Consider the following 57377-nt stretch of genomic DNA (forward strand, 5'->3'; position numbering starts at 1 on the left):
GTCGGCGGACGAAGGCTGCTGTTGTTCTGGCGTTCGTTGCCGCGATGCTGCCTCTCGCGAGCGGCGTCCGGGCCGACCCTGTCGCACCGCAGCAGCGGGCGGCCAAAGACGTGGAGTCGACGTCATCCGTCACCTTGGGCCGGCTCAGCGTGAAGATGCTCGGGGTGGATCGGCCCTGGGATCCGCACATCTGCATCGGCTGCGACGGGAATAGCGGAGCGCCCCGCACCCGGTTCGGACATCTCCGGAACCGATAGGCGGTGATCGGTGCGGATCCCTTAGGAACCCCTTCCCCTGCCCCTCCCCGTCATTGCGAGCGTAGCGAAGCAATCCACGGAAGCGGAACGTCGAACGTCGTGGCGCTGGCCCTGGATTGCTTCGCTTCGCTCGCAATGACGGAAGAGGCAGTATGAAGAGAGCGTCCCTGATAAGGTTCTAGACGATGCCCGCGATGCGGATGCCGAGGTTCTGCGGGCCCCGCAGCGAGGCTCCGGGGCGATAGGGCGGCGGGTCGGCGAGAAGACTCGGCTGGCGCAGTCGCTGGCAGAGCCGGACCAGGGCGATCTCCGCCTCGATCCGGGCAAGCGGTGCGCCGACGCAATAGTGCAGGCCACCCCCGAACCCGAAATGCTGAACGTCGTCCCGGTCGGGATCGAAGCGGTCGGGATCGGTGAAACGCTCGGGATCGCGGTTACCGGCGGCGAAGAGCAGGATCACCGGAGCCCCCTTCGGGATCGTCGTCCCGGCGATTTCGATCTCACCCAGCGCCTTGCGCGTCCGGAAATGGACGGGTGGCTCGAAACGCAGGAGTTCCTCGATGAGCTGTGGCGCTCGCTCGGGGTCGGCCTTGAGGCGGGCAAGCTCGTCCGGGTGCCGGAGCAGAGTGAGCATGCCGTTGGTGATCAGGTTCACGGTGGTCTCATGCCCGGCCACGAGGAGCAGGACCGCGGTCGAGATGAGATCGACATCGCCCATGGCGGGCTGGTCGGGGGTGCCACGCCGGGCGAGGCCGCTGAGCATGTCGTCGGCCGGATGCCGGCGCTTCTCCCGGATGAGCCCGCGCATATAGGCGGCGATGGCGTCGAAGGTGGTCACCGTGACGCGCCTCGTGTCCTCGTCCCGGCGGGCATCCGGTTCGAGGGCCGTGGCCAGCCGCGTGGCCCAGTCATGGAACTGTGGCTCGTCCTTTTCCGGTACGCCCAGGAGTTCGCAGATGATGGCGACGGGCAGCGGGTAGGACAGATCCTCGACGAGGCAGACCTTGTCGCGCCCGCGGCATGCCTCGATCAGCTTGTCGACATGCGAGACGACCCGCTGATGCAGGCCGTTGACCCGGTGGATGGTGAACTCCTTCATCACGAAACCGCGCAGGGTGTCATGGTCGGGCGGATCACGGAAGATCAGCGGCCGGTGCCCGTTGGCCACGCGATTCTTGATCGGGTTGAGAATCCAATCCCGCAGCGGATTGCCGGTGCGCGGACGCCGCGACGGCGGCAGATCCTGGGAACTCAGGCGCGGATCGAAGATCAGGCTGCGGATCGCGGCATGGGTGCTGACCACGTAGGCCCCGTCGCGCTGGCGGGTCACGGGGTTCCGACGGAACCGCGCGTAGATCGGATAGGGATCGGCCCGGTTGCCGGGATCGAGCACTTCGGCGAACAGGGTGTCGTCAGACATGGGCGCTCTCCCGCGGCTGCAGCTTTGCGGCAGGTCCGGGCCGCGGCCCGGGGAAGCCCGGCGCCATCGTTTCGATGCGGCTCTGGTCTATCGCATCGAGGATCGGCGGGAAGGCGGCCCCGGCCAGGATCCGGTCGGCATAGGCTGGCAGCCACCGCGCTTGGTCGAACGACACGGCGGCGATGCTGCGTCCGGCCCGTCCGTAGACGGCGAGGAAGCGCAGCCCGGCTCGGCTCCCCTGCACGATCGCGACGGAGTCGGCTCCGTCGGTGAGGCCGACGGCCTTGATGTTGATGCCGAATTGGCTCGACCAGAAGGCCGGCAGGTGCGTGTAGATCTGCGGATCCTCCGGTCGCAGCATGTTACCCGCCGCGTGGGCCGCCTGCTCCACGGCGTTGCCCCAGTGCTCCACCGTCATCGGCTTCCAGCCGTAAAGGGGGTTCGGCCAGCGCGCGACATCCCCCGCGGCGTAGATGTCGGGGTCGGGCTCGCCGTCCCGACCGAGGGCGCGACAGGTGCCATCGCAGGTCAAGCCGCCGGAATCGGCCATGAGTCCGCCCTCGGCCAGCCAAGCGGTGTCGCGGACGGCGCCGAGGGCGATGATGACGAGGTCCGTCTCGATGGCCCCCCCATCCTGCAGGTGAGCCCGGCGGACCCGCCCACCCTCTCCGGCGAGGCTGAGGACCTTCGCGCCGGGCCGGTAATCGACGCCGGCCCGGCGCATGCACCCCGCCAGGGTTTCGCCGACCAACGTCCCGACCACCCGCGCGAGGGGCGTCGGATTGGGGTCGACCATGGTGACCGGCAATCCAAGATCACGGCAGCAGGACGCGGCCTCGCATCCGATGAGGCCCGCGCCGATCACGAGGACACGCTTCGGCGGCGCCGTGAGCGCTTGGCGAAGGGCGGTGGCGTCGTCGCGACCGCGAATGGTGAAGATCCCGCCAAGACCAGCCCCCTCGCCCGGCCACGGGCGTGCACGCGCGCCGGTCGCGATGAGGAGCTTGGCGAAGGGGATCACGCTGCCGTCGGCGAGGCGGATCGACTTCCCCGGCCTGTCGAGGCCGATGGCCGGATGGCCGAGCCGCCACCGTGCCCGGAGGGGATAGAGCTGCGGCAGGGTAGTCGCCTCGGGCCGCAGCTCTCCCGCGAGGACGTGCTTTGATAAGGGCGGCCGATCGTAGGGACCATACGGCTCGTCGCCGACGATGGTCAGGGGACCGTCGTAGCCGCCGCGTCGCAGGGCTTCTGCCCCACGCAGCCCCGCGAGGGAGGCGCCGACGATGACGATTCCAGGTTTTTCGCTCATGGGGCGTCCTCCCCGGCGAGAGCGGCAGGTTCGACGCTGATCGCCCGGACGGGGCAGGCCAGCCGTGCCCGCTCGATTCGGGGACGCGCCTCTTCGGGTGGAGCGGGATCGTAGAAGAGGATCTCATGGCCCCGCAGCTCGAAGGCTTCGGGCGCAGCGTAGCAACACTGCGCGTAACCCTGGCAGCGGTTCAAATCGACGACGACACGCATGCGGCAAGCTCCGGGCGAGGGGAAAGGGTTGGGGCGCCGGCATCGATCGCGGCCAGGATTTCGCGCTCCGCGTCGCGCCGGGCGAAGGCTTCGGCCAGGGCGGCGGCCCGATGCCGGTAGCGAGGCTCCGACAGAACCGCCTGGATCGCCTCGTTCAGGGCCGGGACGGACGGGGCGTTGGTGGCGAGGTTGATCCCGGCCCCCGACCACCCGATCCGCGCCGCGACCTCCGCCTTGTCCTCACTGAGGCCCGCCGCCACGAGGGGCACGCCCGCCGCGAGGGCTTGGCAGACGCTGCCGTAGCCGCCGTTGGTCACGAGCAGATCGATCTCCGGGAGGATCTCACCGAAGGGCAGGAAGCGCGCGATGTGGGCGTTGGCGGGGATCGGGATCCCGACGGCCGAGACAGGCCGCCCGCCGGTCGTGGCGACCACGAACAGATCGTCCCGCGCGGCGAGGGCCGTAAGGGCAGGCTCGACGAGCTGTCCGAAATCCGCGTTGGCGAGGGTGCCCTGGGTGATGAGCACGACGCGCTTGGTCCGGTCGCGGGCCGTCCACCAGTCCGGTACGGGGGCGCTGGACCGCCCGGTCGGAAGCAAACCGACGAAGCGCAGCGTCTCGGGCAGCCGGCCAAAATCGTATTCGAACTCGGGCACGCTCGGCTGGAGGAAGGCGTCGGGCAGCGTGGCGATCGATTGGGTGAGGGAGGCTGGCAGGGCCGGCAGGCCCATTGCGGCGAGGCGCCTGTCGGCGAAGGCCCGCACGGGGTCTACGAAGGCCGAGTCCATGGCGAGCTTGAGCTGCGCGTAGCGCGCGAGGTCGGCCTCGCCCTCGGCCGGGGGGAGGCCCAGGCCGATGGGCGCTCCGTCCGGCCGGTCGAGGAACAGGATGCTCACGTTCAGGACGATGATCGGCGGCCGGCGCTCTTCAGACAGGAGCAGGGGAAGCACGCCGAGGAACATGCTGCCGGCTACGATGACGTCCGGCTTCTCGGCGGCGATCAGCTCCCGCAGCCGGGCCGCCTGGAACGGCATCGGCTCGATGAAGCGGCGCTCGAACTCATGCGTCCAGCGCGCGGGTCCCGGCGGGAGCGCCGGCTCGAGATAACCGGCGGACCCGTGGTCGTCGCACGGCGCGAAACGCAGGCCCGAATCCACGACATTTGCGGCGAAGGCCGGATCGGTCGTGACGATGACGTCGTCGCCCCGGGCCGCAAGCAGACGGCCGATGGCGAGCAACGGATTGACGTGCCCGGTCAATGGGGTAGCGGCGATCAGGACTTTCATGTCGGCCTCCTCGATGTGCCAGCTTCTCCATCGTTCATTCGCGAAGGGGCCTGCCCCGTTACGGGGAAGCGCGTCCGGGCGTGTGCCACCGCACGCCCACCGGTCATGCCCATCCGTCGAGACCTCCCGAATGGATTGCCTCCCGGGCGCAGCGGTAGCCGAGGGCGGCCGTCGTCTCGAAACTCGACCACGCCCGGAGATCGACCCCTGCAAGGGACGGCTTGAGCACGACGGCGGCGCGGCTCACCGACATCAGGCTCTGCGCGTCGCTCGATACCGTCGCCGCCCGAAGGAGGAGCGGGGCGATGCCCGGCATCGCATCGGGGAGGCCCAGGATGCGCCGGATCAGGTGCCCCTTCCAGGAGCGTTCCGGCATGTCGGTGAAGGCGCGGTCGCTGCCGACGTCGACGGCCAGGACAGGCCCGCGCTGCATCGCCGCCAGGACGTCCGCGGGCAGGTTGTTCATCATCCCGCCATCGACGAGGATCCCGTCCTCGGACACGACGGGGGGCAGAAGGCCGGGGATGGCAATGCTGGCGCGCAGGGCCGTCGCCAGATCGCCGCTCCGGTGAACCGCCGCCTCTCCCGTGGTCAAATTCGACGAGATGCAGATGTAGGGGAGCCACAGATCCTCGATCCGGGCCTCGCCAAACTGGTGGCGCAGGGCCGTGTCGACCTTCAGCCCGCGGGTGAGCGCGTGGAAGGGCAGCGTGTAGTCATTCAGCGGGTTCTGCCCGACGAAGGTCGCGGCCATCTGCTGGCGGATCGTCGCCGGGGCGAGGTCCATCGCGACGCTCGCGGCGACGACGGCGCCCATGCTCGTGCCGCCCAGGAAATCGATGGGCAGATCCGCCTCGGCGAGGGCTTCGAGCACGCCGAGATGGGCGAGGCCCCGGGCGCCCCCGCCCCCGAGAACGAGGCCGCGGGCCTTGCCCGTGGCGAGACGCGCCAGCCGGGCGAGGTCGCGGGCGCGGCCGTCCCGCACCTGGATCCTCATCGTCGCCGGCAATGCGGCGACTTCGGGATGAAGCGGCCGCGGGAGGGACGCCGTCGCCGGCTGGTGGATCGCGAGGTCGATCCGGATCCAGGCGGAGCGAAGGGGCTCGATCAGATCCTGTGCCCCCGGCCTCGCGGGCAGTCCCGGCTCCGCAAGAAGCAGGATGTGGTCGGCATGGCGCAGACAGAGTTGGCACCACGGGCAATCGGCTACCCGGTTGGCGACGAAAACCGTCCGGGCATGCCGGGTCTCGAAATCGTGGAACCACGTTTCGTCGGCGCCCTCCGGCCAGTCGTTGAGACAGCCGGTATCCCCTGGCAGGGCGGCGTCGAAGGCCTCTGCAAGACGGTTTCCGAACGCTGCGGCGTCGAGGCCCTCCGTGACGGCGAGCACCGCGAAGCTGCGTGGCGCATGATCGAAAGGCCGCCCCTCCGAAGCGGCGCGCAGCCGTCCCGCGAGGAGCCGGGCGAAGTAGAGCAGCGTGGCCGGATGGTGGGCGACGACCTCCTCGAAGGCGGCGCGGCTGAGGCGGAGCAGATGCGTATCCCGCAGGGCCGTGGCGGTCGCCGAGCGGGGTTCGGCGGACAGGAGCGCCATTTCGCCGAACGCTTCCGGCGGGGTCAGCCGGGCGAGGCGGCGCGTCGCGCCATCCGTTGGGTCGCGGGTCGAGATCCCGACGGCGCCTGAGACGATCGTGTAGAGGGCATCACCCTCCTCACCCTGCTCGAAGATCGGGACGCCGCCCGCGACCGCCACGGAGGTGAAGCGCCGCCTGATCGCCTCGGCCGCCGCGGGATCGAGCCCGGCCAGGAAAGGGATCTCGGCGCTCGTCATTCGGCCGCCCGTTTGATGTCGAGGGCGGCGCGGGCGTAACCGCCCCCAGCACCATCAACGAAATGCAGGTGGTCGGCGCGAATTGGCGAGGGGGTGATGCAGGTCACCACGGCCGCATCCTGGCAATGAAGGCCATAGGACACCAAGCCCTCGGCCTTGGCCGCCGCCAGCAGCGCTTCGATCCGCTCGACGGTCTCGGGCGGACTGGCGACGGTGAGGCGCAGGCCGTCGCCATATTTCCGGAAATCGGCGTTGGCCACCAATTGCCGGCTGTAGGTGCGGGGTGAGAAGCGTCCGACCGTCAAGCCGAACCGGAACACGGCATAGGAAAAAGCGCGTCGGCCGAGGAGCAACAGGCGGCGCAGAATGCGCGATCCGAGGACCGGGTCGGCAGCGGCGGCATCCTCCGTCAGCCCCGACCAGGGCAGGCGCATCGATGGGCCCCCGTCCGGGAGGGGACGGCCCATACCAGGCCCGGCCTCGATGGCCGCAAGCACGCTTTCGAGGACTGTTCTGACAGCCTTCGCGTCGGCCCCCTGGCGCGGGAGCACGATCAGGGACAGGACGATGTTCCCTCGGCTGGCGACGGGCTCGAAGCGGCACGACAGGCCGTTGAGATCGGGCCTGCTCCCGTCTTCCGCCGGCGCGACGGCATTCAGGCCCGCCTTCATGGCGGCCTCGGCCCAGGCGAGGCCGCCACCCGTGAACATCGCATAGGCGACATCGGCAGAGGCGCCGTATCGGGCGATGCGCAGGTCCTGCCCGGCCGCGCGGACTGCCGAGACGGGGATGAGCGCGGCGCGCAAAGTCAGCTGGAGCGCGTCGCGAACCCAGGCCACCGTCTTCGCGAGCGCCCTTTCCACGGTCGCGCGGCGGTCGGGCGGGATGAGAAGGCTCGCCCCGTCGCCGCCGAAGGCAAACGGGATTTCAATATCGGGCAAGGCGTTGCGGATCGCCGTAATGGCGGCGGCGCCGGCCAGATTCACCGCGCGGTAGCGTCCACCCTCGATCGCGGCCGTCGACATCACGACGTCGCTTACTGCGATCCACCACGAGTCCGGCACCGGCACGTATCGGCTGTCATCCAGCACGTCCTGAAATCGGTCTATGGGCGTCAGCGCCGTGTAATCGAAGGATATCGCTGAGATCACCCGGGGATCAGGCACTTCGACCTCCGGTCATCCTCGTCCCATCGCCACGCCAGCCCATCACAAGGTCTCCGTTGCCGTGGCTATTTTCCACTCTTCGGCGGTGGCAATGGTATAGTTACTTCCATCTCTGCGGTTTCGGGGGCCATCCCGTGTCAGTCTGCTGATGGGATGGCCGAACAATAATCAGGTTTGCGTTGATTCTTCCATTGTCATCGTCAGGTCGCCGCCTGCATATCTTATTTACCCGTTCAGATTTCGCCGCGGGCGCCCACATGCGACGGGGCGACGGGGATGGGGTTGAGATCGGCGTCTTAGCGCGCGATCCCTCGCGACCTCTGCCCAGCCCACGGTCTTGGAATTCTGAACTAGGGGAGCGACCGATCACGTTGAGGCGGCCCCCGGCCTCTCACCTCAGGATGAGGCCTTCGAGGCGTCTGTCGCCGCACCTCAGGCTGAGGGCAAGATCTATAGGCTTGTTGAATCAACTCGTTCGGGTTCGGCTCTAGGTCGATGTTTGCTTGACGACCTACGTTCGTGTCGCGAGATTTTACATATTTGTTACTGATATAGAAATCGGATCGCTCGAAGCGGAAATTAAACGCACGATAATAATTCAATTGGAAATGTCGGACGCTGGCCGTCCGGGACGCGGCAGCTTCTTGCGGTCGATCTCGTACGGTTTCACGTGATGAAGGCACTCGGCAATCTCAAGGTCGCCGTCAAACTGGCGATACCCGCGGCCGTGCTCATGGCCGTGTGTGCCGGGATGATTCTGCTGGCGCGGGGCAGCCTCGCGACCCTCGATGCCAACACGCAGCAGATCGTCGATTTCAGCGCGCAGCGTGCCGTCCTCGTCCTGAAACTGGCGGTGGCCGTGGACGAGGCGACGATCCGCGAGAAGAACACGATCATCGAAGGCGACAGCGCAGAAAAGCGCGCGATGCGTGATCAACACGCCGAAGTCGAGCAAGTAGCAAGCAAGGCGACGGCGGATCTGATCAGACTGTCCGATACCCCCGCACGGCGATCCATCAACGAGAACCTGCGAGACCTGACGAACCGTTTCTTCACGACGTCGCGGACCGTCATGGACTTGGCCCTGCATGACGATATCCATGCGGCCGCCAAGATGTCGAACGGCGAGGGGCGCGCCGCCCGCAAGGTTCTCGTCGAGACCCTGAACGACCGGGTTGCTGCCAACGTAGCCGACCTGACCGAAGAGAAGCGGCACGCGGGCGAGGTGGCGGCCACCTCCACGGAAACCCTGACCCTAGTCGCGGCAGCCGGCGTCCTCGTGGCCTTCGGCGTCCTGGGTGCCATCGTCCTGTTCGGGATCACGCGGCCGCTCGGCGGGCTCGTGGCGTCCTTGGAGCAGATGGCCCGGGGCGATGTCGATGCCGCCATTCCGGCAGCCGTGCGGGGCGACGAGATCGGCGCGGTGGGCCGTGCCGTGCAGGGTATCCGGGACATGGTCGCCAGGAAGGCCGCCGAAGAGGCCGAGATCCGCCGGATTGCGGAGGCGGCGGCGGCACTCGAACGGAAGCGCACCATGATTGAGTTGGCGGACCGGTTCGAGAATGCGGTGGGCGGGATCGTCGGCATGGTCTCCTCGTCGGCCACCGAGTTGCAGGCCACGGCGGGTTCGATGAGCAGCACCGCGGCAGAGACAGCCGCGCAGTCGGCCACCGTCGCGGCGGCGGCGGAACAGGCCGCGTCGAACGTCCAGACCGTCGCGGCCGCGGCCGAGCAACTCGGCTCGTCGGTGCAGGAGATCGGGCGGCAGGTCGGCGGCTCGACCCTCCTCGCCCAGCGCGCCGTGAGCGAAGCGGATCAGGCCGCCGTCGTCGTGCAGGAGCTGAACGCCGTCACGGCGCGGGTTGGGGCCGTGGTCGACCTGATCTCCACCATCGCAGGCCAGACCAACCTCCTGGCCCTCAACGCCACCATCGAAGCCGCACGGGCGGGGACGGCGGGACGCGGTTTCGCGGTCGTCGCCACGGAGGTGAAGGCACTGGCCGAGCAGACGGCGAAGGCGACCCAGGAGATTTCGGGTCAGATCGCCCAAATCCAGTCCTCGACCGGCCTCGCCTCGTCGGCCATCGGCGGGATCACCGCCCGGATCCAGGAAATCAGCTCTGTCGCGACCTCCATCGCGGCCGCCGTGGAAGAGCAGAGCGCCGCCACGCAGGAAATCGTGCGCAACGTGACCGAGGCAGCATCGGGCACCAGCGAGGTGACGGGCAACATCGCGGGGGTGGCTGGCGCCGCGGAGGAGACCGGCGCGGCGGCGAGCCAGGTGCTGGGCGCGTCTTCGGAGCTGTCGCGCCAATCCGAGCAGCTCGCGGCAGAGTTGGGCCGCTTCCTCTCGACCGTTCGCGCGGCCTGAGAGCGGAGCGATCCGGTTGGCTCGAGGCTACAGGTGCTTCAGGCCGAAACTGTCGAGGAGCGGCAGAAGCTCGTCCCGTGCCCGCAGCCGATGGTCGTGGACACGGGCCAGGGCTTTCGCCGGATCTCCTTCAAGAATCGCCGCGATGATGGCCCGGTGTTCCTCCACCGACGCTTCCAGTTCGCGACGAAGCTTGAGCGTGAGCATGCGGGCTCGGTGCGATTGGTCGTTGATGGTCTGGATGATGCGAGTCATCCGCCCATTGCCCGCCCGCTCGACCAGGGCCTTGTGGAACCGGGCATCGGCGAGCCCCCATGCGGGCAGATCACCTCTGCGCCACGCTTGAGACATCGCCTCGGTCTCGGCGGCGAGCGCTGCCGCGACGGCCTCGCGCCCGGCATCCGGCTGGTCGGCGAGGAGCTCGGCGGCCCGGCCCTCTATGGCGACGATGACGTCGTAGATCTCGCGGACGTCGTCGGGAGCCAGTGCGCAGATCAGGACGCCCCGCCGGGAGAGCACCCGCACCAAGCCGTCTTCCTGGAGGCGGATCACAGCCTCGTGGACGGGCGTGCGGCTCATGCCGAGCCGGAGGGCGATCTCCTGCTCGGAGGCGTGGTAACCCGGGGCGAAGCTGGAATCGAGGATCGCCTGCTTCAGGGCCGCGTAGGCCCCGTCGACCAGCGATGGGCTTTTCTCAATGTCCTGATCCTTCGCAGCGTGTCCTGCCGCGCGGGTCCGTGCCATCGTGCCCTCCCCTATCCCGTTTTCGTACCAGCTTCCATGCAAGGTTCAATACGGACTTGACACGCAAGCACGATATGGGCCCTTTTATGCCAACATGCATGCAAGTTGGCATACAGAACCGACGCATGCGGTCCGTCTGGAGGGAACGATGGAAATGTCGCTCGAACGAGCGACCATGCGGCGCGTATCGTGGCGCTTGGTCCCGTTTATCTGCCTGCTCTACTTCATCGCCTTCATCGACCGCGTAAATATCGGCTTCGCCGCGCTGACGATGAACAAAGACCTCGGCCTTACATCGGCGGTCTTCGGCTTCGGCGCCGGTATCTTCTTTTTCGGATATTTCTTGTTCGAGGTGCCGTCGAACATCGTCCTCGACAAGGTCGGTGCGCGCCTGTGGATCGCCCGCGTGATGATCACCTGGGGTCTCATCTCGGGGGCCTTCGCCTTTGTGAAGGGCGAGTACGGCTTCTATGCCCTGCGCTTCCTGCTCGGGGCGGCAGAGGCGGGCTTCTTCCCCGGCATCATCCTGTATCTGACCTACTGGTTCCCTGCCCGCTACCGCGCCGGTGTCGTCTCGCTGTTCATGGCCGCCGCGCCGGTCTCCGTGATTATCGGCTCGCCCCTCTCCAGTGCGCTCCTCGGAATGGAAGGGACCCTCGGCCTGCACGGCTGGCAGTGGATGTTCATCATCGAAGCCATCCCGGCCACGCTGCTGGGCATCGTCGTGGTGTTCTACATGACGGATCGGCCCGAGAAAGCGACGTGGCTGCCCGAAGACCAGCGCGCATGGCTCGTCGCGGAGATGAATGAGGAGCACGCCCAGAAGGCCGTGGTGGCCAAGCACGGGATCATGGCCGGCATGGCCGACAGTCGCGTGCTGGCGTTGGCACTCATCTACTTCGGCACCTCGGCGGGGCTTTACACTCTCGGGATCTGGGCGCCGCAGATCATCAAGAGCTTCGGGCTGTCCACCCTCGTTGTGGGCTTCCTCAACGGCGTGCCGCCGACGATCGCCGTCATCGCGATGATCCTGTGGGCGCGGCACTCGGACAGGACGGGCGAGCGGACGTGGCACGTCGTCATCGCCTGCCTCGTCGCCGCCGTCGGGCTGCTGTTGGCCGGGGGGGCCGCGTCGACCTTGGCCGTCGTCGCCGCCCTCACCCTCGTCAACTGCGGCATCAGCGCGGCCAAGCCGCCCCTTTGGGCGATGCCGACGACGTTCCTGTCCGGTCAGGCGGCGGCGGTGGGGATCGCCGCTATCAACTCGATCGGCAACCTCGGCGGCTTCATCGGCCCCTGGGCGATCGGCTGGATCAAGGATCGCACGGGCAGCTTCGCGGGCGGTCTGATCTTCGTCGCCGGGCTGCTGCTGCTCTCGGCCATCCTCACCCTCGTCGTCGCCCGGTCGGGGCGCCGAGCCGCTGCCGCCGACGCCGTGGCGCACTGACCTTCACCCACCCCCCACAGACCCGACCTTACCCAATACGGAGACGTATCGTGACGAAAACCTACAAGATCGCCGCCATCCCCGCAGACGGTATCGGCGTCGAAGTCATCGCCGCGGGTATCGAAGTGCTCGATGCCCTGGCGGAGAAGACAGGGACGTTCCAATTCCATTTCGATCACTTCGATTGGGGCTCGGACTACTACAAGAAGCACGGGGTGATGATGCCCGCGGACGGCCGCGAGCAGATCCGGCACCACGACGCGATCTTCTTTGGTGCGGTAGGCGCGCCGGACGTGCCGGACCACATCACCCTCTGGGGCCTGCGACTCGCCATCTGCCAGCCCTTCGATCAGTACGCGAACGTGCGTCCGACCCGGATCCTGCCCGGCATCACCAGCCCCCTGCGCAACGTGTCCGGTCCGGAGCTCGACTGGGTGATCGTGCGGGAGAATTCGGAGGGTGAGTATGCCGGCGTCGGCGGTCGCGTTCACCAGGGTCACCCGGAGGAAGTCGCCACCGATGTCTCGATGATGACCCGGACGGGCGTCAGCCGGATCATCCGCTACGCGTTCAAGCTGGCACAGAGCCGCCCGCGCAAGTTCCTTACGGTTGTCACCAAGTCGAACGCCCAGCGCCACGCGATGGTGATGTGGGATGAGATCGCCGCCGAGGTCGCCCAGGAATTCCCGGACGTGACCTGGGACAAGATGCTGGTCGACGCCATGACCATGCGCATGGTCTGCAAGCCGGAGACCCTCGACACCATCGTCGCCACGAACCTTCACGCCGACATCCTGTCGGATCTCGCCGCGGCGCTGGCCGGCTCCCTCGGCATCGCGCCCACCGCCAACATCAACCCCGAGCGCAAATTCCCCTCGATGTTCGAGCCGATCCACGGTTCGGCCTTCGACATCACCGGCAAGGGGATCGCCAACCCGGTCGCCACCTTCTGGACCGCCTGCCAGATGCTGGAGCACCTCGATGAGAAGCCGGCGGCCGACCGGTTGATGCGAGCCGTGGAGCGCGTGACCGCCGATGCCAGCCTGCACACGCCGGACCTCGGCGGTCGGGCGACCACCCGTCAGGTCACGGATGCGGTGATCGCCGCGATCCAGGGCGACAACGAGTAAGAACGGTGCCGGCGCGGGAGCCGGGAGGCCTTCTCTCGGGCTCGCGCCGGCAACCTCGACGCTGCCCCATCGATGGCGGCCAGACCCCGGGCCGACGCCCGACATCGTGAATAGGAAGGCCGGTCCCTCCCTCGCCGAACGGCGCGGACGGGGCTAACCTAAGCGCGTGCCTTGCGTGCCCCGCCAGCACCGACTCCTCCGCGATCCGGATAGGCTTGCACCCGCAACCGAACCAGAGGCGGCCGTTTCCTTCGGCCGGATGCGTCATGCGCCGTCACCGCCATGCCAAGATCGTTGCCACCGTCGGACCGGCGAGTTCAACGCCTGAGAAGTTGAAGGCCCAGTTTCTCGCCGGGGTGGACACCTTTCGGCTGAACTTCAGCCACGGCACCCAGGATGACCATGCCAGGGTCCACGCCGCCATCCGCGCCCTCGAGCGGGAGGTCGACCGTCCCATCGGGATCCTTCAGGATCTGCAAGGCCCCAAGATCCGCGTCGGCACGGTTCGGGATGGGCGGCTCGACCTCATGGCCGGGGAGACGGTGCGTTTCGTGCTCGACGGCGCGGAAGGGGACAAGCAGGCCATCCCCCTCCACCATCCCGAGATCTTCGCCGCGGTCGTGCCTGGGCAGGAACTGCTGATCGACGACGGGCGCGTGCGGGTGCGCGTCACCGGGCTCGACGCGACCGCTATCACCGCTCTGGTCGTGACCGGTGGGGCCGTCTCCAACCGCAAGGGTGTCAATCTGCCCGGCACGCTGCTCGACCTGTCGCCGCTCACGCCGAAGGACCGGGCCGATCTCGCCTTCGGCCTCGAGCTCGGCGTCGATTGGGTCGCCCTGTCCTTTGTCCAGAAGCCCTCCGACATGATCGAGGCCCGCGGGCTGATCGGCGAGCGCGCCGGGCTGCTCGCCAAGATCGAGAAGCCCCAGGCCTTGGAGCGGATCGACGACATCATCCGCCTGTCCGATGCGGTGATGGTTGCCCGCGGAGACCTGGGCGTCGAAATCCCGCACGAGGATGTCCCCGGCCGGCAGAAGGAGCTGATCCGGGCCTGCCGCCTCGCGGTGAAGCCGGTGATCGTCGCCACGCAGATGCTCGACTCGATGGTCGGTGCGCCGGCCCCCACCCGGGCGGAAGCCTCGGACGTGGCGACGGCCATCTACGACGGCGCGGACGCGGTGATGCTCTCGGCGGAGTCCGCTACCGGGCAGTTCCCCGTGGAAGCCGTGTCGATGATGGACCGTATCATCCGCAGCGTGGAAGGGCATAAGCTCTACCACTCGATCGTAGCCGCCTCCGATCCGGGCGAGGAGGAGACGCCGCCCCATGCTGTCGCCACCGCCACCGCCGAGCTCGCGGAGGCGCTCCATGCCAAGGCGATTGTGACCTACACAGCCAGCGGCACGACGGCCGCCCGCGTGGCACGCAAGCGCCCGGAGCCGCCGATCCTGGCATTAACGCCGAACCTCGCCACCGCCCGCCGGCTATGCCTGCTCTGGGGCGCTCACTCTGTCCAAACCGAGGACGTAGACAGCTACGAGGAAATGACCGCCAAGGCGGCCCACTACGTCCAGGCAGAGGATTTCGCCCGCCCCAACGACTACATCGTCGTCGCAGCGGGCATTCCGTTCCACACCACCGGCAACACCAACAACATCCGTGTCATCCAGGTCTGAACGGAGGATTAAGACCCCTCCCCCCATCCGATCGCGGCGGAATGCCGGGCTGCGGCCCCTCCCGCGGGAAGGGGCCGCCCGCTGTTTCAGTGCGCGGCCGGGACGGCAGCGGGGACGTCGATCACCATGTGCTGGAAGAACGGCACGTACGCCTGCAGCATGACCAGGATGCCGACGAGGCAGGCGAGCGCGATCGAGTGCCAGAACACGAAGCGCAGGATCTTGCCTTCCTGGCCGAAATAGCCGGTGGCCGTCGAGGCCACGACGATCGACTGGGCATCGATCATCTTGCCCATGACGCCGCCCGACGAGTTCGCCGCCGCCATCAGCACGCCCGGAAGGCCGAGTTGCTCGGAGGTGATCCGCTGCAGGCCGCCGAACAGGACGTTCGACGCCGTGTCGGACCCCGTCAACGCCACGCCGAGCCAGCCGAGCAGCGTTCCGAAGAACGGATACAGGATGCCCGTGCCGGCGAAAGCGAGGCCGAGGGTGGCATCGACGCCCGCGTAGCGGGTGAGGACGCCCAGCGCGAGCATCGCCGCGATGGTGATGAGCGAGAAGCGCAGCGCCCAGATCGTCTCGAGATAGGCCATCACGAGCCGCAGCGGCGAGAACCGCATGATCAGGCCGGAGATGATCGCCGCGATGAGCACACCCGTCCCGGTGAAGGACATGTAGGTGAATAGGAACACCGCGCCCTCGGGCACCGGCTTCGGCACGACCGGGGGCACCTTCATGATGACGTTGTGAAGGCCCGGCACCTCGTATTTCCAAGTGAACAGGGGGTTCACGATACCCTTGAACCAGCCGGTTCCCCAGATCGCCACGATGATCGAAAGGATGATCCACGGCACCCAGGCCATCAGGATTTCACCCTGGGTGGCGGTGCGGGTGCCGGTATGGACCGGCGGGCTGCCGGGAACGCCGGCGCCGAGGGCCACGGGCCGGGGCTGCCCAACGGCGAGCGATGGATCATGCCCGCGAAGGGCCGGCGAAGACCAGATCTCCCGGGGCTGCCAGACCTTCAGGAACAGGACGAGGGCCAGCATCGAGGCGAGCGAAGCCCCGATATCGACAATCCAGGGATTGACGTAGTTCGAGATCAAAAACTGGGCGACCGCGAAGGACGCGCCGCAGACCAGGATCGGCGGCCACACCCGGATCATGCCGCGGAAGCCCGCGAACACCCAGATCAGCCAGAACGGCACGATCAGCGAGAACAGCGGCAGTTGCCGGCCGATCATCGCGCCGAGGATTTCGGGCGGATAGCCCGTCACCGACGCCAGACCCTGGATCGGTGCGCCGAGCGCGCCGAAGGCGACCGGCGCGGTGTTGGCGATCAGAGACAGGCCGGAGGCGGCAAGCGGCGAGAAGCCAAGGCCGATCAGGATCGCCCCCGTGACGGCCACCGGCGTGCCGAAGCCGCCCGCTCCCTCGAAGAAGGCGCCGAACGCGAAGGCGACCAACAGAAGCTGGAGGCGCCGGTCGGCCGTGATGCCCGCCACCGATTGCTGGAGGATGGCGAACCAGCCCTTCTCGACCGTAAGGCGGTAGAGGAAGATGACGTTGAGGATGATCCACCCGATCGGGAAGAAGCCCGTCACCATGCCGAGGATCGCGGCACGGGTCGCGAGACCGGCCGGCATGCCGAAGCCTACGACGGCGACCAACAGGGCGAGGCCAAGGGCGATGACGGCCGCGAGATGGGCCTTCACGCGACCGCTGGCGATCATGGCGAGCAGCGCGATGACCGGTACCGAAGCGGCGAGTGTCGAGAGCCATGGGCTCCCGAACGGATCATAGACCTGATTCCAGGTTTGCAACGGGCGTCCTCCCACTTCCGGTCTGGGCCGATTTGCGGCCTAGCTAGCAGAGGGTCTGGGCATACTCAACATGCTGCATTCTAAATTCGAGCCGAGCTACGCAAGCTAGCTTCGAAGCGGGAAAACCTCATGCAAAACAGCAAGTAAGTGGAACGTGTGTAACCGAATGAAGCAGCATTGATCTTCCTCCAATGCTGGTCGAGGCCGAGTTGCCGTAAGCGGCATGTTGTCTTGGCGATGCGCCCGGCGACCATCATGCGGACGGATCGCGTGCCATCGAGCCAAAAAATGCGTGCTGGGAACGTGGCATGAGGCGACGGCTCTGACCCGCGTCCCTTGCCAAAGCGTCATTGCGCGCGCAGCGAAGCAATCCCGGGATATGCATCTCCCTGAATCGTCCCGCTACCCTGGCTTGCTTCGCTGCGCTCGCAATGACGCTGGGAATGCAAGCGCCCTGATCGCCTGGGCCCGGCGGAACGCTGGCTATCGGGGAGTGGAGCGGGCGATCGGGATCGAACCGACGACATTCAGCTTGGGAAGCTGACGTTCTACCACTGAACTACGCCCGCGCAGGGAGTGGGATTATGCCCTCCGCTCAAGCCTGTCCAGCCCAAAATGCGCGGGCGTTTCACCGCCTGGGAAGAACGGCCATGACAACCGACGCGGCGACGCCCGAACCGAGGACGCGCAGCACAGCGTGGGCCGGATGCTCGGGGGAAACGACCAGCCATTCGAACAGGCAGCACCCGACCACGAGGGCCATGCCCGAGACGATGACAGCTTCACCGACGGTCGAAGGTTCCTCCGGTTTCCGTCCCATGCCGTGCACTCCCCCTCGCGGCACACCCCGACGGAGCGAATCCCCAGCACGTGACATTCTCAGAAGCCGCGACTGACCGGCACATCCCGGCGCCGCCCCTCGAAGCAGCTTCTAAATAGTGATCGTTGGGAACGGAAGATCGGACTTTTGTATAACGACGACGCTATTCACAACGCTCATGCGCAATGAATTGTATTCGCGCGCTCGCGTTTCAGCGCCCAAGCTGCACCGCATCGATGACGGACACCGGCGACCAGCGCAGGATCTGGATGAAGCCGTCCCGCGCCGCCACCACGAGGTGGCGCCTGTGCCGATGGACGATCGTCCCCGGGGCATGGTCGTGCGCTTCGGTCCAGCCGTGGGCCTCCGCCACGAAGGCCCGGACGTCGCCGAGGCGGGCGAGCGTCTCGACGGTGCCGAAGGCGCGCACACGCCTGAGGATCGGTTCGACATCTTGACGGAAATCCAGCGTTCGGTCCGCGTCGCTCGCCCGTGCCCAATAGGAACCGTCGCCCTGCGGCTCCGCACGCTTCCAGCGGTTCGGAAGGTCCCGCGCCAGCGGGCCGGCCGCGAGGCGGGTGGCGGACATCTGGCACTTGGCCAGGAGCGATTCATGCGTTTCCCGCGCGCTTGTGCGGAAAATCTCCTGGGCGAGGATGTCGCCCGTATCGAACCCGTTCTCGGCGAGGACATGGGCCGTGACGCCCCAGGTCTCGTAGCCATCGAGGATGGCCCGGAACAACGGGTAGGGGCCGCGGCCGGTCGGGAGCGGCGATGGATGCAGATTGAGGGCGTAATTCGCTTTTCCCCGCCACCCACGGATCAGCCACGGATAGCCGGCGACGACGAGGGCCCAATCGCGGCCGTGGGTCGCGTGCAGGGCATCGAGATCCGCCTGCTGGATCTTCGAGAGCTGAATCGGGATCCGTGCCGCGCGGGCCTGGGCCACCACCGTGTCGTTGTGATCGTAGATGCCGTCGCAGGGCCGGGTGAACAGCTTCACCGGCGTCCAACCCGCTCCAATCAGCGCCTCGAAGACGCCGCCGAGGAAATCGATGCCGGCAAAGGCGAATTTCATGGGTGGCCTGCGACTTCGTGGTTCGGGAAAGGCCGGGTACGCCCGGTACCGTGAGGAACCGGCCCGTCTTACCGTGATTTCGGGCCGCGCGGGAACAAGGGCTGTCGCGATGCCCGGCCCGGGCGATAGGGAGCAGAATTGTGGTGAGCCGATCCACCGGCAGCACGGCGAAGAAGGGGGGGCACCTGCGCCTCGTCCTCGGCGATCAATTGAACCGGCGCGTGTCGAGCCTCGTGGATCTGGACCCGGACAACGATGTCGTTCTGCTGGTCGAGGTGCGGGACGAGGCGACTTATGTCCGCCACCACAAGCAGAAGATCGCCTTCCTGTTCGCGGCCATGCGACATTTCGCGGCCGAGTTGCGTGAGGAGGGCATCCACGTCGATTACGTGCGCCTCACCGATGACGGCAACACCGGCAGTTTTACCGGGGAACTCGGCCGGGCCTTGGAGCGCCATTCGGTCCGGCGCGTGGTGGTCACTGAGCCCGGCGAATGGCGCGTCTGGGCAATGATGCAGGGCTGGCGCGACACGCTGTCGGTCCCGGTCGAGATCCGGCCCGATAACCGGTTCCTCTGCCCCCGGGAGGACTTCGCCCGGTGGGCGCAGGGCCGCCACCATCTGCGGATGGAGACCTTTTACCGCGGCATGCGCAAGCGAACGGGCCTGTTGATGGAGGGGGGCGAACCCCTCGGCGGCCGTTGGAACTTCGATGCGGAGAATCGCAAGCGCCTGCCGAAGAATCACCGTCTGCCCGACCGGATGGGATTCCAGCCGGACGGCATCACACGGGACGCCATCGCCCTCGTCGCGAAGGAATTTTCCGATCACTTCGGCGATCTCGGCGCCTTTTCCTGGCCGGTCACCCGGGCGGACGCCCTAGCGGCCCTGAAGCACTTCATCGACCATTGCCTGCCGACCTTCGGCGATTATCAGGACGCGATGAAGGCCGGCGAGCCGTTCGTCTACCACGCCCTCCTCTCCCCGGCATTGAATGCGGGCTTGCTCACCGCCGAGGAGGTCTGCAGGGCCGCGGAGACGGCGCATCGCGAAGGTGCGGTGCCCTTGCATTGCGCCGAAGGTTTCATCCGGCAGATACTCGGTTGGCGAGAATATGTCCGTGGGCTCTATTGGGCGCGTATGCCCGAATACCGGGACACGAACGCGCTGGACGCGTCCCGGCCGCTCCCGTGGTTCTACTGGTCGGGCGAGACGAAGCTGAATTGCCTCCGCGAGGTCGTCGGCCAGACCCGCGATCACGCCTATGCGCACCATATCCAGCGCCTGATGGTCACCGGCAATTTCGCCCTGATCGCCGGGCTCGATCCGGCCGAGGTCGAGGAATGGTACCTCGTGGTCTTCGCCGACGCCTATGAATGGGTGGAACTGCCGAATGTCCACGGGATGGTGCTGTGGGCCGATGGCGGCGTCATGGGCTCCAAGCCCTATGCTGCCTCGGGCGCGTATATCGATCGGATGTCCGATTACTGCCGGGACTGCGCTTACGACGTGAAGGTGAAGTCGGGGCCGAACGCCTGCCCGTTCAATTACCTGTACTGGAATTTCCTCATCGAGAACGAGGAGAAGCTGGCGTCGAACCAGCGGATGGCCATGCCCTACCGGACGCTCGCCGGGATGGACGACGCCCGGCGGGATCGGATCCGGCAGGATGCCGCGACCTTCCTCGCCACGCTGTCGCCTGACGCGGATCACCAGGGCGCCCAGGCGGAAACGGCGAGGTAGGGCGATGGCGCGTGGCGCCCCGTTTCCCACTGCAATCCCACCGAAAGACGAAGCTTGATGTCGGCCAGGGCGACATCCGTGGCATGGACGCCCGCCGCCGCCTTCCGGTAGCCCGTGGCATCGAGATAGGCGCTTCCCTCCGGCCCGAGATAGGCGTCCCACAGGCGGTAGCCCCAGGCGATCCGTCCCCAGCCGTCGCCCCGCGCCGTCCCGGCGATGACGGTCCCCGTAACGAGCGACAATTCCGTGGGCCGCAACCATGCCTCCGCTTGGAAGCGCAGTCCCTCACGGGTCTCGAAGGTGACGGGACCGACTTTCTCGACGACGGTCTCGCCCCCGAGAAAAGCGGCGACGACACCCTCCGGCAAGTACCACTGGTAGCCGAGCAGCGCCGAAGAGATCCCGGTCTCTCGGAGCAGCGTGTGATTCCGGCCACAACCACAGGCAATCCGCTCGCCTCTCACCCCACCGCCGACGGTCAGGAGCGACAGAAGTCCGTCTTCCGCCAATGAGCCGGCCGCAATCTTCGCCCCAGCGGAAGCGAATGTCCCCGCTCCGCCGTCCAAGCTGCCGAACAGGAGCGTGTCCAGCTCCGCAGCTTCTGGTTCGGCACAAGTCAATACTGACGGGAGCACGAGAAAGCCGACGCGGCATAAGCCACGCGAAATCGACTTGGAGGACGATCGTGAGCGCACAACTTGCCCCCACGGGGTTTTGCTGCTCTTAGTTCGCGCCCACGTTCGAAGGCAAGATATGAACCGCTATATCCTCAAAATATTTTGCAATGAGTTGTCTTTTTTGAAAGTATCATAGTGCGGTTGCGGTTGAAAACTTGAGGTATTATGTTCTTTTTATGTCCGTAACGTCAAGTTTATTTGCCGCCATGTTTCGACGTGACGAAATACGGCGGCATCGGCTGCAACCCTTGGCTCGGGCGGCGATCTCGGATAGAGCCCGCGCCAAGACAGCGAAGGTTGGACAGGACGTGTCTTACGGTGCTCGCACCTCGGACGTCCTCACCGTGCTTGCGAGCCAGGAAGGCGAGCGCCTCACGGTGGCGGACATCGTGGCGGTCCTGCGCGACCGGGCATTTGCCCTGCTCGTCGTGCTGTTGGGCTTGCCAAATTGCCTTCCCATGCCGCCGCCGATCCCCCTCGTCTGCGGTCTTCTGCTATTGCTCGTCGCCATCCAGATCGCGGCGGGGATGTCCGCACCCTGGTTGCCCCGGCGGTTGCTTGGTCAGTCGATCAAACAGTCGGACGTCAAGCGCGCCGTCACGAGGGCCGTGCCGATCCTCAGACGCTTGGAACGGTGGTCGCGGCCGCGCCTGAGCGTCTTCGAGACGGCGATCGGCATGCGAGGGATGGGCGTGGCCCTGCTGGCACTCGCCCTGGCGCTAATCGTCGCTGCGCCGCTCATCGGTCAGATCCCGCTTGGCCTCGCGGTCTGCCTCGTCGGGCTCGGCTTGGTGGAGCGCGACGGCATCGTGGTCCTGGCTGGGTTGGCTGTCGGCCTTTTCGGCGTGGCCATCAATGCGGGCTTCGCCTACGCCGTCATCGCGGGCATCGCCGGTCTGCTTCACCTCTGATCCGGGGAATTCTCCCCCAGAAGCGGCCGCCTGCCGGGTGAACCCGGGCGGCGGTCGCGGCCGTTGTCATCCTTGTCGCGCCCTAGAGACGGTAGCGGATCTGGTCGGTCCAGAACCGCTCCAGACGGCCGAGGGCGCGGTTGAGCCGCTCGAAATCGTCGTCCGAGATGCCGCCGATCGGCGCGATCGTGCGGGAATGCTTGTCGTAGAGTTGCTGCACGATGTCGTGGATCTGGCGCCCCTTGTCGGTGAGGCTGATGCGCACGGAACGCCGGTCGGTCTTGGACCGGGCATGGTGGAGGTATCCGGCCTCCACAAGCTTCTTCACGTTGTAGGACACGTTGGAGCCGAGATAGTAGCCCCGGGTCCGCAATTCGCTGGCGGCGAGTTCGCTGTCGCCGATGTTGTAGAGCAGGAGCGCCTGGACGCTGTTGACGTCCTCCCGGCCGCGCCGCTCGAACTCGTCCTTGATGACATCGAGCAGCCGGCGATGCAGGCGTTCGACGAGATGCAGGGCTTCCAAGTAGGAGTTGTGCGGCTGCGCGGGCTCTTCGGAAGCGGCGGGCTGGGTTCGTGCGCTCTGGCTTTTCATCGATGCAATCCCTGATGGACGTTGCGGTGTTCGTATGGGCCGTCACCGCTTATGTTGGCAAAGCTATCGCCGGGGAATGAAAGACGATTTAAGCGGCAAGATGAATTCCTGATTTACCTGTGTGAGTAAAGACAAACTGAATGAATTAAAGGAAGATTTCGTTCACCCTCGCCGGTGAAGCCCGGCAGCATTGCGGAAAGCTTTCGGCAATCCTGTCGGGGAGGGGCAGCGCTGCGGGAGGGCCGGCGGGTCCTGCCTGTCCATGCCAGACGTCAGCGATTTTCCTTGGCCGCCAGCCACGACAACAGGAAGTAGATCAGCACGACGAGGACGCCGAAGATCAGCAACGGTGTCGAGATGGGCACGAGTTGCGGCGTGAGGATCGCGAGGGTGAGCCCCGATGTCACCGCCAGCAGCCATAGGACGCCGCCCCAGGCGCTGGTCAGCCACAGGCCGCTCGCCGCCACGGCGTCCACGACGGCGAAATACACGATGGCCGCCTGCCGGCCGAACGGCTCGGCCTCGAAGGGCTGCGCGCCGGGGCGCACGTCGAGGATCGTGGCCCAGGCGAAGATCGCCTTGGCGAGCCAAGCGAGGGCGGTCAGGCGCATGAACCAGATGAGCGCCGTGTCCCAGGTGCTGGGCGGGGGCGAGGCGTCGCGCTCGATCCGGTCGCCGAGCAGGCTTCCCGGGCGTGCGGGCTTGCTGCGCAGGGGGATCAGGCCGCGCAAGGTGCCGCGCTCCGCTGGGTTGGGCTCCGGTCGGTTGTCACGTCGCTCTCTCCCCGGTGCGCGGGCCGCGCCCTGTCCAGAGGGGGTTGAAGCCCGTCCGACCTGCGCCGTCAACGCGCGGCAGCCCTGCCTTGCGATCGGCGGCTTGGGTCGGTCCCATACGGCGTGCTACGCGGAGGCGTCGGAACGCGATGCCTCCGACGCCTGTCGCGGCCGTCCCGCGGGAGCCTCCCGCCCGGCCGCCTCTTCGAGCCCCGGACACCCGCGCGCATGTCGGACAGAAACCCGGAACCCCGCCCCCTCGCCTATGCAGCCGTGCGGGAGGACAACCGCAGTGGGGGGCTCGGCCTTACCCAACGTCCCCGTCGTAATCGGAAGGCGGAGTGGTCCCGTCGCCTCGTCCGCGAGCATACCCTCACGGTCGATGACCTCATCTGGCCGATGTTCGTCATCGAGGGCGAGGGCAAGCGCGAGCCGGTGGCCTCGATGCCGGGGGTCGAGCGCCTGACCGTGGACGAGATCGTCCGCGACGCGGAGCGCGCCGTCCGCCTCGGCATCCCGGCCATCGCGTTCTTCCCCTTCACCGATGCGAGCCTGCGCGACCCGGTGGGCTCGGAGGCGCTCAACGCCAAGAACCTCGTCTGCAGGGCGGTGCGAGCCGTGAAGCGCGAGTTCCCGGAACTCGGTGTCGTCACCGATGTCGCCCTCGATCCGTACACCAGCCACGGCCATGACGGTCTGATGAGGGACGGCGCCATCCTCAACGACGAGACGGTGGCCGTCCTCGTGGAGCAGAGCCTGATCCAGGCCGAGGCCGGGACTGATGTCATCGCGCCTTCGGACATGATGGACGGGCGAGTCGGCGCCATTCGCCGCGCCCTCGACAAGGCCGGATTCCTCGACGTCCAGATCATGGCCTACGCGGCGAAGTACGCCAGCGCGTTCTACGGCCCCTTCCGGGATGCGATCGGCACGAAGAGCGCCCTGGTGGGCGACAAGCGCACGTATCAGATGGACCCCGGCAACTCCGCTGAAGCACTGCGCGAGGTCGCCCTCGACCTTGAGGAGGGGGCCGACTCGGTGATGGTGAAGCCGGGCTTGCCGTACCTCGACATCATCCGTCGGGTCCGCGACACGTTCGAGGTGCCGACCTTCGCCTATCAGGTTTCGGGTGAGTACGCGATGATCGAGGCCGCCGCGCGCAACGGGTGGCTCGATGGCGAGCGGGCGATGGTGGAGGCGCTGCTCGCCTTCAAGCGCGCTGGCGCGGACGGGGTGCTGACCTACCACGCCCCGCGGGTGGCGGAACGGCTGCGGGCCCTCTGAGCGTCCCGATTCCGGTGACCCTCCCGTGAAGCGCCTGCACCGGTGGATTTTGGCCGGTGGCATCGTGGCGGGTTTCCTCGGCGGGCTGGCGGCCTGCCAGGACACGATGCGCCGCGACCGCGTTGCGATCTGCCGCCGGGCTTTGCCGGCGGTGGCGACGGGAGCCGGCGTCCGTTTCCTCGGTGCCGGGCTGGGTCCGGCCCCCGGTACCGCCCGGGTCGACTACAACGAAGGCACCCGCCAGCATCGGCTCACCTGCCGGTTCGACGGGGCGACGAAGCTCCTGGAAGTCGCCACCGACGGCGCGGCCCTGTCTGGCCCCGCCCTTTACATGCTTCAGCGCTATTACCTCGACACGCCAGATGCGGCCGAAGGCGATCCCGCCCATCGTTAAGCAGGCCCTTGTCGCGAGCCGCGGCGGCTCCCACGTTGTCATCGCTGCACCGCTTGCAGGTTTTGCTGCCCATGTTCGACTCCCGCACCACCTTCGCCGGCCGTTCGGCCACCACCGATTTCGCCGGGGGGCTCCCGATCCCCTACGTGCGGGCGAGCCTAGGGGGGCGCACGATCGCCTACCTGCTCGACATCCTGTTCATCCTGGGCTTCACGACCCTCCTCACCCTGCTGATCACGGTGATCGGCATCGTGACCTTCGGCTTGGGCTGGACCCTGTTCGCGGTGCTTCCGGCGAGCGGGATCATCTACAGCGCCATCACTGTCGGCGGCCGGCGCCAGAGCACCTTGGGCCAGCGCATGATGGGCCTGAGGGTCGTTGCGCCGGAGAGCGGCGCGCCCGTCGATCTCATCACGGCGGCTGTCCACGCCTTGCTGTTCTACGTCGCGGTCTCAACCTTCCTGCTGTGGTGCGTGGACTTGGCCTTCGGGCTCGTCCGGTCCGACCGGCGCCTCGGCCACGACCTGCTCCTGGGTCTCGCCGTCGTCCACGCCCGCTGAGGCGTGGCTCGAGGCGCGGCAACGGATCGCGTCACCGCTTGGCCATCCTCGCACCATTTTGCCGGTTAGCAGACCGGGAGGCATTGAGCCCGGCCGCGTCCCCTGTAGACTGCCTTCAGACGCGACATCCAGGCTGTCGCCGAGGTCCCGACGAAGCGTGACGAGCCATCCGCGCGACACCCCGCAATTTTACCTCACGGCGCCGTCGCCGTGCCCGTATCTGGCCGGGCAGGAGGAGCGGAAGGTGTTCACTCACCTCGTCGGCCGCCGGGCCCGCGACCTCAACGAGATCCTGACCCAGGGCGGTTTCCGCCGGTCACAGACCATCGCCTACCGGCCGGCCTGCGAATCCTGCCGGGCCTGCGTGTCGGTCCGGGTGGTGGTGGACGACTTCTTGCCATCCGCCAGCCAGAAGCGGGTCCTGGCGCGGAACGCCGACCTGGTCGGGGCGCCGGAGCAGAACCGTCCAGCCTCGGAGCAGTATGCCCTGTTCCGTCGCTACCTGAATGCCAGGCACGACGACGGCGGCATGATCGACATGACCATGCTCGATTACGCGATGATGATCGAGGACAGCCACGTCGATACACACCTTGTCGTGTACCGTCGGCACGGGCCCGATACGGCGATCACCGGCCGGGGCATGGGCGAGCCGATGGCGGTGTGCCTGACGGACGTGCTCTCCGACGGCCTCTCGATGGTCTACTCGTTCTTCGAGCCCTCCGAGGCCGGGCGTTCCCCCGGCACGTTCATGATTCTCGACCATATCCGCCGGGCGAAACAGATCGGACTGCCGTACCTCTACCTCGGCTACTGGGTCGATGGCTCCCGCAAGATGGATTATAAGGCCCGTTTCAAGCCGCAGGAGCGGTTGATGGGTCCGGGTTGGTTGCGCGTCGAGTGAATTGAGGCGAATGGGGAGTAGCGAATAGCGAATAGTGCGGGCGGGGACGCGCGCCGCTGGCCGCCGCTTCCTATTCCCTATTTGCTATTCGCTACTCCCTATTCGCCTGCTCGGGGCCTAGAGAACGAGGCGCGCGCCGCCCTCACCTGCATCCGCGCGCATTGAGCTTCACGCCCCGCGGTGCTACCCGCCGACCGTTCCCCGACGGTCGAGCACGCCAGCCCCGATGATCCCCCGCTACAGCCGCCCCGCGATGACCGCGATCTGGTCGCCCGAGTCGCGTTTCCGGATCTGGTTTGAGATCGAAGCGCACGCCACGACCGCGCTGGCCGAGATCGGCGTCGTGCCCAAGGCGGCGGCCGACAAGGTGTGGGAGATGGGTCGCGATGCGACCTTCGATGTGGCCCGCATCGACTCCATCGAGGCCGTGACGAAGCACGACGTCATCGCCTTTCTCACCCACCTCGCCGAGATCGTCGGGCCGGAGGCGCGCTTCGTTCACCAGGGGATGACCTCCTCGGACGTGCTCGATACCTGCCTGAACGTTCAGCTCGTCCGCGCGGCCGACATTCTGATCGCCGACGTGGATGCCCTCCTCGACGCCCTCAAGCACCGGGCGCAGGAGCACAAGATGACGCCGACCATCGGCCGCTCCCACGGCATCCATGCCGAGCCGGTGACCTTCGGCCTGAAGCTCGCGCAGGCCTATGCGGAGTTCAGCCGCAACCGTGCCCGCCTCGTCGCGGCCCGGGAGGAGATCGCGACCTGCGCCATCTCCGGTGCGGTCGGCACCTTTGCGAACATCGACCCGCGGGTGGAGGAGTACGTCGCCCGGAAGATGGGTTTGTCGCCCGAGCCGGTCTCTACTCAAGTCATCCCCCGTGATCGCCACGCCATGTTCTTTGCGACGCTGGGCATCGTCGCGTCGTCCCTGGAGCGGCTGGCGATCGAGATTCGCCACCTGCAGCGCACCGAGGTGCTCGAAGCGGAAGAGTACTTCTCCGAGGGTCAGAAGGGCTCCTCGGCGATGCCCCACAAGCGCAACCCGGTGCTCACCGAGAATATCACGGGCCTCGCCCGCATGGTGCGCAGCTACGCCCTGCCGGCGATGGAGAACGTCGCCCTCTGGCACGAGCGGGACATCTCCCACTCTTCGGTGGAGCGGATGATCGGACCCGACGCCACAGTCACCCTGGATTTCGCGTTGGCCCGGATGACCGGCGTGATCGAGAAGCTGCTCGTCTATCCGGCGAATATGCAGCGGAACCTCGACCGGCTCGGCGGCCTCGTACACTCGCAGCGCGTCTTGCTGGCCCTGACACAGGCCGGCGTCTCCCGGGAGGATGCCTACCGGTTAGTCCAGCGCAACGCGATGCCCGTCTGGCGCGGCGAGGGTGATTTCCTCACCCTCCTCAAGGCTGACACCGAAGTGACGAAGGCGCTGACCCCTGAGCAGATCGAGGAATGCTTCGATCTCGGCTATCACTTCAAGCACGTCGACACGATCTTCGCCCGCGTCTTCGGGCGCGCGTGACCAACGCGCACGAATCCTGCACTCCCCATTGTCCATCGTAACCTGAGGAACACCGCCGTGAGCGCGTCCCGCATCGTCTACCTGAACGGCGAATTCCTGCCCTTCGATGAGGCGCGGGTGCCGATCATGGACCGCGGCTTTCTCTTCGCCGATGGTATCTACGAGGTGTCCGCCATCCTCGGCGGCCGCCTTGTGGACAATGCCGCGCACGTCGCCCGGCTCGACCGGTCGCTTGGTGAAATCGGGATTCGCAATCCCCACGATGCTGCCGAGTGGGAGCGCCTGCAAACCGAGCTGATGAGCCGGAACGGCGTCACGGAGGGCCTCGTCTATATGCAGGTGACCCGGGGCGTGGCGGAGCGTGACTTCGCCTTCCCGCCCGCCGACACCGCCCCCACGGTAATGATGTTCACGCAGGCTAAGACCGTGGCCGCCAACCCGTTGGCCGAGAAGGGAGCGCGGGTCGTCACCGTCGAGGATCTCCGCTGGAAGCGCCGGGACATCAAGTCGGTGGCGCTGCTGGCTCAGGTGCTGGCGAAGCAGCAGGCTGTCGAGGCGGGCGTGTCGGAGGCCTGGATGGTCGAGGATGGGGCCATCACCGAAGGCTCTTCCTCCACCGCCTTCATCATCCGCGGCCGCACCGTCGTGACGCGGCCCCTCTCGACGGCGCTTTTGCCCGGGATCACCCGGGCCAGCGTCCTGAGGCTCGCCGCTGAGGCCGACCTCGCCATCGAGGAGCGCTTGATCCCCGTCGCGGAGGCTTTGGAGGCGACCGAGGCGTTCTACACCAGCGCTTCGGCTTTCGTGATGCCGGTGATCGAAATCGACGGCCGCCGCATTGGCGATGGCGTGCCCGGCCCCCTCACCCGGCGGCTGAGGGAACTCTACCTGGACATCGCCCGCGCCGGTTAAGGCTCGGACGCTTCGTTTCCCTCGACATCTCCGTCTCGCGCCACGTCATTGCGAGTGCAGCGAAGCAACACAGGGTAGCGGGCCCACCCAGGACGTGGCGCATCCCTGGGCTGCTTCGCTGCGCTCGCAATGACGGGAGTGTCCTTCCGATTGCCCCTGCGGCGGAACGGTTTGGGCTGCCACCTGTTTGGCTGGGACTTCGTTCTCGACCAAGGAGGCTGCGTTGCCGAGCCTGTTTCGTCTCTCCCACCTGCCCGCCACCGCCATCGCGGTGCTGCTGACCGGCGGTGTGGCCCTGGCCCAGAACCCCGACGCTCCCCTGCGCCAGCAGGACACCGACCCCGCCCTGCCCCCGGCAACCCAGACGCCCCCGGACCGGGTAAGGCCGAGCGCCGATGCGCCGCCGAAGGATCAGTCCCTCTCGGACAAGCTTCAGAAGAACGACGGCGTGATCAAGCCGCCGGGTGATGCAACTGGGACGGTGGTCAAGCCGGATCAAAGCGGTTCCATGCCCGTGATCAAGCCGGGCGATTTGCCGGGCCGGCAACCGGGCACCGAGGCAAAATAGCGTCGGACAGGCGAGATCGATCGGCTCGCCATCACCATGCTTGCTTGATTTCCCTTGCGGGATCGCGAAAACGGGCTCTGAGCCCGCCGTCTCGGACGACCTCCGGTGGCACGGGCGGGATTGAGACGGGTTCAAGGCAGGCATGGCCAACGTCGTCGTAGTCGGCGCCCAATGGGGCGACGAGGGTAAGGGCAAGATCGTCGATTGGCTCTCCGAGCAGGCCGACGTCGTGGTCCGCTTCCAGGGTGGCCACAACGCGGGCCACACGCTCGTCATCGACGGCGTCACCTACAAGCTGTCGTTGCTGCCGTCGGGCGTGGTCCGCGGCGGCACATTGTCAGTCATCGGCAATGGTGTGGTGGTCGACCCCTGGCACCTCATCGAGGAAATCGCCCGCATCGGCGAGCAGGGCGTGTCGGTGACGCCGGAGAATCTCCGCATCGCCGACAACGCCACGCTGATTCTGCCGCTGCACCGGGAGCTCGACCACTACCGCGAGACGTCGAACACCGTTCTCAAAATCGGCACGACCAAGCGCGGCATCGGCCCCGCCTATGAGGACAAGGTGGGGCGCCGGGCGATCCGCGTCGTGGATCTCGCCGATGCCGATATGCTCGATACGAAGATCGGCCGGCTGCTCGCCCATCACAACGCCCTCAGGCGGGGGCTTGGCATCGATGAGATCGACGGCACGGCGCTGAAGGCCGAACTGCTCGCGATTGCGCCGAAGATCCTGCCCTTCGCGGACACCGTCTGGGCCCTCCTCGACGAGGCCCGGCGGGCCGGCAAGCGCATCCTGTTCGAGGGCGCGCAGGGCGCGCTGCTCGATGTGGATCACGGCACCTATCCCTACGTCACCTCATCGAACATCGTAGCGGCGCAGGCTGCGACGGGGTCCGGTCTCGGCCCCTCCGCCATCGGCTACGTCCTCGGCATCGTCAAAGCCTACACGACCCGGGTTGGTGAAGGCCCTTTCCCGACCGAACTGACCGATGCGACCGGTGAGCGGATCGGCGAGCGGGGCCGGGAGTTCGGCGTCGTCACTGGGCGCAAGCGCCGCTGCGGCTGGTTCGATGCCGCCCTGGTCCGGCAGACGGTGCGGACCTCCGGCATACACGGCATCGCCCTCACCAAGCTCGACATCCTCGATGGCTTCGAGACCATCCAGATCTGCACGGGCTATCGGTTGGATGGCCGCGAGCTCGACTATCTGCCGGCGAGCCAAGCCGATCAGGCCCGCGTGGAGCCGATCTACGAAACCGTCGAAGGCTGGAGCGAGACCACGGCGGGTGGCCGGTCCTGGGCCGACCTTCCGGCACAGGCGATCAAATACGTTCGCCGGATCGAGGAACTGATCGGCGCGCCGGTGGTGCTTCTCTCCACCTCACCGGAGCGTGATGACACGATCCTGATGCACAATCCCTTTGAGGATTGAGAAGCGCATGGATTTCCCGTCGATTCCGCAGGGGGAACAGCGCCCTGCGGTGTTGATTGGCTGGCGTTTCCGCTAAAGAGCCTTAGCAATGAAGCGGCTGCAGGCGCGATGGCAGCCGAAAGGGCGCCGAGCGGGCGAACCGGAGCAGAATGGCCGATTATTACCCGCTTCTGGCTAGGGCCCTCGACGCACTGCCTGACCGGTCGCCAGGATTGAGGCGAGCGGTCTACGACCGGGCGCGCAACGCCCTGATCAGCCAGCTTCGCTCCCTGGAGCCGCCCCTCTCCGAGGCCGACATCGATCTGGAGCGTCGGGCTCTCGACGCTGCCATCGAACGTCTGGAAGTCGAGCACGGGAAGATCCCCGCCCCGGCCAACGACGCGGCGGGGCAGAAGGCCGCCGATCCTGCGCCCGTGGCCGCCCTTCCGCCGGAAGCGCCGACGGACCATCCTGAGGCGCAGGCCACGACCGCCGGTCCGGCGCCCGCGCCGGAGGCCGAGCGCGCTTTGCCGCCCGCGCCGTCGCCGCGTTTCGTCGTGACGCCGGAGCCGGCCGAGGACAAACCCCGCGAGGCGGCCATCGCGATCGCGCCCCGCCGGCCGCCGAATGGAGCGGATGCGGAAGTCGCCGTTGGACCACCGCCGTCGACCGAGCCACCTCTCTCGGCGCCGAAGGCCGATGAGACAGAGGCCGGATCCGATTCGGCGCAGGGACGTCAGCGCCCGCGGATCGAGGTGGTCGCCCCCCGAAGCGGACGCTCCCGTATCCTCAGGAACCTCCTGATCGGCACCGTCCTGGTGGCGGTGATCGGTGCGATTGCGGTCGCCGCCTATTTCCTGCGGGACAAGCCGCAACTTGTGAACCACTCGACGCCGGAACTGTCGCAGCAGGCGGGCGACAATCCCGAGGCGAAATTCAACGACCGGGTCGGCGGTGATGTGGCTCAACTAGAACCGGCGAAACCCAAACAAGACGGCGCGGCGCCGCGAAGCGCGGAGCCGGCGGCGCCAACTCAGCCCGGCGTGGCTGTGGCGCAGCGGGCCTTCCTCATCGAAGAAGGCTCCGGCACCGACAACGCACAGCCGACGACCAGCACCGGACGCGTGACGTGGCGACTCGATACGACCAATGGGGGCCAGGGTCAGCCGCTGCAGACGACGGCGACGGCAGTCATGTCTTACCCGGAAACCGGCCTGTCCCTGACGATGACGATCCAGAAGAACCTCGACACGACGCTTCCGGCCTCTCACACCGTCAGCCTGTCCTTCAGCCAGAACGGCGCCGACGCCGCGTCGCGGGTGGTTCAGGATGTCGGTCTGCTGCAGGCCAAGGATGACGAGAACGGCCGGGGGTCGCCGGTTTCCGGCCTGCCGGTAAGGGTGCGGGACAACCTGTTCTTGATCGGCCTGTCATCGCTCCCCTCCGATGTGGAGCGCAACACGGACCTCCTTCTGAACAGAGCGTGGTTCGATCTCGCGATCCGCTATACATCGGGAAAGCGCGCCGTTCTCACCTTCGAGAAGGGCAGTTCCGGACAGCAGGTGCTGCAACAGGCCTTCGACGCCTGGTAATAAGACCGGCTCACGAATGCGCATACAAAAAGCCGGCGGGAGACCCGCCGGCTTTTTGTTTCTTGAGGGACGCGATCACACGTGGGCGGCGCGCGGGGCTTCGCGGGTGGCCACGTTCCGCTTCACCGCCTCCTGCACCTTTTCGAAGGCACGCACTTCGATCTGCCGCACCCGTTCGCGGGAGACGCCGAATTCGCCCGAGAGGTCCTCAAGGGTGATGGGATCTTCGGCGAGGCGCCTGGCCTCGAAGATCCGCCGCTCACGCGGGTTGAGCACGCCCAGAGCGTCGCGCAGGGCGGAGAGGCGGTTCTGCCCTTCCTGCTCGCGCACGAGCACGGTCTCCTGGCTCGGCGAGTTGTCGACCAGCCAATCCTGCCACTCGCCCTCGCCCTCTTCGCGCAAGGGCGCGTTGAGGGAGGTATCGCCGGACAGGCGACGGTTCATGTCGACCACGTCCTGCTCGGGCACGCCGAGGCGGGTCGCGATCTGCGCCACCTGATCAGGGCGGAGATCGCCCTCCTCCAGGGCCGAGATCTTGCCCTTGGCCTTCCGCAGGTTGAAGAATAGCTTCTTCTGATTGGCCGTGGTCCCCATCTTCACGAGGGACCATGAGCGCAGGATGTATTCCTGAATCGCGGCCTTGATCCACCACATGGCGTAGGTGGCCAGCCGGAAGCCCTTGTCCGGATCGAACCGCTTGACGGCCTGCATCAGGCCAACGTTTCCTTCGGACACCACCTCCGCGATGGGCAAGCCGTAGCCACGGTAGCCCATGGCGATCTTTGCCACGAGGCGCAGATGCGAGGTCACGAGGCGGTGGGCGGCCTCGCGGTCACCGGCATCCCGCCAAGCCTTGGCTAGGGTGAATTCCTCGGCAGGTTCCAGCATCGGGAACTTGCGGATCTCGTCAAGGTAGCGCGAAAGGCCACCTTCGTTGGCGAGCACGGGCAGCGTACCGGCCATGGCATTCTCCTCAAACAGGTCCCCTCGTGGGCGGACACGGTCGACACCGGGGCCGCTCTTGAGCCAACCCCTGCGGGCACCCATCTAGATGGAGTCACCCGCTCGATGCGGCCGCGTCGTGGCACGCTCACGTCACCATCAACGCACAACCGCATCGAACGGTCGAACGATGACACGAAGTGCCGCGGCCTGTCGTGTCCTTTCGCACGCGGCTAATCAAAATTATGTAACGAGGGCAACCTTTAACGCTGAAAGGTCCGGAGGTAGCGGGCTCTCGAACCGCAGGGTTTCCCCGGTGCGCGGATGCGCAAAACCCAGAAGTTCAGCGTGGAGGGCCTGGCGCCCGAGGGCCGAGAGGGCCGCCTTCCCCTGTTGCGAAAGTCTCGCCACCTTCGTCTTGAAGGCGGACCCATAGACGGCATCGCCAAGGAGCGGATGCCCCAGATGGGCGAGGTGAACGCGGATCTGATGGGTGCGTCCGGTCTCCAGCCGGCAGCGGACCAAGCTGGCCTCACCGTATCGTTCCAACACTGCGTAGTGGGTAATCGCATCGCGCCCGACCTCTTCGGATACCACGGCGATCTTCTCGCGATTATGCCGCGACCGGGCGAGGCTTGCCCGGATCGTGCCGGCGGCCGGGTAAGGTTCGCCCCAGGCGAAGGCGAGATAGGCGCGTTCGAGGGGGCCCGTGCGGCCGTGGTCGGCGAACTGAGCCGCGAGGCCGTGATGCGCACGGTCGTTCTTCGCCACGACGATCAGGCCGCTGGTGTCCTTGTCGAGTCGGTGGACGATGCCGGGGCGGCGCACGCCGCCGACGCCGGACAGGCTGGCACCGCAATGGGCGATGAGGGCATTGACGAGGGTGCCGCCGGCATGGCCTGGGGCCGGATGGACCACCAGCCCCGCCGGCTTGTCGACGACGACGAGGTCGTCATCCTCGTAAGCGATGGAGAGGGCGACATCCTCCGCAGCCGGTACGGGATCCGACGGGGGCGGCAGGTCGAGGGCAAGGCGGGCACCGGCCGGGACCTTGCCGGATGGATCTCGGACGACGCTCCCGTTTCTACTGACATGGCCCTCCCGGACCAGATCCTGCAGCCGGGCGCGCGACAGCTCCGGGAAGAGGCCGACGAGGGCACGATCCAGGCGCTGACCGCCCTCCTCCACCACTCCGACGAGATCCTGACCGCGCTCTTCCACCCGCCCTCACCCATCCGTTGCATTATCTGCGACGAGGCACTTGCTCCCCCGCTCCGGCGTCGCTATAGCAACGCGGCGCCGCCGGAAAGCTCCCATCGTCTAGCGGTCTAGGACGTCGCCCTCTCACGGCGAAAACAGGGGTTCGATTCCCCTTGGGAGCGCCACTTCGGTACAGAACTGCGAACACTTGGCGCAGCTGTCGAACTCACTTCGGCCACGGCAGCCTCCGAGTTTACCTTCCCAACGATGATCCTGACGACGTTGGCTCCAATCGATCATCGACTGAAGCCACGCCTTGCGGAACGGGATTTCTCCCGTCGCATCATTTCTCCGAACCGTTCGATCATCTCGGGGGTGATTTCCGTCGGCGAGCGCTCCGCAACAGCTTCCGGTCGAGGGCGGCCTTGGCTCGGTCCCACTCCAGTTTCAGAGCCGCGACCCATCCTTTCAGAATATCGTCGAGGTCAGTCACTCGCTCCTCGACCATCCAGTACAGGCGCTTCAGTTTGTCTTCTCGCACTTCGATTTCACGGCGCAGTGCCGCGACCCGACTATCGACCTCCATCGCCTTCTCTGCCAGTTGAGACCACAGTGAGGCGAGGGTCGCCCGCAGCCTGTCAGGTTGCAGAAGCTCCGCCGCGGGTCGGTCGGTGACCAATAAGTCGAGGGTGTCCATTCGGATCGTACGATCGGAGCACCCGGTTTTACCTTGCTGGCCATACGTTGAGCAGCTGTAATAGCGGTAGACCTTGCCGGACTTCGACGGGCAGGTGCGCAACGTGATGGGGCCGTTGCACGTCGTGCAGGCCGTTAAACCGGTGAGCAGGATCGGGCCATTCACGACCCGAGCCGGCGTGGAGCGCGGATTGTGCGCCTTTTACGCGGTTTGCACTGCCTCGAACTCGGACAAGGCAATGGTCGCCGGCACGGTGATCGGGATTTGCTCCGACTTCGGCGTCTCGGCCAGCGTTCGCGAGCAGCGCCGGATTTTGTCATCGTAGTATTGGCTGCCGGGCTCGCCCCTAACGACAGCGTAGACTGTATCGAGCACCCACGTCGGGCCGCTGCCAGCCGGCACGTCCAGTTCCAGGACCGGGGCCGTCGTGCTGATCGCGACTGATGCTCGGACGAACCGCGGCATGGATCGCAAAGCAGCCTGACGGATAGATATCCGGCACCCTGTCTTTGAAGGCGATGTTGCTGTGCTCACATGCTGGGCCAGGCCCGTGTAACGTTGCTCCGCCTGCCGTTACTGCGTCGGAGTGAGTTGCAAGGAGCGCGCGATATATATCAGCGCCGCCTCAAGCGGATCAGTCTCTATCGCTTGGTCAAGCGAAACCCACGCATTTATCTTGGCACCACGCACTTTGGGCTTGTTACAATGAAATGGAGACATGCAGGAACTGATTCAAGACAGTCAAGGCATTCGCTAGCCTAGGGCATTTCTGTTTGGGCGGGCGCGGCTAGGTCGGGTTCACACTCTGAAATCGAACGCAAGTATCGTCCGCTTCTGGTCAAGCAGCCGATGTCGGCTCCTGGCTGAAAGCTGCCGGTGCGTTTTTGGCACGGAGCGCCGGAAAAGCGGACGGCCTGCTCCCGAACCAAGCCGATCGCTTGCAGCCGCGTCGCGAAATCCTGAAAGCGGACCCGTGTTGCACGAAGCGTTGTCCTTAGCCGGCATCTTCCGAAATCGCTCTCAACTCACGTACCGCGCTTTGGATCTGAGCTTCGGTCAGCGACGAGTAGCCGAACACGAGCATGTCGTCCCGCGCTTCGGGGTCAAAGTGATAGGCGGCCCCGCTGGACAGGGCATAGACGCCGATGCCTCGCTCGCGTGCCTCGATCTGGATCTTCCTGGCCGGCGGGAAGCCCTCCGGCAGACGCCAGACCAGATGCAGGCCGCTCTCCGAGCCCAGGATGACGGGATCGTCGAAGGTTTCCCGAAGTGACCGGACAAGGCAATCGCGCCGCGACTTGTAGATCTGCCTCAACCGGCGCAGGTGGCGGTCGAAATGTCCCTCATCGATGAAGGCGGCCAGGGCGGCCTGCTCAAGCCATGCCTGGCCGTTGCTCATCCGGGCCTTCAGCATCCGCGCCTCGTCCCAGAACATGCGCGGGACCGTGGCGTAGCCGATGCGCAGGCCCGCCCCCACCGACTTGGAGAAGGTGCCGACGTAGAAGACGCGCCGTCCGCCATCGAGGCCGGCTAGGGCGGTCAGCGGCGGGCCGTCGTAGCGGAAGTCGCTGTCGTAGTCGTCCTCGACGATGAAGCTGTTGGTTTCCTCGGCCCAGCGCAGGAGTTCCAGACGCTGGGTCAGCGGCATGATCGCGCCGGTCGGGAACTGGTGCGAGGGGGTGACGTACAGCAGGCTGCCCCGGTCCGTGGGCAGCAGGTCCGTGCGCAGGCCGTCGCCGTCGACAGGAACCGGGTGGACGGTCATCCCGGCACTCCTGAAGATCAGGGAGGCCCCGAGGTAGCAGGGGTTCTCGATGCAGAGCTGCCGGGTGTGGGATCTCAGCAGGTTGAACACGAGGTTGAGGGCGTCCTGTCCGCCCGTCGTGACGACGACCTGATCCTCGCTCACCGCGACGGCGCGGGCACGCCTCAGATGCGTGCTGACGGCCGCACGGAGGTCCGGGAGGCCGGCCGGGTCGCAATAGTCGGTCAGGAAGGCGGTCTCCTGCGACAGGAGCCGGTTCACGATCCGCCGCCAGATCCGCAGGGGGAACCCGGCCGGGTCTGAGCGCCCGACCCAGAAATCGCGTTCCGGTCTGTCGCCGCCACCGCCCGGCGAGCCGGCGAAGCAGAGCAACGGCTCGCCGACCGCGTCCGGGACCGGTCCATTGGTCAGGGGTTGGCCGCCCCGTTGGATCAGCACGAGGCTGTCCGGCGGGATGGACTCCACGAAAAGGCCGGCCGTGCCGCGCGCCTTGACATAGCCCTCGGCCGCGAGCCGCTCGTAGGCGGTGATCACAGTGTTGCGAGAGATCCCCAGGCGCTCGGCCAGAAGGCGGCTCGGCGGCAGCGCCATGCCGGCCTTGAGCTTTCCCTCCAGGATGATCTCCCGGACTTGGTCGAACACTTGGACCTGCAGCGGCTTGGCGGAGGTCGCGTCCAGCGTCAGCGTCAGTTCCACCGGCATCCCATCATCGTCGGCGACCTATCGGCGACGTCCGCCCGGGGCCGGCGCCGGCGGGTCCGTGGACGCCTCGTCAGGCGCGACAAAACGGTTGGTACCATGGACCATGCCTCTTTTGGCCCTTTCGCCTGACCAAAATTTGGAATTGTTTGCGATTTAGTTCACCCTGGGATTGTATCGGGCTGGCTATCCGGAACGCCAAGAAGGCCGGCTGCCAGACCGCGGAGGAAACATGAACGAAATCGTCAAGCCGGACTCCCTGATCGTCGCAGAGGCCGAGAGCCTGACGGAGACCTTCTTCGGCGGCTGCCCGCACGATTGCCCCGACACCTGTTCGATGCTGTTCGACGTGAAGGACGGCCAGCTCCAGGGCGTGCGCGGCAACCCGGATCATCCGATGACCCGCGGTGGCCTCTGCGTGAAGCTGAAGGATTACGAGAAGCGCCACTACCACCCCGACCGGCTGCTCTACCCGATGAAGCGGGTCGGCCCGAAGGGCTCGAAGCAGTTCGAACGGATCACCTGGGAGGAGGCGCTCGACACTATCGTCACCCGGTGGAAGGCGATCATCGACCAGCACGGACCGCAGGCCATCGCGCCCTACAGCTACCTCGGCAACCAGGGTCTCGTGCACGGGCTGAACGGCGGCGACGCCTTCTTCAACCGCATGGGCGCCACTGTTACCGAGCGGACCTTCTGTGGCGAGGGCTCTTGCACGGCGTGGCTGCTGACCGTCGGCCCGACCGCCGGCCTAGACCCGGACAGCTACATCCACTCCAAGTACATCGTGATCTGGGCCTGCAACTCAGTCAGCACGAACCTGCACCACTGGGCCATCGTGAAGGACGCCCAGAAGAAGGGCGCCAAGGTCGTGGTGATCGACGCCTACGCCTCCCGCACCGCCAAAGCGGCCGACTGGCATATCGCGCCGAAGCCCGGCACGGACGGGGCGCTCGCCATGGCGCTCATCAACTCGATCATCGCGCAGGGCCTCGTCGACCGGGACTACGTCGACAACTATACGGTCGGCTTCGAGGAGCTGAAGGAGCGCGCGGCCGACCGTACGCCCGAATGGGCCGCCGAGATCACCGGCGTTTCCGCCGACGACATCCGCAAGCTCGCCCGGGAGATGGCGACCGAGCAGCCGGTGGGCATCCGCATGGGCGTGGCGCTGGAGCGGCACTACGGCGGCGGACAGACCATCCGGGCCGTGACCTGCATCCCGGCGCTGACTGGCGCATGGCGCCACGTCGGCGGCGGCGTCACGCAGTTCGGCGTCTGGGAGCACCCGTACAAGTTCGATGTGATGTGCCGGCCCGACCTGATCCCGGAGGGCACCCGCGTCGTCTCGAACCTGCAGATCGGCCGGGCGCTCACCGGCGAGATGCAACTCGACCCGCCGATCCTGTCGATGATGTGCTGGAACTCGAACCCCGTGACGCAGGCACCCGAGACCGACAAGATCGTCCAGGGCCTGATGCGCGAGGACCTGTTCATGGTCTCGGCCGAGCACTTCATCTCGGACACGGCCTCCTACGCCGACATCCTGCTTCCGGCGACGATGGGCGCCGAGATGGAGGACATGATCCTCTCCTGGGGCCACCTCTACCTCACCTACAACACCAAGTGCGCCGAGGCCCCCGGCGAGGCCATTCCGAACAACGAGATCTTCCGGCGGCTCGCCGCACGGCTCGGCTTCGAGGAAGAGAACTTCAAGTGGACCGACAACGAGTGTCTGGAACACTACATCGACTGGAATGCCCCGGCCTGTGAGGGGATCGACCTCGCCTACATGCGCGAGCACGGCTTCGCCCGCCTGAAGGTCGGCACGCCGGACGACCGGGCCCCGCACCGGGAGGGCAACTTCCCGACGCCGACCGGCAAGTGCATGCTGAAGGTCGAGGGGGCCACGAACTTCGTCGCCCCGCCGTTCCGCCAGATGTACGAGGGTTTCCAGCCCGGCGAGGCCCTCGACCCGCTGCCGGACTACCTCGGCCCGCGCGAGTCCCACACGAACGACCCGGAACTGGCCAAGCGGTATCCGCTCAACATCGTCTCGCCCAAGAGCCACTACTTCCTGAACTCCTGCTACGCGAACATGGAGGACAAGCAGAAGGGCCAGGGCGAACAGTTCGTGATGATCAGCCAGCACGATGCCGACGCCCGGGGCATCCGAGACGGCGACAGGGTGAAGGTCGGCAACGACCGCGGGGCCTTCAAGGGCGTGGCGCGGATCACCGACGACGTGAAGGCTGGCATCGTCGTGGCGACGCTGGGCTACTGGCGCCAGCTCAACGAGGGCACGGTGAACAGCATCTCGTCGGGTGCTTTCACCGACATGGGCCACGCGCCGTCCTTCTCGGATAACCTCGTCGAGGTCGCCCGGGCGAACTGAGGGCGTCGCTAATCGACGGTGAGACAAGCAAGCGCCCTCCGGGGCGCTTGCTTTATTGCGTCGATCAGCTCGCGCTTGAAGCGAGAGGCCGGAGCGCTTTGTGTGTGGGAGCGAGAACACTCCGGCTGCCTGCTTTGCAGGTGTTAACGCCAATAAGCGGATCGTCTGCAGACTACCCCGAGCCGCCATCCTGCACCCGACCCGATGCAGCCGGCGGAGCGCAGTTTGATTCCCGCCTCAAGCGGACGTCCTCGGTCTCGGTCTGCCTAGTGCATCGATCCAGACGAAGGCTTCAGCCATGTCTGGAAAAATTGATGCAAAAACAGGAATCTAGGGTAGGGGCGCATGAACGGAGTGAGTGCGTCACGGCACTAGATCAGCGCATATCCCGTACTGGCGCGCTCGATTTTACCAACCGTGGCGATGTGCATCCCGGTGACCCTAAAACCCTCCGTCGCCGCGCGGTCGAGGATGCCCCGCCGCGTCGCGATCGCCTCTATCGGGTCCGTGTCCCAGATCACCGTCCAGTCCGGGTGCGGCATCTGCAGGAGCCGCGAGTGGACGATATCGCCCCAGATCAGCAACCGGTCGGGACCGTCAGCGATGAGCACACCCATATGTCCTGGCGTATGACCAGGCAGGGGCAGGGCATGGATCCCTGGCGCGAGTTCCGCTTCGCCGGAGACCCGCCGGAGCCGACCCGGATAGGCCGCCATCACAGCCTGCGCCGTCTCGAACATCGGGCTTAACGCGGCCGGAGCGGAGGCCCGGGCGCCCGCATCCGACCAATAGGCCACCTCTCGCTCCTGCAGCACGAGTTCCGCGTTGGCGAACCGTGCGAGGCGGCCCGGCGTCAGCAGGCCGCCGGCATGGTCGGCGTGAAGGTGAGTCAGCCAAATGGTCTCGATCTGATCCGGCCGCACGCCTTCCGCCGCCAGTGCAGCAGTCACCCGGTCGAACCCGGGCCCGAGGACCGTGCCGCAGCCCGCATCGAGCAGCCAGTGCCGGTCTCCGCGCCGGATCAGGAACGCGTTGACCGGTTCCGGCGAGGGTCCTTCCGCGGGAAGCCCGGCCCCCTTCAACAGGGCCTGCCCAGCTTGGCTCTCGGCCGCCGGGATCATGCTCGGCTCCAGGGGGAACAGCCCGTCGCGCAACGGCGTCACCGTGAACACGCCGATCCGGTAAGGACCGCTCGGGGCCGCAGCGACGGCGGGGCTATGCAACCCCAGGGGTAGCAGGGCGGACGCGGCCAATAGGCTGCGGCGGGAGAGGTGAAAGGACATAGCCGGCTCCGCGGAGATGACACGGCGCCATCCTTCGGCTTTTGGCGCGACCGGGCCAGGGCTATCGTCCCGCCGATGGCCGGGCATTCTTCCCGACCGGACTTGTCATGGCTTGCACGCCGCGCCGGTCCCGGTGCCAAATCAGGACCTTGCTTCCAGCCCGGCCGTTTCATCCATGAGCCTGCCCGCGCATCTCGGCCGTCGCCTCCTCGTCATCGCCCTTCTGTGCCTCACTGGTGCGGTCGTATGGACCGCCTGGGAGGCCCATGCGCGTCTCCGCCAGGAGGCTGCGACCTCAGCTGACCGGATCGCCGGACAGTTCTCGCGACAGCCGGGGCTCGGCAGTGCCGGCCCGGCCGCGATGCCCGCGGCCGTTCCGCAGGCCGTGCCGGCCATCCTCACGCTCCTGCCGGGGATCTGCGCCGACATTCACCTTGGCACGGAATGGCCCCGGCGGGTCTGTGGCGACTGGGACGGAGTCGATGCAGCCCCCGGGTGGTTCCGCGAGATGCTCTTCTGGGAATCCAAAACCGTACCGACGATCCGGACGATTGTGTACCGTGAGCGCACGATCGGCAGTGTCACGGCGTGGCCAGACCCGACGGCGTCGGCCGCCCGTCTCTGGCATCAGCTGCGCCTCGTGGGCGGGCTCGCCCTTGGATTAGCGGCAGCGACGGTGCTGCTCAACTGGCTTGCCCTCACGCGCCTCGTCGCGCCCGCCGGTCGGATCGTGCGAGGGCTGGAGAGCCTCGACACGCCCATGACCCAGGCGCCGCTGCCTCGCTTCGCCGCCGCCGAGTTCGACCGGATCGCCGGTGCTTGCAACGAACTCGCTGACCGGCTTATCCGCACCGAGGCGGAGCGCGCGAGCCTCATGCAGCGGCTCGTCATGGTTCAGGAGGAGGAGCGGGAGGCGCTTGCGCGCGATTTGCATGATGCTTTCGGCCAGTACCTCGCCGCCGCCGGCGCACGGGCCGCCACGATCGAGCAGGCCGCGCCCCCGGAGCACGAGGACATCCGCGAGGACGCCCGTGGCATCGAGGACAACATTGCCGCGATGCGGAAAAGCTTGAGCGGGGCACTGGCCCGCCTCGAACTACCCGATTTCGCCGAAGCCGGCTTGGAGGGCGCTCTCCGCGGCCTCGTCGCGAACTGGCGGGGGCAGCTCAGGTCCGGCCCCGCCCTGCATCTCGACGTGACGGGCGATTTGACCGGGATGCCCGGCCCTGTGTCCGCGAGCCTCTATCGGATAGCGCAGGAGCTTCTGACGAACGCCCTCCGCCACGGAAGGCCGAGCCGGGTTTTCCTGCGGCTGCACCGGTCCGAGGCCGGGGCCCGCACAGTGACACTCACCCTCGACGACGACGGCGGGGGCGAGGTGTCCCGCACGGCGCCCGACACGGGCCGTGGGCTCGTCGGCATCCGAGCGCGGCTCGCCGCCCTCGGCGGAAGCCTCTCGCTCACCGACACCGGGAGCGGCATCCGGGCCTGCGCATCCGCCCCCACCCTGGCGTGAGGCCACCCATGCCCACGTCCATCCTCCTCGTGGACGACCATCCTGTCGTGCGTGAGGGCTATCGCCGCCTGATCGAGCGGCAGCCGGGCTTGGTGGTCGTTGCGGAAGCCGAGGATGCCGCCTCGGCCTATCACCAGTACAAAGCCCATGCGCCGGATCTGGTGATCCTCGACCTGTCCCTGTCCGGCCCGAGCGGCATCGAAGCCATCCGTCACATCCGCCAATGGGACGGGGCCGCCCGCATCCTCGTATTCAGCATGCTCACCGGAGCGGTGATCGTGCGCCAAGCCTTCGCGACCGGCGCGAGCGGATATGTCAGTAAGGCGAGTCCGCCGCGTGAGCTGTTGACCGCGGTCGCCGCCGTGCTGCGCGGCGAGCGGCCGATGAGTGACGACATCGCCCGCGCAATCGCCCGGGACGAGGTGGCGGGCGGGCGCTCCGTACTCGACGACCTGAGCCCCCGGGAACTCGAAATCCTCAGCCTGACGGCCGGGGGGATGACCGCCCAGGCCGTCGCCGACGCGCTGTGCCTGAGCCTCAAGACGGTGCACAACAACCTATCGGTGATCCGCGCCACGCTCGGAGCGCGCACCGATGCGCACCTCGTTTGGATCGCGATCGGCGCCGGCCTCGTGTGTTCGGCCGAGGCACCACCCGTCTCAGACTCATGAAATTTTGTCCGGTCTATCAAATCTCGACCGAAAGCTGATTGTTGCGACGCCAAAGTCAAATCGTAAGTCATCTCCCCAAAATAATTCGGACAAGCTGATATATGGAATGATACCGAAATTAGACATCCATGGATGAAGCCGCTATCCCTTATTATTCATGACGTTCGCGTCGTATTCGTCTTTCGCGAGAGTTCCGACGGCCGCGACACGCTCGCAATCAGCCGGCAGCAGGTCCTCGTCCAGGAACGCCAGCCGCTTCCACGCAGCCACCGTTGCGTTCCCCCGCGCGTCGGCACGTCGTGCGAGCTGACCTCACGCCGGTCGCGGTGAACGTCGCGTGGGCAGCGGCGAGTCATCTCCGCCGATCCGTACGAAACCCGGCGCGCCGCCCTTGTAGGACACGGTCGGTTGGCCGGTGGCATCAATGGTACAGGAACAGCATGTCGCGTCCCTCGATGAAGGCTCGGTGGTCCTCGGACAGTCGGTCGCTGGCGATCACGCGCTCCTGCGTGTCTGCCAGACGGTGCGTGCCGAAGCGGTCCTGCAACGCCCGGTGCTAGGGCGTGTAGACGCTTCCCATGGCGGGTCTCCTCAGGCCATGGCCGGTCGAGACTGGCGGCTCACCCCCGACTGCCTTTCCCGCCTCCCCCGTACGACGGCGAACAGTTCCTCGATCCGCCGTCGCTCTTCGGCCGAATGCGGAAACCCATAGGCGCAGGCGATGTAGACGATCAGATTGACGGCCAAGCCGAAGCAGCCGGAGGTCAGTCCGTAGCCGAAGGGCAGATGACCGCCATAGGCGAACTCCAGCCCGACCGCCGTCACGAAGCCCAGGATCATGCCGGCGAACGCGCCCTGCCGGTTTCCTCGTTTCCAGAAGATCCCGAGGAACTGCGGCACCGCGAGTTGGATGATGCCCTGGTAGGCCAGCACCGCCAGCGAGAAGAGCGCCGGCAGTGTCAGCGTGGCGAGCCACGAGGCGAGGAGTGTCAGGAGCAGCATGCCGACCTTGGCGATGACGATCATCCGCTTCTGGTCGAGTTCGGCGTAGTTGCCGACGAGGTCGTTGGCGAGTTGCGCGCCATACGCCTGGATGTTGCCGTCCGTGTGTCCCATCGAGGCGGCGAGCAACACCACGCCGGCGAGGCCCAGCAGCACGAGGCCGCCGGCCTGCTGCGAGACGATGAACCAGACGTCATCGGGCTTGGCCACCGCCTCAGGGACCTTGGAGGCGAGCATGCCGAAGATCAGCAGCGCCACGCCGAACAGGAACGTCAGCGGCACGGCGAGGGCGGCAGACTTCTTCAGGCTGTGAACGCCATCGGCCGTAAACAGCCGCACGAAGATGTAGGGCCAGCACCAGCCCCCGAGCGCGCCGGTGAACATCAGTGCGAACAGATAAAGCGGCCCCTCCTTGGACCCGAAGCTCGGGATCGCGAACATCTTCGGATCGAGCGAGGCGAGGGTGATACCCCGGGCGACCATCAGCCAGACGATGAGGCCGACGAGCATCGCGCCTCCGCCGACATAGGCGACGATCCCCTGCAGGTAATCGGAGATGACGACGCCGCGCATCCCCATCCGCACGGTCCAGACCTGACGGAGCGCGATGACGAGCACGCCGACCACGACCGACGTCGAGAACGAGAGTGCGCCGAGCGACATCGCCTGGAACAGGTTGCCGAGCGCTTGCATGCCGAGCACCAGCCAGGGCAGGCCCGAGACGATGCCGATCAGCGCCGCGACCGTGCGGATGTGGCGCGAGCCGTAGCGCAGGGCGAACAGGTCGCCCTGGGTCCGCAGGTCGTATGCCTTGCCCCAGATCCAGACCGGCCGGGCGAGCACGAACAGCAGCACCACGGTCAGGAGCGAGTAGGACAGGACGTAGAACGACATCACCCCGGCCGTGACCGAGAGGGCGCCGAACGCCGTGAACATCGAGCCAGGATACCAAGTGTTGAGGAAGGACATCGCTTGGTAGCGCGCGCCGAAGGAGCGGCCGCCCACGGCATAATCTGTGAAGGACCGGTCGATGGTGCTGTTGCGCTGGAGCACCCAGACCACGGCGGCAAAGAACAGGGCGAGCAGACCGAAGGTGATGATCATGCCGCGCTCCCCTCGTCGGCCGCGTCGAGCCAATAGGCGGCGATCAGGCTCGCGGTGATGCAGAGGCTGACAGCCAGGAAGTAAAACAGTCCGGCCGGGATCCCGGCGATCGGGGTCGTGCGGCCGTCGGCGGCCCAGTAGAGCGGCGGGGCCAGCGCTACGATCGCGTCGAGCGCAAACCACAGTTTGACGATCCCGCGCCTGAGGGGCGCAGGTGAGGTTCGTATCGGCATGGCGTTTCCTCGCTCTTTTGTCGTTCAGTGCAGGACGCGATCGAGCTTGTCGAAGCAGCTCGGCCAATCCCCCTGGTAAGCGTCGCGGACGTCGTCGCGGGCGATCCGCCGATGGGTCAGGCGCATCTCGCTGGTGCCGTCGTCCCGCGGGGTGAAATCGATTTGCAGCACCGTCTCCTCGCCCGGCAACAGGTCGAGGGGGCCGTCGTAGATCCAGGTCTGGACGATGCGTCGCCCCGGTTCGAGTTCGCGATAGCACCCGCTGATCCGATGCTGAGTGCCATCGGGGGCCCGCGTCTGGAGGCGGAAGTGACCACCGACCCGCAGATCGGTCTCGGCCCGCTCGACCACGTTCGACCCCGGCGCGAGCCAGCGCTGGACCATGACCGGATCGGTCCAAGCTCGATAAAGCTTCTCGCAGGTCGTCCGGAACGTGCGGACAAGGATGACGGCGGGCTCAGTCTCGGTCATCGTCGTCCCCGGCATTCAGGAGATCCTCCAAGGCATCGAAGCGCGCGTCCCAGAACTCGATGTAGGCTCGCAACCATGAGAACGCCTGCACGAGGGGCTGACGTTCGAGCGAGCAGCGATGGACCCGCCCTGCGATCGCCCTGCGGAGAAGTCCCGCCTGCTCGAGCACGCGGACGTGCTTGGAGGCGGCGGCCAGCGACATCGCGTGCGGCGCGGCCAGTTCGGAGACCGTGTGCTCACCGGAAGCGAGCTGACGCACCATCGCCCGGCGGGTCGGATCCGCGAGGGCATGGAAGACACCATCCAGGCCTGCAGGCGAATGATCAACCATTTGGTTGATCATTGCAGGCTGCTTCGTGGATCGCAAGGGGGCCTAGGATGAAATCCTAAGGCGCATGAATGGTGGCGCACGCCTTCCTCCGTCCGTTGCTTGAAAGCGGACGGGCAGAATCCGCCCTGAGCCGCCATCCTGCATCCGACCCTACCCAGCCATTCTGATGGCCGCCCGAGCCCTCCATAAGCAGTCGTTTATAGGTCGTCGGTTAGGGTTTGCGGGACTTGAAAGCGACCGAGCATTTAGCGACGTGGATGCAGGCATGGCGGAAAACATCCACTATCCCACCACGTATCGAGCATCGATTTTTCGCAGATCAACTTCCGTAGCTCGTGCAATCGTCATTGTCCTATTAGGATTCTTTGGTCGTGCCCATTTGGATAAATCGTCATCCAAGATAACTTGGATCCTTGCGATCGCAGGATTGACTGCTATCATAATTTATTTCCTAAATGAGAGTTCGAGTTACATCACATTGTTTGACGACCGAATTGAGAAAAAATCTTGGTTCGGCACAAAGATTTGGCGCCGCGACGAAGCAGCAGGTCTATGGTATGGCTTGTTTGGGGGATTCAAATTAGTCCGGAAATACAATAAGGGCGATTATTTCATCATTCCACCTGGTATTAAGCGCGATGCGACTTGGCATGATTGGCTGAAGGATGTGCCCGAGGGGGAAATCAAGCCATCATATCCCCGCATATTCTCTAGGAGAAGTTAGTCACATCAAGGCGGGAGGTAGATACGAAGCGGAGAACGGCGGCATAAACTGAAAGCAGCTGGAAAGACGATGTCCGCATTTAAGCGGCTGTCACTCAAATCCGGACCGTCTCAAATCCACCCAAGCCAGCCCATTTTGACGCGGCCGCCGACGCCCCTGACACCAGTCGATAGCGGCTGATCCACTTCGGAAGAAATTCGATGGTGAAGCAGACGAGACCTAGTGGGACCAGCGCAGCCCGAGGCCCACGGCCGTCTGGCTCGTCCGGGGTTGCTGGGGCAGGTATGGAACCGGTATCCCAAACGAGAAGTCTGCCTACGGGCCGTGGCCGTTCGGGTTGGTGCCGTGATAACCAATCCTCGTCGGTCGAAGCACGAGGAAGCCTCGCGACTTCGTTCGGTGCAGACGAGCCAGCGGCGTCCATCGCAGTCGCTGTTGCGATCCACACCGGGGCACTCGTGCGGGAGTACGACGATGGTCCAACGGTTCGATGCCGTCGTGATCGGCGCCGGTCAGGCCGGCCCGGCTTTGGCTGGGCGCCTTACCGAGGCCGGCCATCGTGTCGCGGTGGTGGAGCGCAAGCTCTTCGGTGGCACCTGTGTGAATACAGGCTGCATGCCGACAAAGACCCTCGTCGCCAGCGCCTATGCCGCCCATCTTGTCCGTCGGGCCGCTGATTACGGTGTCGTTCTTCAGGGTCGTGTCGCCGTTGACGCCAAGGCGGTTGCCGCGCGACAGCAGGGCGTGTCCGCCTCGGCGAGGGCCAATGTCGAGGCGTGGTTGCGCGGAATGCCCGGCTGCACCGTCCTCACGGGCCATGCCCGCTTTGTGGCGGCGCACGCAGTTGCGGTGGGGGATGAGATCCTCGAGGCCGATCGGATCTTCATCAATGTTGGCGGTCGCGCCCATGTGCCCGCCATGCCCGGCATCGACGCGGTGCCGTTCCTCACCAACACCTCGTTGCTGCAGCTCGATACAATCCCTGAGCACCTCGTCGTGGTGGGTGGCAGCTACATCGGCCTTGAGTTCGCGCAGGCCTACCGTCGCTTCGGCAGTGAGGTGACGATCATCGAGAAAGGGCCGCGGTTGATCGGCCGCGAGGATTCCGACGTATCGGAAGCAGTCGCCGGCATCCTGCGCGACGAGGGCATTATCCTGAGGCTGAACGCCGAATGCATCAGGTTTGCCCCTCACGGCGGTGAAATCGGGGTCGGAGTGAATTGCACCGAGGGCCACCCGGAGGTCGTCGGTTCCCACGTTTTGCTCGCTGTGGGCCGGCGCCCCAACACCGACGATCTCGGCTTGGAGGCCGCCGGCATCGATACCGATGCACGGGGCTTCATCACCGTTGACGACGGCCTGCAGACCAGCGTGCCGGGCATCTATGCGCTCGGCGACTGCAACGGGCGGGGCGCCTTCACCCATACTGCCTACAACGACTTTGAGATCGTGGCCGCCAACCTGCTCGACGCGGCGAGCCGCCGGGTCAGCGACCGGATCCCCGGCTACGCGCTCTATATCGATCCGCCTCTGGGACGCGTCGGTAAGAGCGAGGCAGAGGTGCGGGAGAGTGGCCGGCCGGCACTCGTGGGGATCCGGGCGATGACCCGGGTGGGCCGGGCCGTCGAGAAGGGGGAGACCAAAGGGCTCATGAAGATGCTGGTGGATGCCGAGACCCGAGCGATCCTCGGTGCGGCGATCCTCGGCACCGGCGGTGACGAGGCCATCCACGGCATCCTCAACGCGATGAACCTAGGCGCCACCGCGCCGACCCTGCAATGGGCTGTTCCAATTCATCCTACCGTATCCGAGCTGATCCCAACCCTGCTCGGGGACCTCAAGCCGCTGCCGTAAAGTTGCAATGGCAGATACCGTCGATCTCTTCGCGGTCTCACGGCTCGCCTTGCTGCTGCCAGACCTTGCCAGTTCTGATCGCAGCTGACCGTACCACGTGTCGTGGCGGAGCGGGACCTTCCTAATACCGCTGCGGCGGTTGCAGCGCGACTTGTTGCGACCGAGAAGCCCGTGCTCGCGACAAATCCTCTTACCCTCGGTCTGCTCATCCTTGCGACGCTTATGATCGCTTGGCTGCGCGAGAAAGTCTCGCCAGGACATGTCTGCTTCGTGGTGTTTCACCACCTCCGGGCGCCCGCTATGGGCGTATTGCGGAACGTCCGGTTTATTCGGATGCGTTGCTGCTTGGTGAGAGCTCCCGCCGATAGTGACGGGCCAGGTAGCAGTGGAGCCTCAAAAATTACCGCGCTGCCTCAATGACATGAGTGTTCGCATTTTTGTTCGGACTGGCGCGCCACTCCTCTTCCAGCCCAGGGCTTCTTCGGAATAGTCAGATCTGTGGTTGGTCCGCCGCTCTGGCTGATGATCTGGTCAGTCGCGCCTCCGGCCGATGATGTACTGTATGCCTGAGCCGAGACCGGCGTTGGTTCGCTGCGCCGGGCGGCCCTAAGACGCGGTCTTCCGTGCTTGGACGATCGTTGTGCAGGCGCTCTCTAGCTTCGGGAGGTCGCGAGAGGGAGCCATCCGCACGTCGAGCGGACGATCGTCGCCCCGGATGATCGGGCAGTACGGGTCTGGCTTGTCGATCTGTCCGAGCAGGCGCCGTCGTCCGGCGCACCCACCGTGGCAGACGCTCTCGTGGGCGCAGCCCCGGCAAGGCTCCGGCAACGAGCGGGCGGCGACAAAGGGGGGCGTCTCGACGATGGCTGCTCCCTCGTCGACGAGGGTGTCCAGGCTCTGGCCGGTTCCGTCCCAATAGACGCAGGGCTTCACGGTCCCCCGCGGCGTGATCCGCACCGTGCTGCTACCGCATCCACCCAGACGCGGCGGAAGCCCGGCTATCGCCCGAACCAGCGGTTCGCCGACGGCGATGGCATCGGTCTGTGCGAAGAGGTGGGCGAACCCCGTCCAATATTCCTCGTAAGTCAGGGCGAAATCGTCCGTCCGGACGGCCTGATAGACGTTGATCCGCAGCGGCGCATCGAACCGGCCGGCGATCTCCGCGATCTCGCTCATGCGGTCAAAGTTCGAACGCATCATCACCGCGATGAAGGTGACGCCGACCCCAAGGCGCCGGCAGCGTGCAGCCTGCTCCATAACGAGGTCCCAATTACCCTCGCCGCGCTGCGCATCCTGTTCCGCCCGGCTCGGATAATCGATCGAAAACTCAACGTCGGCGAAGGCTCGCACGGCATGATCGTCGATCACCGCGATCGAATGGCCGTTCGACGTGATTGTCAGCTTAAGAGGTTCGTTGCGGAGCAGGGCGAGAAGTTCCCCGAAACGGGGATGCATGCCGTTTTCGCCGGTGCCCAGATTCACCGAACGCACCGGTAGGGCATCGAGAGCCGCGCGAACCTGCTCCGGCCCCAGCCGATCGACGCGCTCGGTGTCGCGATAGCAGAAAGCGCAGGCGAGGTTGCACTCGTTCGTCAGCCCGAGGCCGAGGGAAAAGCTCGGAGCGATGTCCTTCGCCGGGATATGCGCAATCTTGCGGTCGTCCATCGGCACGGCTCTTCGATCCCTGCCCGTGGTTCGTACAGCGTTGGCGCCAGTTACCTGAGTTGCCGCCATCGTGACGTCCAATTGCGAAATTGTGTCGAGCGATACCACGCGATACAGTCTACCGTGTCCTCAAATCGGTCAAACCGGCGGTAACTTCGACTTGAGCCGCGGCGAAATCAGTTGCGTGCGAGCAAGCGGCGACAGTTTCTCCGCGCTTTCATCCGTCCGAGGCTAGGCATGCGCAGCGACCCCCTAACCGACATCCTGAGCTTCCTCCTCGCGTCGCAGGGCGATCAAGTGGCGCTCGGCCCATGGCGATGGGTGGTGATGCTGCTTTTCGCGGCGCTTGTCCTCGGCGGTCTGTTCGTGGCGGCCTTCGAATGGGCCGCAGATCCGGCCCAACGCACCGGCCGTGACCTTGGAATTTGCGCGGCGCGGATCGTCGTCGGCCTGATGTGGCTTCAGAACCTGTTCTGGAAGTTGCCGGTCTCGACCAGCAACGGTCTGCATTATTGGACAGAGCAGGAGACCAAGGACGCCGCCTTCGCGATCCATGGGCAGCTTTTGGAAGCCCTGGCTCTGCCTTACCCAAATTTCCTTCTGCTCAACGTCGCCGTGCTCGCAATCGAGTTCGGCTTCGCCGCATCCCTGATCCTCGGACTCGGCGTGCGGGTGATGGGGACCCTCGGCATCCTGTTCGTGGGCCAGCTCTGGCTTGGCCTATATCGCAACCCCCAGGAGTGGCCCTGGAGCTACGTGTTCCTGATGCTGTTGATGGGGCTCTTCGCCCTGCTCGGGGCCGGGCGCAGCCTCGGCCTCGACGCGACGCTCCGGCGAACCCATCCGCCGGACATGACGAACGGCAGCCTCGGGACCCTCGTCCGGATGGCGACATGACGGGAGGAGGCGCCCGATGACCGGCCGATCCGTCTGCGCCATCGCGGTGATGGCGAAGCTGCCGCAGAGCGGATGCTCGAAGACGCGCCTGTGTCCGCCCCTCACCCCGGACCAGGCCGCAAGCCTCAGCGCCGCCTTCCTGCGCGACACGACCGACAACGTCCACGCCGCCGCCGCGATCGCCCCGGTGATGGCCTATGCGGCCTATACCCCCGCAGGTTCGGAGTCGTTTCTGGTGCCATATCTCGCCCCGGAAACAGGGTTGGTCCTGGCCGATGGAACAGCCCCGGCGCCGGCGGGCGTCGAGGGGTTCGGCCGGTGCCTGGTCCAGGCCCTGGAAGGTCTGCTCGCCCGGGGCTTTGCCGCCGCCTGTCTGCTGTCATCGGATACGCCGACCCTGCCGACTCGCGTTTTGGCCGAGGCCGCGCAGATCCTGCTCGAGCCCGGGGAAAGGGGCGTCTTCGGCGCGTGCGACGACGGAGGCTACTATCTCCTCGGGCTCAAACGCGCCCATGATCACCTCTTCAGGGATATCGCCTGGAGCACCGGAAGCGTGGCGGAGATTACGAGGACCCGCGCCCGGGAGATCGGGCTCGACCTCGTCGAACTCGAGCCCTGGTACGACGTCGACGACGCGGAAGGGCTCGCGCGTCTGACGGCCGACACCGCAGGCTACGCCGCGCCGCGGACCCGTGCCGTCCTGGCGCGCCTGCATCCTGGCGTGGATGCAACCTTATGAGCGCGGCTTTCCTGACAAGTCCCAGCCGCAGGCTCACGGTGATGGGAGTTGGGCTCACTGCGATCACCGGCGGTGCGATGGCGATCCATGTGCCGGGCGCCGATACGGTGGGTTCGGTGGCGCGCGCCAACCTGTTCGTCGCCGTGCTAGCGGCCGGATTAGCGCTCTATTTCCTAGCGGTGCGTCTGGTCCTGAGGGAGCAGCTCCCGCGGCGGGCCGCCTGGACGGTCCTTGGCCTCGCCGTGGCCATGCGCGCCCTGCTGTTCCCTGCGGATCCCTTCCTGTCGAGCGACATCTATCGCTACGTCTGGGATGGTCGCGTGCAGGCGGCCGGCATCAATCCCTACCGGTTCATCCCTGCGGATCCGGCCCTCGCGGATCTGCGCGATGCAGACGTCTATCCCCTGATCAACCGGAAGGACTATGCCCGCACGATATACCCGCCCGCGGCACAGCTTGCCTTCGCGGCCGTAGGTCGGGTCGCACCGGGCGTTTGGGGGATGAAGCTCGCCATGCTGGCCTTCGAGATGGGCGGCATCGGGGCGATGCTCCTGGTGTTGCGCATCGCCGGGCTGCCGCCTGAGCGTATCCTGATTTACGCCTGGAACCCCCTGGCGGTCTGGTCCTTCGCCTGCGACGGACATGTGGACGCCATGGGAATCGGCCTTCTTGGCCTCGCGCTCCTGGCTCGCGCCCGGCGGCGCGACGGCATCGCGGGCGCTCTTCTCGGGGCGGCGGCTTTGGTGAAGGTGCTGCCGGTGGCGGTGGCGCCGGCCTTCGTACGCGGCGCCAGGCTGTGGTGCCCGATGTTGGCGGGGGCTGGGATCATCCTCGCCTTCTACCTGCCTTACCTGTCGGCAGGGCGAAACCTCTTCGGCTTCGTGAGCGGTTACGGCGCCGAAGAGGGCTATGCCACCGGCGAGGGATACTGGCTACTCGCCGGGCTCGGCCATCTCGGATGGGCGCCCGCTCGGCTCCTCATTCCCTACCTCGTCTGCGCAGGGCTGGGACTGGCGGCCCTCGCCCTGCGCATCGCCTTCGGGCGCGCCCGCAAGGCCGAACCCGACGCCGTCGCCCTGTGCCGCGATACGGCGATCCTAGCCGCCATCGCGACTTGTGCCGCCAGTCCCCATTACGCGTGGTACTATCCCTGGCTGTCTTTACCCGCAGTGGTCGCGCCCCTAACGGCGGTGGTCTGGCTCGGCGCGGCACCGCTCTTCTTCCTGATCGATCCGTTCAACGACCGGTTCCTGTGGCCGTCGATCGTCTTCGTGCCGGCGCTGGTGCTCGCCGGGCGCTCGCTGTTGCACCGGAAGTCCGCCAGCCTTCTCACGCAAGGAGCCGTCTGATGTCGGCCGCAACCACCCTCAAGGACCCGCGCCGCTACTTCGAGGAAATCGACGCCCGGCGGAACGAGATCGCCGACGCTCCGCCGATCTGTCTTTATCTAGAGGTGACGAACCGCTGCAATCTGCTGTGCGAGACCTGTCCGCGCACCTTCGAGACCTTGGAGCCCCCGGCCGACATGAGCTGGGACCTGTTCACACGCATCGTCGACCAAGTGCCGAACGTTGGCAGGGTCGTCCTTCACGGCGTCGGCGAGCCGATGCTGGTGAAGGCCCTGCCGGACATGATCCGGTACCTGAAGGAACGGGGCACCTACGTCCTGTTCAACACGAACGGCACCCTGATGCAGCCGAAGCGCTTCCAGGCGCTGATCGACACCGGCCTCGACGAGTTGCGCGTCTCCCTGGATGCCGCCGACCGGGAGACGTACCTGAAGGTGCGCGGCAAGGACTACTTCGGCCGGATCGTCCGGGATGTCGGCCGGTTCGTCGCCTTCAAAAAGGCGGTCGGGGCGACGACGCCTCGGGTCTCACTGTGGCTCACCGGGCTGCGGGAGACGATCGAGCAACTGCCGGCTTTCGTCCGACTTGCGGCAGAGATGGGCGTGACCGAGGTCCATCTGCAGCGCCTCGTCTTCGATGAGGAGGGCTACGGCATGGCCCGGGCCGACCTGTCCCTCTTCGAGAGCACCCAAGCCCAGGAAATGGCGGCCATCGCGGAAGCAGAAGCGGTGGGCAGGGAATTCGGCATCACCCTCGACGCGTCGGGGGCGACGGAGCCCGGCGCCAGTCTCAAGCAAAAGGACGAGCGGGCCTGGGCGACCTGCCGGCGCCCGTGGTCGCTGATGTATTTCACCGCCCACGGGCGGGCGTTGCCCTGCTGCATCGCGCCGTTCTCCGTGCGGGGCTACTCGCACTACACCCTAGGCGACGCGACCCAGGCGACGCTGCGTGAGATCTGGAACGGGGAGGCGTACCGGAATTTTCGCACGACCTTGCTCTCCGACAAGCCCCCCGCCCCCTGCAAGAACTGCGGCTTGCGCTGGAGTCTGTGAGTCGATGTACCCAGTCAGCGTCGTCATCCCAACCCTCAACGAAGCTGAGTCGATTGGATCGGTCATCCGCGAAATTCCACGCGACTATGCAGGCGATATCATCATCGCCGACAGCGGTTCGACCGATGGGACACCGGATATTGCCCGCCGCGCCGGGGCCCGGGTCGTCGCTGCGGGCCGGGGATACGGCCGCGCCTGCGCCCTCGGCGCGGCGGCCGCGAGACCGGAATCCCGGGTGATCGTCTATCTCGATGGCGACGGTGCGGATCGCGGAGACTTGATCGAGAGGATCGCCGGTCCAGTCCTCGCCGGCACGCAGGATCTCGTCCTGGCCTCCCGGACCCTCGGCCAGCGCGAGAAGGGCTCGATGCTCTGGCATCAGGTTCTGGCTGGGCGCCTTGCCGGGATCGGGATCGGCCTTCGCTACGGCGTCCGCTACACCGATATGTGCGCCTTCCGCGCCATCGGCCGGGCTGCCCTGGCGGATCTCGCCCTGAACGAGTTGACGTATGGGTGGAACATCGAGATGCAGATGAAAGCCGCCCGCGCCGGCTTGCGCATTGCCGAGGTGCCGATGCCCTATCGGTGTCGCCTTGGAGGAAGCTCAAAAGTGGCGGGGTCACTCGCCGGAACCATGCGTGCCTCGACCCGGATCATCGCGACCTATCTTCGCGTCGCGTCCAGCAAGGTCCCCTCGGTCGAGAAGCGGGACGGAACCGAAGGTGGCCGGTGAATCAGGCTCAGCAGCATTACGACAACCTCCTCGCCGCCCATTACCAATGGATGGTCGGCCTGCCCTTCGCGGAGAAGGCGGACGAACAGGCCGCCCTCTTGATCGAACTCGGTCTCGACCAGGGTCCGAAGGACGCTGCCCTCGATCTCGGATGCGGCCCCGGCTATCAGAGCGCGGCGCTCTGCCGGATCGGCTATCGAAGGGTGATCGCCCTCGATACCTGCCAAGCCCTCCTCGACGAGACGATGGCGGCCACCGCCGGGTCTCCCGTCACGCCCATCCTTGCGGACTTGCGGGACTTTCCCGCCGCGACCGGCCATGCCGCATTCGATGCCATCGTCTGCATGGGCGACACCCTCACCCATCTCGACAGCCGGGAGGACGTGTGGTCGCTGCTATCGAGCGCGTACCAAGCCCTGCAGCCCGGCGGTCGCCTCGTCCTCACGTTTCGCGATCTGTCGTCCGAACTTACGGGTACCGACCGATTCATCCCGGTTCGGTCCGACGACACGCGAATCATGGTCTGCGCCCTGCTTTACGAACCGGATCATGTCGTCGTGAACGACCTTGTGCATGCCCGCACGGAGACAGGGTGGGAGTTGCACAAGAGCAGCTACCGGAAGCTCCGGTTGCCGCCAGCTGCGGTCGTCGAGGAAGCCCGCGCCCTCGGCTTCACCGTCGAGACGGACCGTTCCGTCGCTTGGATGCATGCGATCGTCGCGCGGAAGTAGCGCCTGCTACCGAGGTCAAGGTCGGAGCTGCTTTTATGAGCGCCCTTGTCGCATCGCCGCGTGGCCTCGAGGCTTAGCCCGATCATCCGAATGACGTTCTAGCGCTGGTTGGGATGATTCGGCACACGAGCAGTGCTGCATGTGAGTTCATCCGGTGAGCGTCCCCCCGGCAGGCCTACGCAGACGCGGCGTTCGCAGTCCTCCGATCGCTCGGGTCGCGAGGCAAGGAGCGACCGGAAGGCCCTCACTTCGCTGCAAGAATCGGAATGGACCAATGGATGCACCAGTTGCATCATAGTGCTGCGTTCACGGTTTCTTGAGTCTGGTATATTGCATACCTGCTGAGATCATGCAGGATGCTCCCGGCGCGAGCTCGGAGAAGCCGCCTGGGAGGAAGCCAATGGAACACGGAGCAGCCTTAGGCACACCGGTGGTTCAACACGACGTCCCAAGGGATCCCGAATCGGCGAAGTGGTGGCAGCTCGCCTTCGGTGTCGTGTGCATGGCGATGATCGCCAACCTGCAATACGGCTGGACATTGTTCGTCGACCCGATCGACAGCAAGTTCCACTGGGGTCGGGCATCCATCCAGATTGCCTTTACGATCTTCGTCGCCACGGAAACTTGGCTGGTGCCGATCGAGACTTGGTTCGTCGATCGGTATGGCCCCCGGCTCGTCGTATGCTTCGGCGGGTTCATGATCGCCCTCGCCTGGATACTCAACTCCTACGCGGACTCGCTTGCGACACTTTACGTCGCGGCGGTCATCGGCGGCATCGGGGCTGGCTCCGTTTACGGCACCTGTGTCGGCAATGCCCTGAAATGGTTCCCCCATCGGCGCGGCCTCGCTGCCGGTGCCACGGCGGCGGGCTTCGGCGCAGGGGCGGCCATCAC

The 57377-nt window shown here is 66.3% G+C and carries 51 protein-coding genes, 2 tRNA genes and 1 pseudogene (1 of these 54 running past the window's edge); 29 read left to right on the forward strand and 25 right to left on the reverse strand.

Annotation, left to right across the window (positions count from 1 at the left end; translation table 11 throughout):
* Positions 1–435 precede the first annotated feature (435 nt).
* The 6 genes from MFF22_RS14425 to MFF22_RS14450 form a co-directional block, all read right to left on the reverse strand.
* Complete coding sequence (locus MFF22_RS14425) at positions 436–1677, reverse strand: cytochrome P450 (RefSeq protein ID WP_238249660.1); 1242 nt, start codon at positions 1675–1677, stop codon at positions 436–438.
* Positions 1670–2986, reverse strand: a complete 1317-nt coding sequence (locus MFF22_RS14430) for an NAD(P)/FAD-dependent oxidoreductase (RefSeq protein WP_238249661.1) — start codon at positions 2984–2986, stop codon at positions 1670–1672. Before MFF22_RS14430 ends, MFF22_RS14425 begins: the two co-directional genes overlap by 8 nt.
* On the reverse strand, positions 2983–3198 hold the full coding sequence (locus MFF22_RS14435) for a ferredoxin (RefSeq protein ID WP_238249662.1): 216 nt from the start codon (positions 3196–3198) through the stop codon (positions 2983–2985). Before MFF22_RS14435 ends, MFF22_RS14430 begins: the two co-directional genes overlap by 4 nt.
* Positions 3177–4484, reverse strand: coding sequence for a glycosyltransferase (locus MFF22_RS14440; protein ID WP_238249663.1), 1308 nt, complete (start codon positions 4482–4484; stop codon positions 3177–3179). The genes MFF22_RS14435 and MFF22_RS14440 overlap by 22 nt, the downstream gene beginning before the upstream one ends.
* 103 nt (positions 4485–4587) lie before the next feature.
* The gene (locus MFF22_RS14445) at positions 4588–6315 is read right to left on the reverse strand and encodes a patatin-like phospholipase family protein (RefSeq protein ID WP_238249664.1); all 1728 of its coding nucleotides are present in this window, start codon (positions 6313–6315) and stop codon (positions 4588–4590) included.
* Positions 6312–7481 carry a DUF3095 family protein gene (locus tag MFF22_RS14450; protein ID WP_238249665.1) on the reverse strand — a complete coding sequence of 390 codons (1170 nt, stop codon included), beginning with the start codon at positions 7479–7481 and terminating at the stop codon, positions 6312–6314. The genes MFF22_RS14445 and MFF22_RS14450 overlap by 4 nt, the downstream gene beginning before the upstream one ends.
* A gap of 673 nt (positions 7482–8154) precedes the next feature.
* On the opposite strand from MFF22_RS14450, the gene MFF22_RS14455 reads away from it, so the two are divergent.
* Positions 8155–9852, forward strand: coding sequence for a methyl-accepting chemotaxis protein (locus MFF22_RS14455; protein ID WP_238249666.1), 1698 nt, complete (start codon positions 8155–8157; stop codon positions 9850–9852).
* A gap of 27 nt (positions 9853–9879) precedes the next feature.
* Here MFF22_RS14455 and MFF22_RS14460 read toward each other — a convergent pair whose 3' ends face one another.
* The gene (locus tag MFF22_RS14460; RefSeq protein ID WP_238249667.1) at positions 9880–10596 is read right to left on the reverse strand and encodes a GntR family transcriptional regulator; all 717 of its coding nucleotides are present in this window, start codon (positions 10594–10596) and stop codon (positions 9880–9882) included.
* Between the two features lie 148 nt (positions 10597–10744).
* Between MFF22_RS14460 and MFF22_RS14465 the strand changes: the two genes are divergently transcribed.
* The 3 genes from MFF22_RS14465 to pyk all read left to right on the forward strand — a co-directional run bounded on the left by MFF22_RS14465 (position 10745) and on the right by pyk (position 14852).
* The gene (locus MFF22_RS14465; RefSeq protein ID WP_238249668.1) at positions 10745–12043 is read left to right on the forward strand and encodes an MFS transporter; all 1299 of its coding nucleotides are present in this window, start codon (positions 10745–10747) and stop codon (positions 12041–12043) included.
* Between the two features lie 50 nt (positions 12044–12093).
* A complete protein-coding gene (locus MFF22_RS14470; protein WP_238249669.1) occupies positions 12094–13173 on the forward strand; it encodes a tartrate dehydrogenase in 1080 nt (359 codons plus the stop codon).
* Positions 13174–13439: 266 nt separating this feature from the next.
* Positions 13440–14852, forward strand: coding sequence for a pyruvate kinase (gene pyk, locus MFF22_RS14475; protein WP_238249670.1), 1413 nt, complete (start codon positions 13440–13442; stop codon positions 14850–14852).
* 86 nt (positions 14853–14938) lie between these two features.
* Here pyk and MFF22_RS14480 read toward each other — a convergent pair whose 3' ends face one another.
* The 4 genes from MFF22_RS14480 to MFF22_RS14495 form a co-directional block, all read right to left on the reverse strand.
* Positions 14939–16675 carry an L-lactate permease gene (locus tag MFF22_RS14480; protein WP_238249671.1) on the reverse strand — a complete coding sequence of 579 codons (1737 nt, stop codon included), beginning with the start codon at positions 16673–16675 and terminating at the stop codon, positions 14939–14941.
* Between the two features lie 494 nt (positions 16676–17169).
* Positions 17170–17244: transfer RNA gene (locus MFF22_RS14485), tRNA-Gly, on the reverse strand.
* A 59-nt stretch (positions 17245–17303) separates the two neighbouring features.
* The gene (locus tag MFF22_RS14490; protein WP_238249672.1) at positions 17304–17495 is read right to left on the reverse strand and encodes a hypothetical protein; all 192 of its coding nucleotides are present in this window, start codon (positions 17493–17495) and stop codon (positions 17304–17306) included.
* A 211-nt stretch (positions 17496–17706) separates the two neighbouring features.
* Positions 17707–18573: a methionyl-tRNA formyltransferase gene (locus tag MFF22_RS14495; RefSeq protein WP_238249673.1), complete on the reverse strand. Its 867-nt coding sequence runs from the start codon at positions 18571–18573 to the stop codon at positions 17707–17709.
* Between the two features lie 143 nt (positions 18574–18716).
* Between MFF22_RS14495 and MFF22_RS14500 the strand changes: the two genes are divergently transcribed.
* Positions 18717–20315, forward strand: coding sequence for a cryptochrome/photolyase family protein (locus tag MFF22_RS14500; protein ID WP_238249674.1), 1599 nt, complete (start codon positions 18717–18719; stop codon positions 20313–20315).
* Here MFF22_RS14500 and bcsS read toward each other — a convergent pair.
* The gene (gene bcsS, locus MFF22_RS14505; protein ID WP_306424678.1) at positions 20282–21010 is read right to left on the reverse strand and encodes a cellulose biosynthesis protein BcsS; all 729 of its coding nucleotides are present in this window, start codon (positions 21008–21010) and stop codon (positions 20282–20284) included. The two genes, MFF22_RS14500 and bcsS, sit on opposite strands and share 34 nt — an antisense overlap.
* A 290-nt stretch (positions 21011–21300) precedes the next feature.
* On the opposite strand from bcsS, the gene MFF22_RS14510 reads away from it, so the two are divergent.
* Positions 21301–21903 (forward strand): exopolysaccharide biosynthesis protein, encoded by a 603-nt coding sequence (locus tag MFF22_RS14510; RefSeq protein ID WP_283206180.1) that lies wholly within the window; start codon positions 21301–21303, stop codon positions 21901–21903.
* A gap of 82 nt (positions 21904–21985) precedes the next feature.
* Here the strand turns inward: MFF22_RS14510 and ldtR are convergent, their stop codons facing one another.
* A complete protein-coding gene (gene ldtR, locus MFF22_RS14515) occupies positions 21986–22495 on the reverse strand; it encodes a transcriptional regulator LdtR (RefSeq protein WP_238249676.1) in 510 nt (169 codons plus the stop codon).
* Positions 22496–22767: 272 nt separating this feature from the next.
* The gene (locus MFF22_RS14520) at positions 22768–23226 is read right to left on the reverse strand and encodes a DUF6163 family protein (protein WP_238249677.1); all 459 of its coding nucleotides are present in this window, start codon (positions 23224–23226) and stop codon (positions 22768–22770) included.
* Between the two features lie 270 nt (positions 23227–23496).
* On the opposite strand from MFF22_RS14520, the gene hemB reads away from it, so the two are divergent.
* The 9 genes from hemB to MFF22_RS14565 all read left to right on the forward strand — a co-directional run bounded on the left by hemB (position 23497) and on the right by MFF22_RS14565 (position 32430).
* Complete coding sequence (gene hemB, locus MFF22_RS14525; protein ID WP_238249678.1) at positions 23497–24552, forward strand: porphobilinogen synthase; 1056 nt, start codon at positions 23497–23499, stop codon at positions 24550–24552.
* Positions 24553–24577: 25 nt separating this feature from the next.
* Complete coding sequence (locus tag MFF22_RS14530) at positions 24578–24946, forward strand: hypothetical protein (RefSeq protein ID WP_238249679.1); 369 nt, start codon at positions 24578–24580, stop codon at positions 24944–24946.
* Between the two features lie 71 nt (positions 24947–25017).
* A complete protein-coding gene (locus MFF22_RS14535; RefSeq protein WP_238249680.1) occupies positions 25018–25506 on the forward strand; it encodes an RDD family protein in 489 nt (162 codons plus the stop codon).
* A gap of 157 nt (positions 25507–25663) precedes the next feature.
* Positions 25664–26410 carry an arginyltransferase gene (locus MFF22_RS14540; protein WP_238249681.1) on the forward strand — a complete coding sequence of 249 codons (747 nt, stop codon included), beginning with the start codon at positions 25664–25666 and terminating at the stop codon, positions 26408–26410.
* Between the two features lie 226 nt (positions 26411–26636).
* On the forward strand, positions 26637–27944 hold the full coding sequence (gene purB, locus MFF22_RS14545) for an adenylosuccinate lyase (RefSeq protein WP_238249682.1): 1308 nt from the start codon (positions 26637–26639) through the stop codon (positions 27942–27944).
* 57 nt (positions 27945–28001) lie between these two features.
* Positions 28002–28856 carry a D-amino-acid transaminase gene (locus MFF22_RS14550; RefSeq protein WP_238249683.1) on the forward strand — a complete coding sequence of 285 codons (855 nt, stop codon included), beginning with the start codon at positions 28002–28004 and terminating at the stop codon, positions 28854–28856.
* 232 nt (positions 28857–29088) lie between these two features.
* Positions 29089–29424, forward strand: a complete 336-nt coding sequence (locus MFF22_RS14555) for a hypothetical protein (protein WP_370877529.1) — start codon at positions 29089–29091, stop codon at positions 29422–29424.
* 142 nt (positions 29425–29566) lie between these two features.
* A complete protein-coding gene (locus MFF22_RS14560) occupies positions 29567–30859 on the forward strand; it encodes an adenylosuccinate synthase (protein ID WP_238249684.1) in 1293 nt (430 codons plus the stop codon).
* Between the two features lie 149 nt (positions 30860–31008).
* Positions 31009–32430, forward strand: coding sequence for a histidine kinase (locus MFF22_RS14565; RefSeq protein ID WP_238249685.1), 1422 nt, complete (start codon positions 31009–31011; stop codon positions 32428–32430).
* A gap of 75 nt (positions 32431–32505) precedes the next feature.
* On the opposite strand, the gene rpoH is transcribed toward MFF22_RS14565, so the two are convergent.
* On the reverse strand, positions 32506–33393 hold the full coding sequence (gene rpoH / locus MFF22_RS14570; protein WP_238249686.1) for an RNA polymerase sigma factor RpoH: 888 nt from the start codon (positions 33391–33393) through the stop codon (positions 32506–32508).
* A gap of 222 nt (positions 33394–33615) precedes the next feature.
* The gene (locus MFF22_RS14575; RefSeq protein WP_238249687.1) at positions 33616–34593 is read right to left on the reverse strand and encodes an RluA family pseudouridine synthase; all 978 of its coding nucleotides are present in this window, start codon (positions 34591–34593) and stop codon (positions 33616–33618) included.
* 88 nt (positions 34594–34681) lie between these two features.
* On the opposite strand from MFF22_RS14575, the gene MFF22_RS14580 reads away from it, so the two are divergent.
* A tRNA-Glu gene (locus MFF22_RS14580) sits at positions 34682–34757 on the forward strand.
* Positions 34758–34936: 179 nt separating this feature from the next.
* Here MFF22_RS14580 and MFF22_RS14585 read toward each other — a convergent pair.
* The gene (locus MFF22_RS14585; RefSeq protein ID WP_238249812.1) at positions 34937–35269 is read right to left on the reverse strand and encodes a hypothetical protein; all 333 of its coding nucleotides are present in this window, start codon (positions 35267–35269) and stop codon (positions 34937–34939) included.
* Positions 35270–35299: 30 nt separating this feature from the next.
* Positions 35300–35371 (reverse strand): annotated as a pseudogene (locus MFF22_RS14590) (hypothetical protein); the annotation flags it as partial.
* Between MFF22_RS14590 and MFF22_RS14595 the strand changes: the two are divergent.
* Positions 35343–35594, forward strand: coding sequence for a hypothetical protein (locus tag MFF22_RS14595; RefSeq protein ID WP_238249813.1), 252 nt, complete (start codon positions 35343–35345; stop codon positions 35592–35594). The pseudogene MFF22_RS14590 and the gene MFF22_RS14595 overlap by 29 nt on opposite strands.
* A 669-nt stretch (positions 35595–36263) precedes the next feature.
* On the opposite strand, the gene pdxR is transcribed toward MFF22_RS14595, so the two are convergent.
* Entirely contained in the window at positions 36264–37736 is a 1473-nt protein-coding gene (gene pdxR, locus MFF22_RS14600; RefSeq protein WP_238249688.1) for a MocR-like pyridoxine biosynthesis transcription factor PdxR, read from the reverse strand.
* 229 nt (positions 37737–37965) lie between these two features.
* Between pdxR and MFF22_RS14605 the strand changes: the two genes are divergently transcribed.
* On the forward strand, positions 37966–40128 hold the full coding sequence (locus tag MFF22_RS14605; RefSeq protein ID WP_238249689.1) for a molybdopterin-containing oxidoreductase family protein: 2163 nt from the start codon (positions 37966–37968) through the stop codon (positions 40126–40128).
* Between the two features lie 371 nt (positions 40129–40499).
* Here MFF22_RS14605 and MFF22_RS14610 read toward each other — a convergent pair whose 3' ends face one another.
* Positions 40500–41411 (reverse strand): MBL fold metallo-hydrolase, encoded by a 912-nt coding sequence (locus tag MFF22_RS14610; protein WP_238249690.1) that lies wholly within the window; start codon positions 41409–41411, stop codon positions 40500–40502.
* 175 nt (positions 41412–41586) lie between these two features.
* Between MFF22_RS14610 and MFF22_RS14615 the strand changes: the two genes are divergently transcribed.
* Positions 41587–42927: a sensor histidine kinase gene (locus tag MFF22_RS14615; protein WP_238249691.1), complete on the forward strand. Its 1341-nt coding sequence runs from the start codon at positions 41587–41589 to the stop codon at positions 42925–42927.
* Positions 42928–42935: 8 nt separating this feature from the next.
* Complete coding sequence (locus tag MFF22_RS14620) at positions 42936–43598, forward strand: response regulator transcription factor (RefSeq protein ID WP_238249692.1); 663 nt, start codon at positions 42936–42938, stop codon at positions 43596–43598.
* A 591-nt stretch (positions 43599–44189) separates the two neighbouring features.
* Here the strand turns inward: MFF22_RS14620 and MFF22_RS14625 are convergent.
* From MFF22_RS14625 to MFF22_RS14640, 4 genes are read right to left on the reverse strand one after another with little or no spacing between them, the layout of a single operon-like run.
* On the reverse strand, positions 44190–45704 hold the full coding sequence (locus MFF22_RS14625; protein WP_238249693.1) for a sodium:solute symporter family protein: 1515 nt from the start codon (positions 45702–45704) through the stop codon (positions 44190–44192).
* Complete coding sequence (locus MFF22_RS14630) at positions 45701–45937, reverse strand: hypothetical protein (protein ID WP_238249694.1); 237 nt, start codon at positions 45935–45937, stop codon at positions 45701–45703. Before MFF22_RS14630 ends, MFF22_RS14625 begins: the two co-directional genes overlap by 4 nt.
* Positions 45938–45961: 24 nt before the next feature.
* Positions 45962–46408 (reverse strand): SRPBCC family protein, encoded by a 447-nt coding sequence (locus MFF22_RS14635; protein ID WP_238249695.1) that lies wholly within the window; start codon positions 46406–46408, stop codon positions 45962–45964.
* Positions 46395–46739: an ArsR/SmtB family transcription factor gene (locus MFF22_RS14640; RefSeq protein WP_238249696.1), complete on the reverse strand. Its 345-nt coding sequence runs from the start codon at positions 46737–46739 to the stop codon at positions 46395–46397. Before MFF22_RS14640 ends, MFF22_RS14635 begins: the two co-directional genes overlap by 14 nt.
* Positions 46740–46905: 166 nt before the next feature.
* Between MFF22_RS14640 and MFF22_RS14645 the strand changes: the two genes are divergently transcribed.
* A complete protein-coding gene (locus MFF22_RS14645) occupies positions 46906–47463 on the forward strand; it encodes a hypothetical protein (RefSeq protein WP_238249697.1) in 558 nt (185 codons plus the stop codon).
* 474 nt (positions 47464–47937) lie between these two features.
* Entirely contained in the window at positions 47938–49317 is a 1380-nt protein-coding gene (locus MFF22_RS14650; RefSeq protein WP_238249803.1) for an FAD-containing oxidoreductase, read from the forward strand.
* Positions 49318–49923: 606 nt separating this feature from the next.
* Here the strand turns inward: MFF22_RS14650 and MFF22_RS14655 are convergent.
* Positions 49924–50982 carry a radical SAM/SPASM domain-containing protein gene (locus MFF22_RS14655; protein WP_238249698.1) on the reverse strand — a complete coding sequence of 353 codons (1059 nt, stop codon included), beginning with the start codon at positions 50980–50982 and terminating at the stop codon, positions 49924–49926.
* A 237-nt stretch (positions 50983–51219) separates the two neighbouring features.
* Between MFF22_RS14655 and MFF22_RS14660 the strand changes: the two genes are divergently transcribed.
* The 7 genes from MFF22_RS14660 to oxlT form a co-directional block, all read left to right on the forward strand.
* Entirely contained in the window at positions 51220–51879 is a 660-nt protein-coding gene (locus tag MFF22_RS14660) for a DoxX family protein (RefSeq protein WP_238249699.1), read from the forward strand.
* A 16-nt stretch (positions 51880–51895) separates the two neighbouring features.
* The gene (locus MFF22_RS14665; RefSeq protein ID WP_238249700.1) at positions 51896–52618 is read left to right on the forward strand and encodes a TIGR04282 family arsenosugar biosynthesis glycosyltransferase; all 723 of its coding nucleotides are present in this window, start codon (positions 51896–51898) and stop codon (positions 52616–52618) included.
* Positions 52615–53967: an MptA/MptB family glycosyltransferase gene (locus tag MFF22_RS14670; protein WP_238249701.1), complete on the forward strand. Its 1353-nt coding sequence runs from the start codon at positions 52615–52617 to the stop codon at positions 53965–53967. The genes MFF22_RS14665 and MFF22_RS14670 overlap by 4 nt, the downstream gene beginning before the upstream one ends.
* Complete coding sequence (locus MFF22_RS14675) at positions 53967–55019, forward strand: radical SAM protein (RefSeq protein WP_238249702.1); 1053 nt, start codon at positions 53967–53969, stop codon at positions 55017–55019. The genes MFF22_RS14670 and MFF22_RS14675 overlap by 1 nt, the downstream gene beginning before the upstream one ends.
* Positions 55020–55023: 4 nt before the next feature.
* Positions 55024–55752 (forward strand): glycosyltransferase family 2 protein, encoded by a 729-nt coding sequence (locus MFF22_RS14680; RefSeq protein ID WP_238249703.1) that lies wholly within the window; start codon positions 55024–55026, stop codon positions 55750–55752.
* Complete coding sequence (locus MFF22_RS14685; RefSeq protein ID WP_238249704.1) at positions 55749–56483, forward strand: class I SAM-dependent methyltransferase; 735 nt, start codon at positions 55749–55751, stop codon at positions 56481–56483. Before MFF22_RS14680 ends, MFF22_RS14685 begins: the two co-directional genes overlap by 4 nt.
* A gap of 400 nt (positions 56484–56883) precedes the next feature.
* Positions 56884–57377, forward strand: the 5' end (the start) of a protein-coding gene (gene oxlT, locus MFF22_RS14690; RefSeq protein WP_283206181.1) for an oxalate/formate MFS antiporter. The gene runs 841 nt beyond the window's last position; 494 of the gene's 1335 nt are visible here — the first part of the coding sequence; the start codon lies at positions 56884–56886; the stop codon falls past the right edge of the window.

It is taken from the genome of Methylobacterium persicinum (assembly GCF_022179525.1).
In the GTDB taxonomy this organism is placed as follows: Bacteria; Pseudomonadota; Alphaproteobacteria; order Rhizobiales; family Beijerinckiaceae; genus Methylobacterium; species Methylobacterium persicinum.

What these genes read in the sequence shown, in the direction of transcription:
- MFF22_RS14425 (WP_238249660.1), bottom strand. Translation starts at nt 1,677, where the DNA reads ATGTCTGACGACACCCTGTTCGCCGAAGTGCTCGATCCCGGCAACCGG.
- MFF22_RS14430 (WP_238249661.1), bottom strand. Translation starts at nt 2,986, where the DNA reads ATGAGCGAAAAACCTGGAATCGTCATCGTCGGCGCCTCCCTCGCGGGG.
- MFF22_RS14435 (WP_238249662.1), bottom strand. Translation starts at nt 3,198, where the DNA reads ATGCGTGTCGTCGTCGATTTGAACCGCTGCCAGGGTTACGCGCAGTGT.
- MFF22_RS14440 (WP_238249663.1), bottom strand. Translation starts at nt 4,484, where the DNA reads ATGAAAGTCCTGATCGCCGCTACCCCATTGACCGGGCACGTCAATCCG.
- MFF22_RS14445 (WP_238249664.1), bottom strand. Translation starts at nt 6,315, where the DNA reads ATGACGAGCGCCGAGATCCCTTTCCTGGCCGGGCTCGATCCCGCGGCG.
- MFF22_RS14455 (WP_238249666.1), top strand. Translation starts at nt 8,155, where the DNA reads ATGAAGGCACTCGGCAATCTCAAGGTCGCCGTCAAACTGGCGATACCC.
- MFF22_RS14460 (WP_238249667.1), bottom strand. Translation starts at nt 10,596, where the DNA reads ATGGCACGGACCCGCGCGGCAGGACACGCTGCGAAGGATCAGGACATT.
- MFF22_RS14465 (WP_238249668.1), top strand. Translation starts at nt 10,745, where the DNA reads ATGGAAATGTCGCTCGAACGAGCGACCATGCGGCGCGTATCGTGGCGC.
- pyk (WP_238249670.1), top strand. Translation starts at nt 13,440, where the DNA reads ATGCGCCGTCACCGCCATGCCAAGATCGTTGCCACCGTCGGACCGGCG.
- MFF22_RS14490 (WP_238249672.1), bottom strand. Translation starts at nt 17,495, where the DNA reads ATGGGACGGAAACCGGAGGAACCTTCGACCGTCGGTGAAGCTGTCATC.
- MFF22_RS14495 (WP_238249673.1), bottom strand. Translation starts at nt 18,573, where the DNA reads ATGAAATTCGCCTTTGCCGGCATCGATTTCCTCGGCGGCGTCTTCGAG.
- ldtR (WP_238249676.1), bottom strand. Translation starts at nt 22,495, where the DNA reads ATGAAAAGCCAGAGCGCACGAACCCAGCCCGCCGCTTCCGAAGAGCCC.
- hemB (WP_238249678.1), top strand. Translation starts at nt 23,497, where the DNA reads ATGTCGGACAGAAACCCGGAACCCCGCCCCCTCGCCTATGCAGCCGTG.
- MFF22_RS14535 (WP_238249680.1), top strand. Translation starts at nt 25,018, where the DNA reads ATGTTCGACTCCCGCACCACCTTCGCCGGCCGTTCGGCCACCACCGAT.
- purB (WP_238249682.1), top strand. Translation starts at nt 26,637, where the DNA reads ATGATCCCCCGCTACAGCCGCCCCGCGATGACCGCGATCTGGTCGCCC.
- MFF22_RS14560 (WP_238249684.1), top strand. Translation starts at nt 29,567, where the DNA reads ATGGCCAACGTCGTCGTAGTCGGCGCCCAATGGGGCGACGAGGGTAAG.
- MFF22_RS14565 (WP_238249685.1), top strand. Translation starts at nt 31,009, where the DNA reads ATGGCCGATTATTACCCGCTTCTGGCTAGGGCCCTCGACGCACTGCCT.
- rpoH (WP_238249686.1), bottom strand. Translation starts at nt 33,393, where the DNA reads ATGGCCGGTACGCTGCCCGTGCTCGCCAACGAAGGTGGCCTTTCGCGC.
- MFF22_RS14585 (WP_238249812.1), bottom strand. Translation starts at nt 35,269, where the DNA reads ATGGACACCCTCGACTTATTGGTCACCGACCGACCCGCGGCGGAGCTT.
- pdxR (WP_238249688.1), bottom strand. Translation starts at nt 37,736, where the DNA reads ATGCCGGTGGAACTGACGCTGACGCTGGACGCGACCTCCGCCAAGCCG.
- MFF22_RS14605 (WP_238249689.1), top strand. Translation starts at nt 37,966, where the DNA reads ATGAACGAAATCGTCAAGCCGGACTCCCTGATCGTCGCAGAGGCCGAG.
- MFF22_RS14610 (WP_238249690.1), bottom strand. Translation starts at nt 41,411, where the DNA reads ATGTCCTTTCACCTCTCCCGCCGCAGCCTATTGGCCGCGTCCGCCCTG.
- MFF22_RS14615 (WP_238249691.1), top strand. Translation starts at nt 41,587, where the DNA reads ATGAGCCTGCCCGCGCATCTCGGCCGTCGCCTCCTCGTCATCGCCCTT.
- MFF22_RS14620 (WP_238249692.1), top strand. Translation starts at nt 42,936, where the DNA reads ATGCCCACGTCCATCCTCCTCGTGGACGACCATCCTGTCGTGCGTGAG.
- MFF22_RS14625 (WP_238249693.1), bottom strand. Translation starts at nt 45,704, where the DNA reads ATGATCATCACCTTCGGTCTGCTCGCCCTGTTCTTTGCCGCCGTGGTC.
- MFF22_RS14630 (WP_238249694.1), bottom strand. Translation starts at nt 45,937, where the DNA reads ATGCCGATACGAACCTCACCTGCGCCCCTCAGGCGCGGGATCGTCAAA.
- MFF22_RS14635 (WP_238249695.1), bottom strand. Translation starts at nt 46,408, where the DNA reads ATGACCGAGACTGAGCCCGCCGTCATCCTTGTCCGCACGTTCCGGACG.
- MFF22_RS14640 (WP_238249696.1), bottom strand. Translation starts at nt 46,739, where the DNA reads ATGGTTGATCATTCGCCTGCAGGCCTGGATGGTGTCTTCCATGCCCTC.
- MFF22_RS14645 (WP_238249697.1), top strand. Translation starts at nt 46,906, where the DNA reads ATGGCCGCCCGAGCCCTCCATAAGCAGTCGTTTATAGGTCGTCGGTTA.
- MFF22_RS14650 (WP_238249803.1), top strand. Translation starts at nt 47,938, where the DNA reads ATGGTCCAACGGTTCGATGCCGTCGTGATCGGCGCCGGTCAGGCCGGC.
- MFF22_RS14655 (WP_238249698.1), bottom strand. Translation starts at nt 50,982, where the DNA reads ATGGACGACCGCAAGATTGCGCATATCCCGGCGAAGGACATCGCTCCG.
- MFF22_RS14660 (WP_238249699.1), top strand. Translation starts at nt 51,220, where the DNA reads ATGCGCAGCGACCCCCTAACCGACATCCTGAGCTTCCTCCTCGCGTCG.
- MFF22_RS14665 (WP_238249700.1), top strand. Translation starts at nt 51,896, where the DNA reads ATGACCGGCCGATCCGTCTGCGCCATCGCGGTGATGGCGAAGCTGCCG.
- MFF22_RS14670 (WP_238249701.1), top strand. Translation starts at nt 52,615, where the DNA reads ATGAGCGCGGCTTTCCTGACAAGTCCCAGCCGCAGGCTCACGGTGATG.
- MFF22_RS14675 (WP_238249702.1), top strand. Translation starts at nt 53,967, where the DNA reads ATGTCGGCCGCAACCACCCTCAAGGACCCGCGCCGCTACTTCGAGGAA.
- MFF22_RS14680 (WP_238249703.1), top strand. Translation starts at nt 55,024, where the DNA reads ATGTACCCAGTCAGCGTCGTCATCCCAACCCTCAACGAAGCTGAGTCG.